The sequence below is a fragment of the Streptomyces mobaraensis NBRC 13819 = DSM 40847 genome (genome assembly GCF_017916255.1).
GTDB lineage: Bacteria > Actinomycetota > Actinomycetes > Streptomycetales > Streptomycetaceae > Streptomyces > Streptomyces mobaraensis.
Window position 1 is genome coordinate 7,503,727 of the sequence record NZ_CP072827.1, and the last position, 56,774, is coordinate 7,560,500.

At 73.9% G+C, this 56,774-nt stretch carries 48 protein-coding genes and 5 pseudogenes (2 of these 53 only partly in view); 33 read left to right on the forward strand and 20 right to left on the reverse strand.

All coding sequences use genetic code 11. From position 1 onward, the window contains the following. Window positions 1-596, forward strand: partial view of a dioxygenase family protein gene (locus J7W19_RS32235; RefSeq protein ID WP_004955123.1) — the 3' portion only. The gene continues 133 nt to the left of window position 1, outside the view; the window shows 596 of its 729 coding nt (coding positions 134-729); its start codon lies beyond the left edge, outside the window; the stop codon is at window positions 594-596. Window positions 597-718: 122 nt separating this feature from the next. Here J7W19_RS32235 and J7W19_RS32240 read toward each other — a convergent pair whose 3' ends face one another. Next, the gene (locus J7W19_RS32240; RefSeq protein WP_051072791.1) at window positions 719-1,369 is read right to left on the reverse strand and encodes a TetR/AcrR family transcriptional regulator; all 651 of its coding nucleotides are present in this window, start codon (window positions 1,367-1,369) and stop codon (window positions 719-721) included. A gap of 211 nt (window positions 1,370-1,580) precedes the next feature. Here J7W19_RS32240 and J7W19_RS32245 point away from each other — a divergent pair, with 211 nt between their 5' ends. Next, on the forward strand, window positions 1,581-2,246 hold the full coding sequence (locus J7W19_RS32245) for a DUF1345 domain-containing protein (protein ID WP_004955990.1): 666 nt from the start codon (window positions 1,581-1,583) through the stop codon (window positions 2,244-2,246). A gap of 22 nt (window positions 2,247-2,268) precedes the next feature. Here J7W19_RS32245 and J7W19_RS33720 read toward each other — a convergent pair whose 3' ends face one another. Beyond that, the gene (locus tag J7W19_RS33720) at window positions 2,269-2,736 is read right to left on the reverse strand and encodes an FAD-dependent oxidoreductase (protein WP_325176110.1); all 468 of its coding nucleotides are present in this window, start codon (window positions 2,734-2,736) and stop codon (window positions 2,269-2,271) included. A 55-nt stretch (window positions 2,737-2,791) separates the two neighbouring features. On the opposite strand from J7W19_RS33720, the gene J7W19_RS32255 reads away from it, so the two are divergent. The 3 genes from J7W19_RS32255 to J7W19_RS32265 all read left to right on the forward strand — a co-directional run bounded on the left by J7W19_RS32255 (window position 2,792) and on the right by J7W19_RS32265 (window position 5,233). Then, on the forward strand, window positions 2,792-3,688 hold the full coding sequence (locus tag J7W19_RS32255) for a TIGR03621 family F420-dependent LLM class oxidoreductase (protein WP_004955983.1): 897 nt from the start codon (window positions 2,792-2,794) through the stop codon (window positions 3,686-3,688). Window positions 3,689-3,839: 151 nt separating this feature from the next. Next, window positions 3,840-4,469: a hypothetical protein gene (locus tag J7W19_RS32260; RefSeq protein WP_004955981.1), complete on the forward strand. Its 630-nt coding sequence runs from the start codon at window positions 3,840-3,842 to the stop codon at window positions 4,467-4,469. A 278-nt stretch (window positions 4,470-4,747) separates the two neighbouring features. Then, on the forward strand, window positions 4,748-5,233 hold the full coding sequence (locus J7W19_RS32265) for a hypothetical protein (RefSeq protein WP_004955979.1): 486 nt from the start codon (window positions 4,748-4,750) through the stop codon (window positions 5,231-5,233). Between the two features lie 48 nt (window positions 5,234-5,281). Here J7W19_RS32265 and J7W19_RS32270 read toward each other — a convergent pair whose 3' ends face one another. Further along, window positions 5,282-6,274, reverse strand: coding sequence for a helix-turn-helix domain-containing protein (locus tag J7W19_RS32270; RefSeq protein ID WP_210455424.1), 993 nt, complete (start codon window positions 6,272-6,274; stop codon window positions 5,282-5,284). A 70-nt stretch (window positions 6,275-6,344) separates the two neighbouring features. Here J7W19_RS32270 and J7W19_RS32275 point away from each other — a divergent pair, with 70 nt between their 5' ends. After that, window positions 6,345-6,740 (forward strand): cupin domain-containing protein, encoded by a 396-nt coding sequence (locus J7W19_RS32275; RefSeq protein WP_004954003.1) that lies wholly within the window; start codon window positions 6,345-6,347, stop codon window positions 6,738-6,740. A 56-nt stretch (window positions 6,741-6,796) separates the two neighbouring features. On the opposite strand, the gene J7W19_RS32280 is transcribed toward J7W19_RS32275, so the two are convergent. Continuing rightward, window positions 6,797-7,366 (reverse strand): hypothetical protein, encoded by a 570-nt coding sequence (locus J7W19_RS32280; protein WP_004954004.1) that lies wholly within the window; start codon window positions 7,364-7,366, stop codon window positions 6,797-6,799. A gap of 191 nt (window positions 7,367-7,557) precedes the next feature. Here J7W19_RS32280 and J7W19_RS32285 point away from each other — a divergent pair, with 191 nt between their 5' ends. Then, window positions 7,558-8,883, forward strand: a complete 1,326-nt coding sequence (locus J7W19_RS32285; protein WP_004954008.1) for a DUF2252 domain-containing protein — start codon at window positions 7,558-7,560, stop codon at window positions 8,881-8,883. Window positions 8,884-9,006: 123 nt separating this feature from the next. Here J7W19_RS32285 and J7W19_RS33320 read toward each other — a convergent pair whose 3' ends face one another. Then, complete coding sequence (locus J7W19_RS33320) at window positions 9,007-9,486, reverse strand: multicopper oxidase domain-containing protein (protein WP_004954011.1); 480 nt, start codon at window positions 9,484-9,486, stop codon at window positions 9,007-9,009. 102 nt (window positions 9,487-9,588) lie between these two features. Then, a pseudogene (locus J7W19_RS33325) lies at window positions 9,589-9,963 on the reverse strand (hypothetical protein); the annotation flags it as partial. Here J7W19_RS33325 and J7W19_RS32295 point away from each other — a divergent pair. The 11 genes from J7W19_RS32295 (at window position 9,962) to J7W19_RS32345 (ending at window position 24,268) form a co-directional block, all read left to right on the forward strand. After that, window positions 9,962-10,381, forward strand: coding sequence for an SRPBCC family protein (locus tag J7W19_RS32295; RefSeq protein WP_004954018.1), 420 nt, complete (start codon window positions 9,962-9,964; stop codon window positions 10,379-10,381). The pseudogene J7W19_RS33325 and the gene J7W19_RS32295 overlap by 2 nt on opposite strands. After that, window positions 10,378-10,854 (forward strand): MarR family winged helix-turn-helix transcriptional regulator, encoded by a 477-nt coding sequence (locus J7W19_RS32300; protein ID WP_004954023.1) that lies wholly within the window; start codon window positions 10,378-10,380, stop codon window positions 10,852-10,854. The genes J7W19_RS32295 and J7W19_RS32300 overlap by 4 nt, the downstream gene beginning before the upstream one ends. A gap of 607 nt (window positions 10,855-11,461) precedes the next feature. Then, the gene (locus J7W19_RS32305) at window positions 11,462-12,760 is read left to right on the forward strand and encodes a TolB-like translocation protein (RefSeq protein ID WP_004954025.1); all 1,299 of its coding nucleotides are present in this window, start codon (window positions 11,462-11,464) and stop codon (window positions 12,758-12,760) included. A 408-nt stretch (window positions 12,761-13,168) separates the two neighbouring features. Further along, entirely contained in the window at window positions 13,169-13,654 is a 486-nt protein-coding gene (locus tag J7W19_RS32310; RefSeq protein ID WP_004954028.1) for a TIGR03618 family F420-dependent PPOX class oxidoreductase, read from the forward strand. Window positions 13,655-13,825: 171 nt separating this feature from the next. Continuing rightward, window positions 13,826-16,924 carry an amino acid adenylation domain-containing protein gene (locus tag J7W19_RS32315; protein WP_004954032.1) on the forward strand — a complete coding sequence of 1,033 codons (3,099 nt, stop codon included), beginning with the start codon at window positions 13,826-13,828 and terminating at the stop codon, window positions 16,922-16,924. After that, a complete protein-coding gene (locus tag J7W19_RS32320; RefSeq protein ID WP_004954034.1) occupies window positions 16,921-18,150 on the forward strand; it encodes a cytochrome P450 family protein in 1,230 nt (409 codons plus the stop codon). The genes J7W19_RS32315 and J7W19_RS32320 overlap by 4 nt, the downstream gene beginning before the upstream one ends. A 38-nt stretch (window positions 18,151-18,188) precedes the next feature. After that, a complete protein-coding gene (locus J7W19_RS32325; RefSeq protein ID WP_004954037.1) occupies window positions 18,189-19,415 on the forward strand; it encodes a cytochrome P450 in 1,227 nt (408 codons plus the stop codon). Window positions 19,416-19,835: 420 nt separating this feature from the next. Continuing rightward, window positions 19,836-21,050, forward strand: a complete 1,215-nt coding sequence (locus tag J7W19_RS32330; RefSeq protein WP_004956465.1) for an IS110 family RNA-guided transposase — start codon at window positions 19,836-19,838, stop codon at window positions 21,048-21,050. 274 nt (window positions 21,051-21,324) lie between these two features. Beyond that, window positions 21,325-22,314 carry a GlxA family transcriptional regulator gene (locus J7W19_RS32335; RefSeq protein ID WP_004955431.1) on the forward strand — a complete coding sequence of 330 codons (990 nt, stop codon included), beginning with the start codon at window positions 21,325-21,327 and terminating at the stop codon, window positions 22,312-22,314. 84 nt (window positions 22,315-22,398) lie between these two features. Beyond that, the gene (locus J7W19_RS32340) at window positions 22,399-23,001 is read left to right on the forward strand and encodes an isochorismatase family protein (protein WP_004955433.1); all 603 of its coding nucleotides are present in this window, start codon (window positions 22,399-22,401) and stop codon (window positions 22,999-23,001) included. A 148-nt stretch (window positions 23,002-23,149) separates the two neighbouring features. Continuing rightward, window positions 23,150-24,268, forward strand: coding sequence for a hypothetical protein (locus J7W19_RS32345; RefSeq protein ID WP_201768274.1), 1,119 nt, complete (start codon window positions 23,150-23,152; stop codon window positions 24,266-24,268). Between the two features lie 197 nt (window positions 24,269-24,465). Here the strand turns inward: J7W19_RS32345 and J7W19_RS32350 are convergent, their stop codons facing one another. Together J7W19_RS32350 and J7W19_RS32355 are read right to left on the reverse strand one after the other, a co-directional pair. Then, complete coding sequence (locus tag J7W19_RS32350; RefSeq protein WP_004955437.1) at window positions 24,466-25,119, reverse strand: response regulator transcription factor; 654 nt, start codon at window positions 25,117-25,119, stop codon at window positions 24,466-24,468. Further along, window positions 25,107-26,414, reverse strand: a complete 1,308-nt coding sequence (locus J7W19_RS32355; RefSeq protein WP_233478208.1) for a sensor histidine kinase — start codon at window positions 26,412-26,414, stop codon at window positions 25,107-25,109. Before J7W19_RS32355 ends, J7W19_RS32350 begins: the two co-directional genes overlap by 13 nt. Window positions 26,415-26,642: 228 nt before the next feature. Between J7W19_RS32355 and J7W19_RS32360 the strand changes: the two genes are divergently transcribed. Then, window positions 26,643-28,163 carry an alpha/beta fold hydrolase gene (locus tag J7W19_RS32360; protein ID WP_004955440.1) on the forward strand — a complete coding sequence of 507 codons (1,521 nt, stop codon included), beginning with the start codon at window positions 26,643-26,645 and terminating at the stop codon, window positions 28,161-28,163. Window positions 28,164-28,221: 58 nt separating this feature from the next. Here J7W19_RS32360 and J7W19_RS32365 read toward each other — a convergent pair whose 3' ends face one another. Then, on the reverse strand, window positions 28,222-28,668 hold the full coding sequence (locus J7W19_RS32365) for a hypothetical protein (protein WP_004955443.1): 447 nt from the start codon (window positions 28,666-28,668) through the stop codon (window positions 28,222-28,224). Between the two features lie 200 nt (window positions 28,669-28,868). Here J7W19_RS32365 and J7W19_RS32370 point away from each other — a divergent pair, with 200 nt between their 5' ends. The 4 genes and pseudogenes from J7W19_RS32370 (at window position 28,869) to J7W19_RS32385 (ending at window position 32,211) form a co-directional block, all read left to right on the forward strand. Next, the gene (locus J7W19_RS32370; protein WP_004955445.1) at window positions 28,869-29,153 is read left to right on the forward strand and encodes a hypothetical protein; all 285 of its coding nucleotides are present in this window, start codon (window positions 28,869-28,871) and stop codon (window positions 29,151-29,153) included. Window positions 29,154-29,570: 417 nt separating this feature from the next. Then, the gene (locus J7W19_RS32375) at window positions 29,571-30,785 is read left to right on the forward strand and encodes an IS110 family RNA-guided transposase (RefSeq protein WP_004956465.1); all 1,215 of its coding nucleotides are present in this window, start codon (window positions 29,571-29,573) and stop codon (window positions 30,783-30,785) included. A 287-nt stretch (window positions 30,786-31,072) separates the two neighbouring features. Beyond that, window positions 31,073-31,453: pseudogene (locus tag J7W19_RS32380) on the forward strand (hypothetical protein); the annotation flags it as partial. A gap of 98 nt (window positions 31,454-31,551) precedes the next feature. Further along, window positions 31,552-32,211, forward strand: a complete 660-nt coding sequence (locus tag J7W19_RS32385; RefSeq protein WP_004956342.1) for a hypothetical protein — start codon at window positions 31,552-31,554, stop codon at window positions 32,209-32,211. A 67-nt stretch (window positions 32,212-32,278) separates the two neighbouring features. Here the strand turns inward: J7W19_RS32385 and J7W19_RS32390 are convergent, their stop codons facing one another. The 7 genes from J7W19_RS32390 to J7W19_RS32420 form a co-directional block, all read right to left on the reverse strand. Next, on the reverse strand, window positions 32,279-33,430 hold the full coding sequence (locus J7W19_RS32390) for an arginine deiminase family protein (protein WP_004956345.1): 1,152 nt from the start codon (window positions 33,428-33,430) through the stop codon (window positions 32,279-32,281). Then, window positions 33,427-34,908, reverse strand: coding sequence for a hypothetical protein (locus J7W19_RS33330; protein WP_233478209.1), 1,482 nt, complete (start codon window positions 34,906-34,908; stop codon window positions 33,427-33,429). The genes J7W19_RS32390 and J7W19_RS33330 overlap by 4 nt, the downstream gene beginning before the upstream one ends. Then, window positions 34,905-36,137, reverse strand: a complete 1,233-nt coding sequence (locus J7W19_RS32400) for an MFS transporter (RefSeq protein ID WP_233478210.1) — start codon at window positions 36,135-36,137, stop codon at window positions 34,905-34,907. The genes J7W19_RS33330 and J7W19_RS32400 overlap by 4 nt, the downstream gene beginning before the upstream one ends. Window positions 36,138-36,142: 5 nt before the next feature. Beyond that, entirely contained in the window at window positions 36,143-37,324 is a 1,182-nt protein-coding gene (locus tag J7W19_RS32405) for an ATP-grasp domain-containing protein (RefSeq protein WP_004951447.1), read from the reverse strand. A gap of 12 nt (window positions 37,325-37,336) precedes the next feature. Then, a complete protein-coding gene (gene truD, locus J7W19_RS32410) occupies window positions 37,337-38,329 on the reverse strand; it encodes a tRNA pseudouridine(13) synthase TruD (protein ID WP_106429726.1) in 993 nt (330 codons plus the stop codon). 73 nt (window positions 38,330-38,402) lie between these two features. Beyond that, the gene (locus J7W19_RS32415) at window positions 38,403-39,968 is read right to left on the reverse strand and encodes a GMC family oxidoreductase (protein WP_004951442.1); all 1,566 of its coding nucleotides are present in this window, start codon (window positions 39,966-39,968) and stop codon (window positions 38,403-38,405) included. Further along, window positions 39,961-40,551, reverse strand: coding sequence for a P-loop NTPase family protein (locus J7W19_RS32420; protein ID WP_004951438.1), 591 nt, complete (start codon window positions 40,549-40,551; stop codon window positions 39,961-39,963). Before J7W19_RS32420 ends, J7W19_RS32415 begins: the two co-directional genes overlap by 8 nt. 125 nt (window positions 40,552-40,676) lie before the next feature. On the opposite strand from J7W19_RS32420, the gene J7W19_RS32425 reads away from it, so the two are divergent. Beyond that, window positions 40,677-42,020 (forward strand): aminotransferase family protein, encoded by a 1,344-nt coding sequence (locus J7W19_RS32425; protein WP_106429724.1) that lies wholly within the window; start codon window positions 40,677-40,679, stop codon window positions 42,018-42,020. Here the strand turns inward: J7W19_RS32425 and J7W19_RS32430 are convergent. Next, entirely contained in the window at window positions 41,956-42,774 is an 819-nt protein-coding gene (locus J7W19_RS32430) for a hypothetical protein (RefSeq protein ID WP_051072718.1), read from the reverse strand. The two genes, J7W19_RS32425 and J7W19_RS32430, sit on opposite strands and share 65 nt — an antisense overlap. Before the next feature lie 218 nt (window positions 42,775-42,992). Between J7W19_RS32430 and J7W19_RS32435 the strand changes: the two genes are divergently transcribed. Both J7W19_RS32435 and J7W19_RS32440 read left to right on the forward strand, forming a co-directional pair. Further along, the gene (locus tag J7W19_RS32435; protein ID WP_004951430.1) at window positions 42,993-44,228 is read left to right on the forward strand and encodes an acyl-CoA dehydrogenase family protein; all 1,236 of its coding nucleotides are present in this window, start codon (window positions 42,993-42,995) and stop codon (window positions 44,226-44,228) included. A gap of 224 nt (window positions 44,229-44,452) precedes the next feature. Then, window positions 44,453-44,833 (forward strand): hypothetical protein, encoded by a 381-nt coding sequence (locus J7W19_RS32440; protein ID WP_004951428.1) that lies wholly within the window; start codon window positions 44,453-44,455, stop codon window positions 44,831-44,833. Between the two features lie 102 nt (window positions 44,834-44,935). On the opposite strand, the gene J7W19_RS32445 is transcribed toward J7W19_RS32440, so the two are convergent. Beyond that, on the reverse strand, window positions 44,936-45,643 hold the full coding sequence (locus J7W19_RS32445; protein WP_004951424.1) for an SDR family oxidoreductase: 708 nt from the start codon (window positions 45,641-45,643) through the stop codon (window positions 44,936-44,938). 302 nt (window positions 45,644-45,945) lie between these two features. Between J7W19_RS32445 and J7W19_RS32450 the strand changes: the two genes are divergently transcribed. Further along, window positions 45,946-46,707 carry a GNAT family N-acetyltransferase gene (locus J7W19_RS32450; RefSeq protein WP_004951421.1) on the forward strand — a complete coding sequence of 254 codons (762 nt, stop codon included), beginning with the start codon at window positions 45,946-45,948 and terminating at the stop codon, window positions 46,705-46,707. Window positions 46,708-47,032: 325 nt separating this feature from the next. Here the strand turns inward: J7W19_RS32450 and J7W19_RS32455 are convergent, their stop codons facing one another. Then, window positions 47,033-47,707, reverse strand: coding sequence for a TetR/AcrR family transcriptional regulator (locus tag J7W19_RS32455; protein ID WP_004951418.1), 675 nt, complete (start codon window positions 47,705-47,707; stop codon window positions 47,033-47,035). A gap of 63 nt (window positions 47,708-47,770) precedes the next feature. Here J7W19_RS32455 and J7W19_RS32460 point away from each other — a divergent pair, with 63 nt between their 5' ends. From J7W19_RS32460 to J7W19_RS32490, 6 genes and pseudogenes are all read left to right on the forward strand, one after another. Beyond that, entirely contained in the window at window positions 47,771-49,297 is a 1,527-nt protein-coding gene (locus tag J7W19_RS32460) for a monooxygenase (RefSeq protein WP_004951414.1), read from the forward strand. 711 nt (window positions 49,298-50,008) lie between these two features. Then, window positions 50,009-50,293, forward strand: a complete 285-nt coding sequence (locus J7W19_RS32465; RefSeq protein WP_040891788.1) for a helix-turn-helix domain-containing protein — start codon at window positions 50,009-50,011, stop codon at window positions 50,291-50,293. 1,220 nt (window positions 50,294-51,513) lie between these two features. After that, window positions 51,514-52,578 (forward strand): annotated as a pseudogene (locus J7W19_RS32475) (transcriptional regulator); the annotation flags it as partial. Then, window positions 52,578-53,150: a hypothetical protein gene (locus tag J7W19_RS32480; RefSeq protein WP_004951404.1), complete on the forward strand. Its 573-nt coding sequence runs from the start codon at window positions 52,578-52,580 to the stop codon at window positions 53,148-53,150. The pseudogene J7W19_RS32475 and the gene J7W19_RS32480, both read left to right, overlap by 1 nt. Window positions 53,151-53,430: 280 nt before the next feature. Continuing rightward, window positions 53,431-54,308, forward strand: a pseudogene (locus J7W19_RS32485) (ATP-binding cassette domain-containing protein); the annotation flags it as partial. Window positions 54,309-54,390: 82 nt separating this feature from the next. Continuing rightward, window positions 54,391-55,308 (forward strand): annotated as a pseudogene (locus J7W19_RS32490) (Vgb family protein). 203 nt (window positions 55,309-55,511) lie between these two features. Here J7W19_RS32490 and J7W19_RS32495 read toward each other — a convergent pair. After that, on the reverse strand, window positions 55,512-56,774 hold the 3' portion of the coding sequence (locus J7W19_RS32495; protein WP_004951394.1) for an AfsR/SARP family transcriptional regulator. 675 nt of this gene lie beyond the right edge of the window; only the last 1,263 of its 1,938 coding nucleotides appear in the window; the start codon falls outside the window, past its right edge; the stop codon is at window positions 55,512-55,514.

Below are 56,774 nucleotides of genomic sequence, written 5' to 3' on the forward strand. Positions count from 1 at the left end.
TCGCCGTACCCCTGCCCGCCCTGCTGGGCGGCGGCGTGGCGCTGGCCCGCGACCACCGGCCCGCCGACGCGCCCCTGCCCCCCACCCCGTACTGCGACGACGGCGACGAGCCCACCCCGCCCCAGATAGAAGGCCCCTACTTCAAGCCGAGCTCACCCGAGCGCTCCTCCCTGCTCGAACCGGGTATGCGCGGCACCCGCCTCACGGTCGCCGGCTTCGTCTTCGGCCCGACCTGCCGGCCCGTCGCCCACGCCCTGCTGGACTTCTGGCAGGCCGACAACGCCGGCGCCTACGACAACCGCGGCTACCGGCTTCGGGGCCACCAATACACCGACGAGCGGGGGGCGTTCACCCTCACGACCATCGTCCCCGGCCTCTACCCCGGCCGCACCCGCCACCTCCACGTCAAGGTCCAGGCGCCGGGCGGCCCCCTCCTCACGACCCAGCTCTACTTCCCCGGCGAACCCCGCAACCAGACCGACTCCCTCTTCGACCCGCGGCTGCTGATGACGGTCCGTCAGGCAGGACCCGCGAAGGAGGCCGCCTTCGACTTCGTCGTCAACCCCGGCGTGCCCGGCGCGGCGCGCGGACGCTGACCGCGCCACCGGCCGGCGGGGCGCGCCGTACATCGGCGGCGGCACGCCCCGCCGGCCCGTCCCGCGCCGGACCGCCGACGGCTCGGGAGGCAAGCGACGCGGGGGGTGAGGGCGGGACTGCGTCAGGCCCCGGCTCCGCGGGCCCCGCCCGGCAGCGGGGTGATCGACGTGATCGCGGCGTCGAGGAGGGCCTGGACCCGGCCGCCCGTGAACCTCGTGGGCGCGATGGGGAACATCGTCATCCAGCCGTCGGCGATGGCGGCCAGCTGGTCGGCGAGCAGGTCGGCGGGGATGTCGTCGCGGACGGTGCCCTGTGCCTGCCCGGCCGTCAGGAGCGAGGCGAGCGGGTCGCGGTGGCGGGCGTGGCGCTGCTCGATGACGGCGGCGAAGGCCGGTTCGTACCGTGCGTGGACGAGCAGTTGGGACATCACGGGCCAGAACTCGGGGTCGCCGGTGGCGCGGGACAGCCACCGTTCCAGGACCGCCCTGATGCCGGGCCCGTCCCGGCCGGGCTCCAGCATGGCGTCGAAGCCGTCGAACCGGCTCCGGGTCACCGCGGCGACCAACTCGTCCTTGTTCGCGAAGCAGTACGTCACCGTCCCGGTGGTGCATCCCGCGCGCTGGGCCACCTGGCGCGGGGAGGTGCTGGCGTAGCCCTCCCGCGCGATCACCGAGGCCGCCGCCTCCAGGAGATCGGCCCGTCTCGCTTCGTGGTCGCCCGTCGGCCGCCCGCGCCGCCTGGCCGACCCGCCTGGCCGACCCGCCTCCGTCACCGGCGGTCGCCGGGCGGGTCGGATTCTCGGGCATCCTGCGATTTTGCCACCCCATTAACGTAACGCTCGTTGTGCACATTGGTCCGCACCGACGGAACCACCGCGAGACACGCCCCCGATGCCGCCGCCCGGGCGCCGGAGCCCTCATAGCATCGGCCGGGACCTTGTCGTCAGTGCCGACCCGGCGACGACCGTTCAGAGAGGCTCGTCCGTGCACCGCTGGCTTTCCGAACGGCGCCGATCGACGGTGAGTCTGGCCCTCGCGGTGATCGCGGCGGCGGTCCTCCCCAACGGCGGCGCGGGGGACGTCTCGACAGCGGACATCGGGGTGTTCGTCCTCTTCGCCTACCTGCTCCCGTACCTCGCGTTGACCTTGGCCGCCTTCTGGGGCGTCGACCCGGGACAGGTCCGGTCGTGGGCCCGTCGCGAAGCCCGCGGCACGTTCATGCAGCGCTACGTCCTCGGAACCGCGCCCGGACCCGGGGCGTCCCTCTTCATCGCGGCCGCGGCCCTGGTGGTGGCGGTGCTCTGGCTCCCCGGCCGCCTCGGCACCGCCTTCCCCGTCGTCCCGCGCACGCTGGTGGCCCTCGCCCTGGTCGTCGTCGCCTGGGTCTGCGTGGTGCTGGCCTTCGCGGTCACCTTCCAGGCCGACAACCTCGTGGAGGACGAGCGGGCGCTCGACTTCCCCGGGGGAGAGGCCCCGGCCTGGGCCGACTACGTCTACTTCGCCCTGGCGGCGATGACGACGTTCGGCACCACCGACGTCAACGTGACCTCGCGGGACATGCGGCGGACGGTGGCGGCGAACACGGTCGTCGCGTACGTCTTCAACACCGTCACGGTGGCGAGTCTGGTGTCCGCGCTGGGCCGCCGCTAGCACCGCGGCGGCGGAACGGCCGTCAGCGCTTCGGCGGCGACAGCGTCCGGCGGCGGTGGACGCTGTCCGAGACGCGGTCCAGCGTCCAGGCGGCGTGCGGCGTCGGCGTACTGAGAACGGACGGGACGAACCGCGGCCGCGGCCGCCGCACGGCGGCGAGGTCCTCGTGCGTCCGGTCGCCGGCGAGCCGGTCGGCGAGCAGTGTTCCGAGGCAGGGGGACGGGGCGAGGCCGTGGCCGTTGCGGCCGACGGCGTAGAAGACGTTCTTCGCCGCCTCTCCGGCGACCGGCGGCAGCGACGACGTCATCGCGATCCACCCGCCCCAGGCGCGCCGCGCCGCGACGTCGCCGAGCGCGACGGGAACCGCTCGTGGAAGCCGCGGCCGTGCCGAGCCGCGGTGGGAGGGAAAATCATGCGCGCTGCGCGGCCGGGTACGGCACGATGGGCCGGTGCGGGCGCGCCCGCCCCCTCGGGGGGCGGGCGAAGATATCGGAGGGACCCTCCGCTACGGTGTCGGTCAACGATCTACCTAGGGGGGATTCCCGATGACGAACCAGACCGACCGGCCTCTCCGTTTCGCCGTCAACATGTTCAGTACGGGCACCGGCGCCGAATGGCGCGCCAAGTGCCGCCGGGCCGAGGAGCTCGGCTACGACGTGATCCTGGTGGCCGACCACCTGGGCATGCCGGCCCCGTTCCCGTTCCTGGTGGCCGCCGGGGAGGTCACCGAGCGGCCCCGGCTGGGGACCTACGTCCTCAATGCCGGCTTCTGGAACCCGGCCCTGCTCGCCCGCGAAGTGGCCACGACCGACCAACTCACCGGCGGCCGGCTGGAACTGGGCCTCGGAGCCGGCTACGTGCAGGCCGAGCACGAGAGCGCCGGACTGCCCTTCGGCTCACCGCGCGAGCGCGTGGACCACCTGGTCCGCACCGTGACCGAGGTCGGCCGGCTGCTCGCGGACCCGGACCGCGTGCCCGCGGCCGCCCAGCCCCGGGTTCCGGTGGTGATCGGCGGGAGCGGCGACCGCGTCATGCGCGCGGCCGCCCGGCACGCCACCACCATGTCCTTCACCGGAGGCGGCATCGGTCCCGGCGGCGTGCCGCAGTTGCTGGCCCCCGCCGCCCTCGAGGAGCGCGTCGCGCTCTACCGCCGCTTCGAGGCCGAACGACCGGCCGAACTGGCGCCCGCCGAGCTGAACTTCCTGGTGCAGATCGTGACCGTCGACGGCGACCCCTTCGCGAAGAAGGGCGACCTGATGGGAGACGTGTCCCACTTCACGGAAGAGGACCTGCTGACCCACCCCTCCCTCCTGTCCGGTTCGGTCACGGAGATCGCCGCCCGCCTGCACGCCCACCAAGCGCGTTACGGCTTCAGTTACTTCACCATTCTGGAGCCGTACATGGAGGAGTTCGCCCCGGTGCTGGAGCACCTGCGCGCCTGACCGGCCGGCACGCCCCTTCCTGTGCGCGAGTGATGACAAACCTCACTTCAGCTCGTACGCGCGCCACGGGATGCTCGGTAGCGCAGCAGCCAAGGGCGGCCTCCGGCCCGGCCGTCCGGCTCCCCGCGCGCCACAGGAAAGGGGCGGCCCCGTGCCGGAACCGTCCGGGAAGCCCGGCGTCCACCGACCGTCGAAGACCGGGACGGCGCGAATCCTCGCCGTCTCGCTCCTCCGCTGGGCGGCGCGGCGACCACTGCCGCAACAGGCCGACGGCGCACGCCGCTTCGCGCACTCGTCGGACGTCCGCCAGACGCTGACACTGCTCCTCCTGGTGGAGACCGTCACCGCGTGCTGCGCCTCCGCGGTGCTGCCCCCGGTGTTCAGGGCCTGCCACGCGGTCTTCGAAGCGCTGCTCGTCCTCGCCGGCTTCGGTGCCGTCGCCGCGACGGCACGGAACCCGCACCTGGTCTCCCCGTCCCGGCTGGTCCTGCGTACGGGCTGCCTCGGCAGCCTGACGGTGCCCGGCGCCTCGGTCGTGTCCGTCACGCGCGCCCCCCGGACCGTCGCCGGCCTGGGCATCCGCCGGGTCCCCGGCGAGCCGCGGGCCGTGGCCTGCTCGGCCGGCGGCGCGGTGGACCTGTGCCTCCGGCTCGACCCGCCGGTCGTCCTCGACCTCGGAAAGACGGGGACGGCGACGCGGGTGGACACCGTCTACCTCTCGGCGGACGCGCCGGACGCCCTGGCCCGAGCCGTACGGGAGGCCGCCGCGCTCCGGCACTGAACACCCTCCGGCACCGAACCGGCGGAGCGTCCCCGGACCGACCCGTACCCCGGCCCCGCGTGCTTCGGCCCCGGCCGGTGGCTGTCCACGGACGCGAAGCCCGTGTTCACGAGGCGTTCTTCCCCGGAGAGCCTGAGGCACGGCCGCGCCGTCGCCGCTGCGCCGAGCCGTATAGGACCTGGGTATGACATCGCATCTGGCGCCATGGTCCGACGCCAGGGAGCCGTGCGGGACGGGACAGTGGGGACATCAGCCGAACGAGGGTGAGGAGCCCGCCGATGTCCCCGATCCGCCGGACCGTCCGCACCACCGCCCGCGCCTTCCTGGCGCTCCCGGCCGGGTGGGCGGCGGTGGCCCTGACGCTGGCCGGCCGCCCGCGCCAGGCGGCCCGGCTCCAGGGCCGGATCGCCGGCGGCGAAGGCTGGACCGGCGGCCGGGTGCTGGGCCGGGCCGTGCTCGGACTGCCCCTGGACCTGGCGGCCTTCGGCCTGATCGGCTTCGCGCTGTTCAACTCCGTACGCAACTTCGGCTACCCCGTCTGGTACCTGGACACCGACTACCACCACGCCTGGGGCGGCCCGACCCTCGCCGGCGTCTGGGCCGTCCACGCGGGCGGGTGGCTGCTGTGCCTGGCGCTGCTCCTGCACTGGCCCGTGCGGTGGCTCGCGAACGGCCGGCGGGCGGTGGCCCGCCGGGTGACGGGCGGCGGGGGCGCTCGGCGCGGGCCGGCGGCGCCGGAGCCGGTCGCGGCGCGGTGCGCGTAGCCGCGGTCGGCGGGGGTGCTCGGCGCCGGGCCGCGGCCCGCGGGAAGCTCAGCGCGGGCCGTCGGCGGCCCGGGCCGGCGCCGACGGCGGCCGGTGCGACGCGCTGTGGAAGGCCCGGCGGTAGGCGCTGGGAGTGGTGCCCAGGGCGCCGAGGAAGCGCCTGCGCAGGTTGGTCGCGGACGACAGCCCGGTACGGCGGGCGACGGCGTCCACCGCCAGGTCCGAGGTCTCCAGCAGCTCGCGGGCCGCGGCGATCCGCCGGGCGAGCAGCCACTGCCCCGGACTGACGCCGAGCTGCTCGGTGAAGCGGCGGGCGAGGGTGCGCGTGGAGCAGCCGGCCCGGGCCGCCAGCCGGTCGAGCGTCAGCGGCTCGTGCAGCCGGGCCGCGGCCCAGTCCAGCAGCGGCGCGAGCGAACTGTCGATCTGCGCGGGGTGCGGCGGGGCGGCGTACTGCAGCTGCCCGCCCTCGCGGTGCGGCGGCATCACCATGTTCCGGGCGACCCGCGCCGCGTAACCGGCACCGTGGTCGGCGCGCACCAGGTGCAGGCACAGGTCGATCCCGGCACCGGAGCCCGCGCTGGTCGCGATGTCGCCGTGGTCCACGTACAGCACGTCCCGTTCGAGGCGCACGGCGGGGAACCGCGCGGCGAACTCCTCGGCCTGCGCCCAGTGGGTGGTCGCCGAACGGCCGTCCAGGAGCCCCGCGTACGCCAGGGCGAAGGCGCCGGAACAGATGCTGACCACGCGCGCCCCCCGCTCGTGCGCCCGGCGTATGGCCCGCACGACGGCGTCCGACGGAGGTTCCGCGAGGGGCAGCCAGCCCGGGACGACCACGGTGTCGGCCCGGTCGAGGGCGTCGAGCCCCTCGGTGACGACCATGTCGTACCCGGCGAGCGTGGGGACGGGACCGGGCCGCTCGGCGCACACGCCGAAGCGGTACCGGACCGGCAGGCCGCGTCGCGTGACGCCGAACACATCGGCGGCGCAGGCGAGTTCGAAGGTCGACTGAGGCGCGTGGACGAGTGCCGCTACACGGTGCATGGCAGGAAAGTACCTCAGGACGTCAAACGAGACACTGGGCGGGGCGCGGGGAACAGGTGAGGCTTGCCCCATGACGAACACGACACAGCCGACCACGGACACCACGCACACCACGCACTCCACGGACGCCGCGGCGCCCGCGGGCGGGCAGGTGCCCGGCTACGCGTGGGCCGCCGTACAGGACGCCCCGGCCCGCACCCTCTTCCCCGGCATCCGGCTGCGCTCGCTGTGGAGCGGGGAGAACGGCGCGACGGCGCACGTGGTGGAGATGGACCCCGGCGCGTGCTGGGAGGGCATCGACGTCCACGAACCGGGCCCGGAGGAGGTGTTCGTGGTCTCCGGCGTCTTCAACGACGGCGAGCGCGACTACCCCGCGGGCACCTTCCTCCACGCCCCCGCCGGCTCCTCCCACATCCCGCAGACGACGACGGGCTGCACCATCTTCGTCTTCTACCCGGAGGGCTAGGCGCCCCGCCCGGGAGCCGGCCGTGCGGCGGGGCGCCCGTCCGGCGCGGAGCCCGTTCAGGAGGCCCCGTCCGCCGCCTCCCCGTGGACCGCCCCCCGCAACTCCCGCGAGAGGTCGATGAGTTCGCCCGCGAACAGGTCCACGGCGCGGTTCCGGAACTCCTCCGGCGTCAGCCGCACCGGCACGTCCTCGCCGACCCGGCCGACGATGACCCCGGCCGGCGACTCCGCCTTCGCCTCGTCCTCCGCGTCGGTGCCGTCGAGAGCGCGCGCGAGGGCGCCGGCGACCGAGGACCGGGCCGACTTGGCCACGCTCAGGTCGTCCAGGGCGAAGCCGATGTAGGCGGCGACCAGGGTGCCGGACTCGTCGACGACGCGAATGCCCTTCGGGATCGCGTTGCCGCCGCGCGCCGTGAGCGTGGCGACGCCCGAGGCGGCCCCGGTCAGCGACAGTTCGGCCCGGACCGTCCGCGGGTTGGCGAACCGGTCGTCGGGCTCCTTCCCCCCGAGGCGCTCCGCCTCCAGCCGCCCCTCGGCCGACCCCTCGGCCCGGCGCCGTTCCTCCTCCGCGTCACGGCCTCCGACAGCCCGTTCGTCGCCTCCGGCCGACCGCTCGTCCACCGCCATGGCGATCCCTCCCCGCCCCCTCGCCGGTGTGTCTCCCACCGTGTTCCCCGCCTCCGGCCGGCGATGCGCACCGGCCGAAGGCGGACGGCGCGGCCCGCCGTCACCGACAGCGATCATGTGGCGGTAGCCTCACGCGAGGAACGGCGGGCGCACGGGCGCCCGTACGAAGAGCCACCCCAGGAGGACCAGCGATGGCGCTCGAGCACGACCGGGCCGCCCAGCGCGGCGAGGAGATCCTCGCCGTTTTCGACACCGCGTTCGCGCAGCTGCTGGCGGCCGACCCGGCCGCCTTCCGGGTCAAGTTCCGGAAGATGGCCGCCTCCGCCTTCGCCTTCTACCGGGGCACGGCCTGCCTCTTCTACCACGACCTGGCCCACGAGCGGGACGCCGGCCCCTACCTGGACGACCGCACGTCCCGGGTGTGGATCCACGGCGACCTGCACGCCGAGAACTTCGGCACCTACATGGACGCCGGCGGACGGCTGGTCTTCAACGTCAACGACTTCGACGAGGCGTACGTCGGCCCGTTCCTCTGGGACCTCAAGCGCTTCGCCGCCTCCGTGGCGCTGCTCGGCCACGCCAAGGCGCTCAGCGACGCCACCATCACCGAGCTGGTGCGGATCTACGCCGCCGCCTACCGGGAGCGCGTCCACGCCCTCGCCACGGGCGCCAAGGACGACGAGATCCCGCCCTTCACCCTCGACACCGCGCAGGGCCCGCTCCTCGACGCCCTGCGCGAGGCGCGCGCCCGCACGCGCTTCGGCCTCCTCTCGACCATGACCGAGATCCGCGAGCACGACCGGCGCTTCCTCGACGGCGGCGGCTCGATACCGCTGGACGCCGCGACGCGTGCCAAGGTCCTGGAAGCCTTCGACGGCTACCTGGAGACGCTGCCCGACAGCAGCCGGGTCCGCCCCGACTCCCACCGCGTCAAGGACGTCGTCGGCCGCCGCGGCATCGGCATCGGCAGCGCCGGCCTGCCCTCGTACAACATCCTCTTGGAAGGCAACAGCGACGCCCTGGAGAACGACGTCGTCATCTACATGAAGCAGGCGCAGACCCCCGCGGTCTCCCGGCACGTCACCGACCCGGCCGTCCGCGCCTACTTCACGCACGAGGGCCACCGCACGGTGATCTCCCAGCGCGCCCTCCAGGCGCACGCCGACCCGTGGCTGGGCTGGACCGAGCTCGACGGCGCCGGGCAGCTGGTCGCGGAGGTCTCCCCGTACGCCGTCGACCTCGACTGGTCCGACATCGACGACCCGGAGCAGATCGCCGCCGTCGTCGCCGACCTCGGCCGCGCGACCGCCACCATGCACGCCGCCGCCGACGACACCAGCGGCCACTCCCTGGTGCCGTTCTCCACCGAGCACGCCATCGACGCCGCGATCGCCGCCGACGAGACCGGCTTCGCCGAACTGCTCACCGACTTCGCCCACAGCTACGGCGCCCGGGCCCGCGAGGACCACCGGATCTTCGTCGACCTCTTCCGCAACGGCCGCATCCCGGGCCTGTAACCGAGGCACGACCCGCCCCGGGGCACCGCCGCCCCGGGGTCCGGCCACCCGCCGGAGCGTCACCGGACGCGAGCGGTAGCGGTCCGGAAAACGCCGCTGAGCCGAGGGAGAGGGGGCGGCCCCTCAGGTGATCTGGATGTTGGCCATCATGGCCATGTCCTCGTGTTCGAGGTTGTGGCAGTGGATCATGTAGCGGCCCCGGTAGCCGGTGAAGCGGACGAGGGTTTCGACGGTTTCGTACGGGCGTACGTCCACGGTGTCCTTCCAGCCGGCGTCCTTGGGCTCGGCGGGGCGGCCGCCGCGGGCGGTGACCTGGAACCGGGCGAGGTGGACGTGGACGGGGTGGTGGAAGTCGCTGCTGAAGCGCCAGCGTTCCACGCTGCCCAGGCGGGGCCGGGCGAGGACGGTGTCGGGGTGGAACGGCTTGCCGTTGATGGTCCACATCCGGCGGTCCTCGCCGGCGGGGGTGCGGCGGAAGCCGAAGGTGCGGACCGGTACGCCCGTGGCGGGTGCGAGGTCCTCATAGCGGGTTGAGAGCCGGTCCGGCACTCGGCTGGTGTCCTTGGCCTTGCGTGCGACGTGGAAGCGCATGACGTCGCGCATCCGGCCTCCGGCGGCGGTGTTGCGCAGGGTGACGCGGCTGCCAACGGGGTGGTCGCCGAAGTCGACGACGACGTCGAACCGCTCGCCGGGCGCGATGTCGAGCGCGTCGTGGCGCTGGGGTGCGGGAAGCAGCCCGCCGTCGCTGCCGATCTGTACGAACCGTCCGTGCCCACCGCCTTCGACGTCGAGCCGGAGCCGGTAGCGGCGGGCGTTGGAGCCGTTGAGCAGGCGGAAGCGGTAGCGGCAGCCGGCGACCTCGAGTTGCGATGCGCATCTCGCGCCGCCTGTTGATGGAGGAGGCCCGGGCCGTGGCGGCCGTCCGCGCGGCCGTGCGGGAGGTGGGCCTGGCTGTGCCGGGTCTGTGTACCGGCCTCCCCGCCCGTCGGTGTGCCTTCCGTTCGCAGGCTGACCTCTTGGCAAATAGTCTCCGCGCAGATAATCTGTTCGCAGATGAGTCGAGCGAGGGGAACGCGTCATGTGGAGCCACACCTACACGGGTGAGACGACGGCGGCACCGGAGGCGGTCTGGGCCGTGCTGCGGGATGTCGGCAACTGGGCGCTGTGGGACACCTCCATGGAGGCCGTGTCGCTGCTGGGGCCGTTCGAGGTCGGCAGCCGGGTCTCCATGACGCCGACCGGCCAGGAACCGATCGTGTCGGTGATCACCGAGATCGAGGAGAACGTGCGCTACGCGGACGAGACCGAGTTCGGCGGGATGGTGCTGCGGTTCAGCCACACGCTGAGCCCGCTGGCGGACGGCGGAACGTCGGTGGCGCACCGGCTGGAGATCTCCGGGCCGGACGCGGACACGGCCGGGCCCGAACTCGGCCCCGCGATCAGCGAGGACTTCCCGGAGGCGATGGCCGCCCTGTTCGCGCGGGCGACGGCCGGATGAGCGCGGGGGAGCGGATCGGCGGCCCCGACCACAGCCCCGGCTTCTGGCTCTGGCACGCGACGCTGCGCTGGCAGCGGGCCATCGCGGAGACCTTGGCGCCGTACGACCTGACGCACGCCCAGTTCGTCCTGCTGTCCTGCGCCTGGTGGCTCAACGAGCGGGGCGAGCTGCCCAGTCAGCAGGCACTGGCCCGGCAGGCCGGGACGGACGTGAAGATGACCTCTCAACTCGTCCGGAAACTGGAGGCGAAGGGACTGCTGGACCGGGAGGCCGACCCGCGCGACTCCCGCGCGCGCCGGCTGCGGATCACCCCGCGCGGGGCCGAACTGGCGCGGGCGGCCATCACCGAGGTCGAGCGGGTGGACGCGGAGTTCTTCGCCCCGGCCGGCGAGGGGGTCGACGGCCTGGACGGCCGGGCGCTGAGCGCCCTGCTGCGGCGGCTGGTGGAGACCTCACGGGAGGAGCGGGCCTAGGCGCGCCCGGCGGCCGGGCGCCGGGCGCGGTGGGGAACCGACCCCGGCCGTCGGCCGTGCCCGCCCCTGGTCGCGTGGCCGACGGGGGCCCGGCATCGCCCGGCGGCGCCGGCGCGTAGGCGGACGCCCCGCCCGTACGGCGCCCGACCGGCCGCGGCGCTCCGCCGGGATCGTGGTGGTCCGCGACCGCCGCGACAGCGCGCGGTCGCGGCGCCGGTCCCGGTCGCGGCGCCGGTCCCGGTCGCGGCGCCGGTCCCGGTCGCGGCGCCGGTCCCGGTCGCGGCGCCGGTCCCGGTCGCGGCGCCGGTCCCGGTCGCGGCGCCGGTCCCGGTCGCGGCGCCGGTCCCGGTCCCGGTCGCGGCGCCGGTCCCGGTCCTGACGACGCGTCCGTCTCCCGGTCGGCCCACCGGGCGACGCGTCGGCCGACCCACCGGGCGAGCCGGAGGAGGGGGGCGTCGACTCCCGCGCCGCCGCGCCCGGTTGGCGGGTTCCCGCCCGTCCGTGATCGGTGTCGTTGACCGCGCCGACCGCCGCCGGTTGGCTCTCCCTCGCCGAAGGGGCGGCGCCGGTGACGGGCCGGCCCGACCACAGGGGAGGACGGATCACCATGAGACGGACGAACACCGGCAAGGCGAGACGGCCGCTGGCGCGCGGGGGCCTGGTCCTCGCGGCGGCGGCCCTGATGGCGGGGGCGGCGCTGCCGGCCCACGCGGAACCGCGGGCCGACGACGTCGTCCAAGTGGACCTCGGACTCGACGGCGCGCAGCCCGACAACTGGTCCGAGGCCCGCGGGATGAGCGCCGACGGCCGGTACGCCGTCTTCACCTCCCTGGCGTCCAACCTCGTCCAGGGCGACACCAACCGCCTGTACGACGTCTTCGTCCGCGACCTGCGCACCGGGCGGACGGAACGGGTCAGCCTCGCCGACGACGGCGCGCAGCTCGACGGGTCCACGAGTCAGGCGGCCATCAGCGGCGACGGCCGGTACGTGGCGTTCGCGTCCGACGCGGCCGACGTCCTGCCGGGGCTGCCCGCCAACGGCGGCTACCGGGTCTTCGTCCGGGACCGCCGGACCGGGCACACCGAACTCGTCAGCGCCGACGGGAGCGCCGCGAGCCCCACCATCAGCGCGGACGGCCGGTACGTCGCGTACACCCTCGACGGGCGGGACATCCATGTCACCGACCGCTGGAAGGGGACCACCCGGCTGGTCACGGCGGGCGCGGACGGCTCCCGGGCCGACAACTCCTCCGCCGACCCGGTGATCAGCGCGGACGGCACCACGATCGGCTTCCGCTCCCGGGCCACCAACCTGCTGCCGCGCGACCAGGCCCCCACCGCCGCCCCCGCCGCCCCCACCGGCTCCAAGCCGCCGCGCCCGCGCCCCACGTTCCCGTTCTACGTGTACGACGCGCGCACCGGCCGCATCCAGGGCGCCTCCGTCGACCCGGCCGGCATGCTGCGCGACGCGCACCCGTACGTCAATCTGAGCCCCGACGGGCGGTACGCCACGTTCCGCGTCTTCGAGCCCAACGGGACGGACGAGGAGGGCTCGCACGTCGAGCTCTACCTCCGCGACCTGCGGCACGGCACCACCACGAAGGCGGCCCTCCCGCTGCCGGGCACCCGGACCGTGCACGACGCCTACCGCGGCAGCGTGACGGCCGACGGACGATGGCTGCTGTTCGCCTCGGGCGCCGACAACCTGGTGCCCGGCGACACCAACCAGGCCGTGGACCTCTTCCGGCGCGACCTGCGGACCGGCCGGATCGAGCGGATCGGCCCGGCCGGCGGCGCCACGGACATCTCCTGGACCCCCAACTCCCTCTCCGTGGACGGCCCCGGCACCACCGCCCTCTTCGACGGCGGCGGCAAGGTGTACGCCCGCCGGCTCCCGCCCGCCTGACCGGGCGAACGCCCAAGGCCACGGCCGGGGCGGGGCGGAGCGCGATGCCGGTACGGCCGCGCTCCACCCCGCCCCGGCCTGTTCGTTCACGCCCATTCGACCGGCTTCCCGGTCGCCACGCCGCCGCACCCGCGCGAATCTCCGCCGGGGTCTGCTTTCGGCCTCCCGGGCGCCCGACGGCACCGATCGCCCGCGCCCGGCGCTTCCTCCTGATCAACCGCAGGTAACGCCCGGCCCCCGCCCCCGCCTGACGTATCGTTCCCCCCTGCCGTGCCGCCTCCCAAGACGGCTCAAAACATCAGTTTGTAGGGCAATGGGCACGGGGAGTTATGCGTTCGCTTCCAAGATCTTTCACGGGGGAGCCGCCCCTGAAACGGCGCTTTCCCGCCCACACCGAAGAGGAGCCGCATGCTGCCCGCCATGCCGCACGACGCCCGCGAACGATTCCTTGCCGCCCCGCACATCGGCGTCCTGGGCGTCACCGATCCCCGGGGCGGCGACCGGGCACCCCTGGTGGTGCCCGTCTGGTACGCGTACGAGCCGGGCGGCGAAGTGGTCGTCGAGACGGGCCGGGAGACGGTCAAGGCCCGACTGCTGCGCGCCGCCGGGCGGTTCAGCCTCTGCGTGCAGGACGAACGGCGGCCGTACCGCTACGTCAGCGTCGAGGGGCCGGTCACCGCGGTCGAGGACCCCGTCGACCCGGCCGTGCGCGAGGCCCTGGCCCACCGCTACCTCGACCCCGACGAGGCCCGCGACTACCTGGCGGCCACGGCGGCCCAGCTGAAGGACGACGTCGTCTTCCGCATGCGCCCGGAGCGCTGGCGCACCGCCGACTTCGCCGCCTTCGCGGCCGACTTCGCCGGCACCTCGGCGGAGACCCCGGCCGCCGGCTGACCGCCGCCGCACACCCGAAAAGCCGCACAACCGAAAAGGCGCACCGCACGCCGCGCCCCGGAAGCGCGAGCACCGGACCGCGCGCGACAGCGCCGAGCCCGCGTACCCCGCAGAGCCGACGCACCGCGCCACCGCACCCCAGCACAACCCGGAAGGACACCGCACCCGCACATGACCCACACCGACGTCTCCTTACGCCCCCACCCGCGCACCCGGCCCACGGCGGACACCGCGCCCCCGCCCGGCTACCCGCGGGACCGGCTCGTAGCCGAGCTGTTCACGGCGCAGGCGGCCGCCCGCCCGGACGCCCTCGCCGCCCGGCACGGGGAGCGCACCCTCACCTACGGCCGGCTCGACGCCCGTTCCGACGCCCTGGCGGCGCGCCTGCGCTCGCACGGCGTCGAGCCGGGCGACCTGGTGGGCGTCTGCGGTGGTCGTTCCCTCGAAGCGCTGGTCGCGCTGCTGGGCATCCTCAAGGCCGGCTGCGCGTACGTCCCGCTGGACCAGGACCTGCCGCCGGCCCGGCTGCGGGCCATGGCGGAGGACGCGGGGCTGCGCGCCGCCGTCACCCTGCCCGGCGGCGAACGCCCGGTGCGCGGACTGCGCGTGACCATCGGCCTCGACGAGGACGACGCGACCACCGCCGCCCCCGTCGGCCCCCGCGCCCCCTCCCGCACCGCGGCCCCGACCGACCCCGCCTACGTGGCCTTCACCTCCGGCACCACCGGCCGCCCCAAACCGGTCGCCATACCGCACCGCGGCGTCGTCCGCCTCGTGCTCTCCGACCCCGAACTGCCGCCGCCCGGACCGGACGACCGCGTCCTGCACGCCTACGGGCTGTCCTCCGACGCCTCGACGATAGAGATCTGGGGCGCGCTGCTCACCGGGGCGTGCCTGGTCATCGCCGACCGCGCCGAACTCCTCTCGCCCACCGCCCTGGAGGAGTTGCTGCGCACCCGGCGGGTCACGGTCGCGTACCTGACGACCAGCGTCTTCCACCTCCTCGCCCGGACCCGGCCCGAGGCCCTGGCGGGGCTGCGGTTCGTGTCGGCCGGCGGCGAGGCGATGGACCCGCGCCTGGCCAACGCCGTGCTGGCGGCCTGCCCCGGCACCACCGTCGTCAACTTCTACGGCCCGACCGAGAACGCGGTGGTCTCCACCGCCCATGTGCTGCGCCCGCTGCCCGACGACGCCGGGCACGTGCCCCTCGGCCGCCCCTTCGGCGCCTCCACCTGCCACGTCGTGCGCCCGGACGGCACCCCGGCGGCGCCCGGCGAGGAGGGCGAGCTGTACGTCGGCGGGGACGGGCTGGCCCTCGGCTACCTCGGCGACGCGGCGCTGACCGCCGAGCGGTTCGTCACCCTGCCCGCCGTGGAACCGGGCGGGCGGCTGTACCGGACCGGCGACCGGGCGGTCCTGACCGCCGACGGCCTGCTGGAGTACCACGGCCGGCTGGACCGGCAGGTGAAGCTGCGCGGCGTCCGCGTCGAACTCGACGAGGTCGAGGCCCGGCTGCGGGCCAACCCGGCGGTCGGCGAGGCCGTCGTCGAGGCCGAGGACGGCGCGCTCACGGCGTACGTCACCCCCGCCGAGGCCGGGCACCCGGTGCCCGTGCCGGACCTGCGCGCCTACTGCGCGCAGTGGCTGCCCGCGCAGGCCGTCCCGGCGCTCGTGCCGCTGGAACGGTTCCCGGTGACCAGCGGCGGCAAGGTGGACCGCGCCCGGCTGAAGGCCGCGGCCCCCGCCCCCGAACCGGCGGGGGAGGAACCCGCGGCGGAGGACGGCCTGCTCGGCGTCCTCGCGGAGGTGTGGCAGCAGGTCCTGCGCGTCCGGCCCGCCCCCCACGACCGGTTCTTCGACCTCGGCGGCGACTCCCTGCTCGCCTCCGAGACCGTCACCCGCACCCTCGCCGTCCTGGGCCTGGACGCCGCCCACGGCTCGGGCCTCGTCAGGGCGCTGCTGGCCGCCCCCACCCTGGAAGGCTTCGCCGCGGCCGTCCGCGAGGCACGCCACGGCACCGCCGGAACGGCCGCGCCGCCCGCCGACTTCGTCAAGGAGGCCGAGCTCGGCTTCGACCTCCCGCCCGCCACCGGCCCGGCCCCGCGCCCCCACGACCCGCGGCACGTGCTGCTCACCGGCGCCTCCGGGTTCGTCGGCGCCTTCCTCCTCGACCGGCTGCTGCGCACCACGCGGGCACGCGTCCACTGCCCGGTACGGGCGACGGGCCCGGCCCACGCCGAACGGCGGGTGCGCACCGCGCTCGCCCGCTACGGGCTGCACCCGGACGAGGCCGCGTGGCAGCGGGTGGAGTGCTTCCCCGGCGACCTGACCCAGCCCGCCCTCGGCCTGTCCGACGCGCGCACGGCCGACCTCTCCCGCACCCTGGACCTCGTCGTCCACAACGGCGCCCACGTCAACTTCCTCTACCCCTATGAGGAGTTGCGCGCGGCCAACGTCGACGGCACCCGGGAGGTCGTCCGCATCGCCGCGCCCCGCCGCGTCCCCGTGCACTTCGTCTCCACCGTCGCCGTCGTCGCCGGCTTCGGCGCGGCCGGGGTGCGCGAGGTGGACGAGGACCTGCCGTTGGACCACGCCGACGCCCTGACCATGGGCTACGCGGAGAGCAAGTGGGTCGCCGAGGGCGTGCTGCGGCAGGCCGCCGACCAGGGACTCCCGGTCGCCGTCCACCGGCCGTACGAGGTCACGGGCGACACGGCGCGCGGCGTGTGCAACACCGAGACGGCCATCTGCTCGCTGCTGAAGATGATCGCCGACACGGGCCTGGCCCCGGACATCGCGCTGCCCATGGACTTCGTCCCGGTGGACCACCTCGCCGCGGCCCTCGTCCACATCGCCACCCACCAGCAGGCCGACGGCCGCGTCTACCACCTCACCAACCCGCGCCCGGCGATGCTCTCGGACGTCCTGGACCGGATGCGCGCCGCCGGCCACACCCTGCGCACGCTGCCCTACGACGAGTGGGTCGCCGCCCTCGTCCGCCACGTCGCCGCGCACCCCACGGCCGCCACGGCCCCGTTCGTGTCGCTGTGCGTCGACCGCGGCCGCACGACGGACCGGTCCGTCAAGGAGATGTACCTCCAGGACACCTTCCCCGTGCTGGGGCGGCGCAACACCGAGGCGGCGCTGGCCGGCAGCGGGCTCGACTGCCCGCCGGTCGACGCCGCCCTGCTCGACCGCTACCTGGAGTACTTCCACACCTCCGGCTACCTCACCCGCCCCGCGACCAGTCCCTCGGAGGGGACCGCATGAGCGACACCGAAGCCGTGGACCCCACCGGCACCGTCATCGACGTCCCCGCCCCCGAGCCCGGCAGCGCCGGATCGCCGTGCGGCTACGCCCGGCTGCGCGCCGAACAGCCCGTCGTCAAGGCGAAGCTGCCCAACGGCGAGACGGGCTGGCTCCTCAGCCGCTACGAGGACGTGCGCGCCGCCTTCGCCGACCCCCGGCTCGTCCGGCCGCTGCTGTCGGCCTGGCCGCCCCGCGAGGGCGCCGACGCCCCGCCGCCGTGCCTGCCCACCTTCCTGGAGATGACCGGCGAGCACCACGAGCGCGTCCGCCGTACCGTCCTCCCGCTGTTCGGCCGCCGCAGGCTGGAGTTCATGGTCCCGCGCGTCCGGGCCATCGCCGAGGAGCTCCTCGACGCCATGGTCGCCGGGGCGCCGGACGGCACGGCCGACCTCGTCCCCGCCTACGTCGAACCGCTCCCGCTGCGGGTGCTGTGCGAGACCGTCGGACTGCCGTACGAGGAGCGCGACGTCTACCTGCCGCACACCCTCGCCCTGCTCGGCGCCTCCGGGCTGACGATGGAGGAGGTGCTGGCCGCGCTGTACGCCCTCCAGGACTACGCCTCCGAGCTCATCGCCCGCAGGGAGCGGGCGGGGGAGGGCGAGGACTACCTCGGTCTGCTGCTGGCGGAGAGCCGCCGGGCGGGTGCCACCCTGACGCGCGACGACGTCGTCAGCTTCGTCGTCACCATGCTCATGGCCGGCTACAAGACCAACATCCAGCACACCGGCAACGCCATGCTCGTCCTCCTCGACCACCCCGACGAGCTGCGGAGGCTCCGCGAGGAGCCCGCGCGCATCGGCGCCGCCGTGGAGGAACTGCTGCGCTACGTACCGCTGATGAACGCGATCAACATCCTCGTCGCCCGGGAGGACTTCACCCTGCACGGGCAGCGCATCCGGGCCGGCGACGCGGTCGTGCCCGTCCCGGCGTCGGCCAACCGCGACCCCGCGGCGTTCACCGACCCCGACCGGCTCGACCTGACCCGCTCGCCCAACGCCCACGTGGCCTTCGGGCACGGCCCGCACGCCTGCACCGGCGGCCACCTGACCCGGCTCCAGCTCACCACCGCCATCGAGGTGCTGCTCGAGCGGCTGCCCGGCGTCGAACTGGCCGAACCGGCCGCCTCGCTCCCCTGGGACGAGACGACCCCGCTGCGCGCCCCGGCCCGGCTGCCGGTGCGCTGGTGACGCCCGTACCGCCCGCCGACGAGAGAGGCCCATACCCCGTGACCACACCGCACACCCCCACGGCCGCCGGCGGCCCGTCCGAGGAGCCGCTGCCGCGCTACCCGTTCAGCACCAAAGGCGACCGGCTCGCCCCCGAACTCGCCGAACTGCGCGGTCGCTGCCCGGTGGCCCGCGTCGGCACCAACTCCGGTGGCGAGGCGTGGCTCGTCACCGGCTACGACCTCACCCGGCACGTGCTGCGCGACCGGGCCTTCGCCCGCTCCGTACTGGGCGAGGCCGACAGCCCGGCGCAGGACGCCCCCATCCTGGCGCCCGAACTGCTGGACGCCATGAACCACCTCAAGAAGGCCGGCCTGCGCGACGAGGTGCTCAAGGCCCTCGGCCGCGACCAGCCCGAGCTGCCCGACGCCTGGGTCGCCGAAGCGACCCGCGAGGGCCTGGACGCCATGGTCCGCGAGGGCGCGCCGGGCGACCTCCAGAAGCACTTCGCCGAACACGTCGCCGCCCGCTGCATGCTGCGCCTGCTCGGGCTGCCCTTCGAGGACCGCGCGTACCTGGCCCCCCGCGCCGACGCCGACCTGACGATGGTCACGTACTCGGACGAGGAACTCGCCCGCAACTGGGAGGAGATCCGCCGGCACATGGACGCGCACATGGCCGCCCGCCGCCCGGGCGAGCCGCGCGGCCTGGCCGACCGCCTCGCCGACCTCAACGCCCGCCACCAGGGACTGACGGGCCGGCAGCTGTCCAACATCGTCGCCGTCCTCTTCGTCAGCGGCTACGAGGACTTCGCGAGCTTCCTGGGCGTGGCGGCGTTCAACCTCCTCCAGCGGCCCGAAGCGCTCAAGACCCTGCGGGAGCGGCCCGAGACGACACCCCAGTGCGTGGAGGAACTGCTGCGCTACAGCGTCGTCCTGGGCAACGCGATCCCGCGCTACGTCACCCGGGACACCGAACTCGGCCCGGCGTCCCTCAAACAGGGCGACCTCGTCCTGCTCTCCCTGGACGCCGTCAACTTCGACCCGGCCGCCTTCACCGCCCCCGAGACCTTCGACCCGTCCCGCTCGCCCAACCCCCACCTCCGCTTCGGCTACGGCCGCCACCACTGCCCGGGCGCCCACCTGGTCCGCCGCCACTCCGACACGGCGTTCCGCGTCCTCGTCGACCACCTCCCGGACCTCCGCCCCGCGGTTCCGGCGACCGAGGTCCCCTGGCACCCCCACCGGATGGCGATCATGCCGGCGGAGATCCTCGTCACCTGGTGAGAACGGGACACCGGTGCGCCGGGGCTGACCCCCTGCCCCCGGGCAGGGGGTCAGCCCCGGTCGAACACGTTGGGCCGGCCGAACTCGTACCGGGCCTGGGCCTGCCGGTGGAACGGTTCGAGTTCCGGAGGGCGCGACGAGGACCGGCCCCGTTACCTTTTCCGTGGCCCCGCAACGGGGCGCCTGGCCCCCGGGCTCGGTATGGCTGTGTGCCCCCTGTCGAAGTACATGACCTGGGGGGTGTTGCCGCCGGGCTTCGGGGCACCGCTTGACCGCTGATGAGGGGCCTGACGACCACTCTGGTTCGGCGCAATGCCGGACCGCTTCACGGGTGGCATGTCTGCGTAACGTGGTTGCCGGCGTGTGGTGCCGCAGGGACGGCCGGGAGTTGGGGAGACGAGTGGCGAGGGGCACGCGCACATGGTCGACACGACCGCGACAGATCTCTTCCTCGGCCTGGACCTGGGCAAGGAGTTCCACCACGCCCACGGCCGGACCGGGGACGGCAGGACCGTGCACGACAAGCGGCTGCCCAACACCGAGCCGAAACTGCTGGAGCTGTTCACCAAGCTGGTGGCGAAGTTCGGTACCGTCCTGGTGATCGTGGACCAGGTCGCCAACATCGGCGCGCTGCCGCTGACGGTGGCCCGCGCGAGCGGGTGCCGGGTGGCCTACCTGCCGGGACTGTCGATGCGGCGGGCCGCCGACCTGCATCCCGGTGAGGCCAAGACAGACGCCCGCGACGCGTTCGTGATCGCCGAGACCGCCCGGACCATGCCGCACACCTTGCGCGCGGTGGACCGTGACGACGAGGTACTGGCCGAGCTGACCATGCTCACCGGCTACGACAACGACCTGGCCGGCGAGGTGAACCGCACCACCAACCGGCTGCGCGGCCTGCTCTCCCAGATCCACCCCTCCCTGGAACGCGTGCTCGGCCCGCGCCTGGCCTACCCCTACGTCCAAGCCCTCCTGGCCCGGCACGGCTCCCCGGCGAAGCTGAAGAGACTCGGCCGGGCCCGCTGCGAGGCCCTGCTCAAAGCGCACGGCTCGCGCAAGGCGAAGCAGCTGGCCGGGGAGATCTCCGACGCGCTGGCCGAGCAGACTCTCGTCGTTCCCGGCACCGAGGCGTCCGCGCTGATCGTTCCGGGCCTGGCCGCTCAGCTCGCCGCCGCCCACACCCAGCGACAGGCCACCGAGCAGGAGATCGCCGCCCTGCTGGAGGCCCTCCCTCTTTTCCACCTCCTGACGTCCCTGCCCGGCATGGGCGTCAGGACCACCGCCGCGGTGATCGTCGCGATCGGTGACGGCACCGGCTTCCCCACCGCCGGACACCTCGCCTCCTACGCCGGACTCGCCCCCGCAACGAAGTCCTCGGGCACCTCCATCCGCGGCGAGCACGCTCCCCACCGCGGCAACCGGCTCCTCAAACGCGCCCTGTTCCAGGCCGCGTTCGCCGCGACCGGCTGCAAGAGCGACCCGTCCTCGCGGATCTACTACGACCGCCAGCGAACCCGCGGCAAGACTCACACCCAGGCGATCCTCCGCCTGGCCCGGCAACGCGTGAACGTCATCCACGCGATGATCCGCAACGGCACCCTCTACGAACCCCGCGCCCTCGACCTCGCTGCCTGACACCCACCCCACCCCCTGCCTCTTCCAGCCCGCTCCATCCCGTCACCGGCACGGCCACCCCCGCCACGCCGGCCACCGCCCTGCCCGCACCGCACCCGAGCCGCCGGGAACATCCCGCTTCGCGGGACGTTCCCGAAAACCAGCACGAACCCCTACGAACCAGCCCCGCCAGGGTTGACGAAACAGATAGGGGCACCCCCCCGCCCGCGCCATGTCCGGATATGACAGAAGCACGTCATTGCGGCCACGCCGCCGCGGCCCGGACGATAGGGGCATGCCCCAGACGCACCACCGCGTTGTGATCGCGGTCTTCCCCGACGTCGACCTCCTCGACGTCACCGGCCCGGCCGAGGTGTTCGCCCTGGCCAACCGGGAGAGCGGCGGCCGTGCCGGGTACGAGGTACGGCTGGCCGGCCCCGGCCCGGCGGGGGAGGCCGTCGCGACCTCGGCGGGGGTGCGCGTGGTGACCGACCTGGGCATGGCCGACGTGGGGGCCGCGGTGGACACCCTGCTCGTCCCCGGCGCGGTCGACCCCGGGCCCGAGGGCCCGCGGGCCCGGATCGACGACGGCCTGGTGGAATGGATCAAGGCCACCGCGCCCCACGCGCGGCGCGTCGCCTCGGTGTGCGTGGGCGCGCACCTGCTCGCCGCGGCCGGGGTGCTGGACGGCCGGAGGGCGACCACGCACTGGTCGACCGCCGCGCAACTCGCCGCGGACCACCCGCGGGTGGACGTCGACGCGGACCCGATCTTCGTCCGCTCGGGGCGGGTGTGGACCGGCGCGGGCATCAGCGCCTGCCTCGACCTGGCCCTCGCCCTGGTCGCCGAGGACCACGGCGAGGACCTGGCGCTGGCCGTCGCCCGCCAGCTGGTCGTCTACCTCAAACGCCCCGGCGGCCAGAGCCAGTTCAGCGTGCCGATCAGCCGCCCGGCGTCGTCCCGCAGGGACCTCGACGAGCTGCGCCGGTACATCGGCGAACACCTCGACGAGGACCTGTCGGCGGCCGCCCTGGCGGCGCGGATGTGCCTGAGCGAACGGCACTTCTCCCGCGTGTTCGCCCAGGAGACCGGCGCCACTCCGGCCGGCTATGTGGAGGCGGCCCGGGTGGAGGCGGCCCGTCGGCTGCTGGAGACCACCGACCGGCCCCTGGAACACGTCGCCCGGGCCTGCGGCCTGCGGTCGGTGGAGACCCTGCACCGGGCGTTCCGCCGGCAGATCAACACCACCCCGGCCGCGTACCGCCGCCGCTTCCGCACCACCTGAGCCCTTCTGCCCCTCCGGGGCCACCCCCCGGCTTCCGCATACCCAGCCGCATCCCTTTTGCGGCGATCCGAAAGGAAACATCCCATGCCCGCTTCGACGACCCTGCGCGACGTCCTCGGCCTGGACGGCCGGCTCCCGCGGCTGGAGGACAGCACGCTGATCATGATCGACTTCCAGAACACCTACCGCACCGGCGTCATGGCCCTCGACGGCGCCGAGGCCGCCCTGGCCGCCGGTGCCCGGCTGCTGGGCGCCGCCCGTTCCGCCGGCGCCCCGGTGGTGCACGTGGTCAACGACGGCGGCGCCGGCACCCTGTACGACATCCGGGCCGACATCGGCGCGATCAGTGCCGAGGTCGCTCCCCTGGAAGGAGAACCGGTGGTGGTCAAGCAGTTCCCCGACGCCTTCCACGCCACCGGCCTGGAGACGACCCTGCGCACCCTGGACGCCGGACCCGACCTGGTACTGGCCGGCTTTATGACCCACATGTGCGTCAGCTACACCGCCCAGGGCGCCTTCACCCTCGGCTACCGCCCCACCGTCGTCGCCGAGGCCACCGCCACCCGCTCCCTGACGGCACCCGACGGCACCACCGTCCCCGCCGCCACTCTCCACACCGCGGCCCTCACGACCATCAGGGACCTCTTCGGACCCGTCGCCCCCCGGGTGCGGGACCTTATGCCCTGAGCCACGGGCGAGTCGCCGCCCGCCTCGACCGCCACGCGACCACCACACCCCGTACGGCGGCCGGACGAAGGCCGCTCCGCCGCACGGGGGAGGAGCCCCGTCCCATGGCATGACGAGCCGCCGGGCCCGGCGCGCCAGAGTCGTGTCCATGCCTGACCACTCCGAACGCCGGGCCCGCCGGCGCCGCATCCTCGCCCGGCTGGCCGTCGTCGCCTGTCTGCCGTACCTGGTACTGAAACTGCTCTGGGTCGCCGGAGCCGACGTCGGGGTGCGGGACCTCGGCAGCCTGTCGCGGGCACAGTGGATCGCGGCCAACGCGGTGACATTCGGGATGGACGCGATCGCGGCGCTGATCGCCCACGTCCTGACCCGGCCCGGAGGACGGCACGTGCGCGCGTGGCCGATCCTCTTCCCGATGTGGGTGGCGACGGGCATGCTCGTCGCGCTGATGATCGCCCTGCCGGTCGGCCAAGGCGTCATCGCGGCGACCGGCGCGGAGAATCCGGCCCTGTCCGACGACATGCTCAGGCCCTGGGTGTTCGGCGTCGTCTACGGCGGGCTCTGCGCCGAAGGGCTGGTCCTCCTCGCGGCGTTCGCCCTGTACGCCGACGAGCGCTGGGGAAGACTGCTGCGTACCCGCGTCCGGGACCTGACCGATCCGGCCGGCACCCAGGGCATGCAGCGGGTGCTCACCGGGCTCGCCCTGGGATTCCTCGTCTGCTCGGGAGCCCTTCGCCTGCTGTGGGGACTGGGCTCCGACCTCGGCATGAACGCGGAGTGGACCGCCCACCGCAACGCCATCGGCCGCACCGGCGACCTGGTCCACGGCCTGGGCGCGCTGGCCGGGGCGGCCGGCCTGTACGCGCTGGTGTTCCGCCGATGGGGACGGGTCCGGGTGGGCGTGCCGCTGGCCATGGCCTGGACGGGAGTGGGCGTCGCCTTCGGGTCCGGCGGCTGGATGGACGTGGGCCGCTCGCCGGACACATCGGCCCTGCTGGGCGTCGGCAACACCGCCGACCTGATCGCCGGCCTGCTCGCCCTGTGCGTCGGCTGCTTCGCACTGACGGAACTGACGGCGAGCGAGAGCGCGTTGCCCCCCTCGTCTCCCCAACCCGACGTTCATCGCGGCACCGCCGCCGGGGCCGGCCCGGCTCCGAGCCCGCACGGGGGAGCGCCGCGTAACACAAGCCGAGCCCCCGGTCCTTCTTGCCCGACGCTCACCGCATCGCCGTCAGTGGGGCGGCCCGGCTTTCCGTCCGCACAGTGAGCGGGCCGACGCCGCCGGCCTCTCGGCGCTCCCTCCGTGCCCCGGCTTCGGCCGACAAGAGCCCCGGTCGGACCGGGCGGCGCAGGCGGTGCGGGCTCGGACCGGCGACCGGCGCTCAGCCGACCCTCGCGCGGCCGGACAGCGTCGTCATCCACACCCAACGCGCCGCGAGCACAGGCCGAGCCCCCGGCCCCACCTCAGCGGCCCAGCGCCTCCAGATGGCGCAGGACGGCCACCACCCGACGGTCCACCTCGTCGTCGGGCGGCAGACCGAGCTTCGCGAAGATCTTCCTGATGTGTTTCTGCACGGCGTTGTCACTGACGCCGAGGCGACGGGCGAGGGCCGCGTTGCCCAGCCCCTGCGCCATCAGGGCCAGGACCTCGCGTTCGCGCGCGGTCAGGCCGGCGACGGCGTCCACGGCCCGCCGCCGCGCGAGCAGCCGGGAGACCACCTCGGGGTCGATGGCGGTGCCGCCGCCCGCCACGCGGCGCAGCGCGTCGACGAACTCCTCGACCCGGCCCACCCGTTCCTTCAGCAGGTAGCCGATCCCCGCCGCACCGTCCGCCAGCAGCTCGGTGGCGAACGACTGCTCGGCGTGCGCGGACAGGATGAGCACCGCGGGCGGGTGCGGGAACCGCCGGACGCGGACGGCGGCCCGGATGCCCTCGTCGGTGTGCGTGGGCGGCATCCGGACGTCCACGACGGCGACGTCGGGCCGGTGGGCGGCCACCGCGTCCGACAGGTCGTCCGGGTGCGCCACCGCCGCCGCGACGTCGCAGCCCTCGGCCGTCAGCAGCGCGGCCAGCCCCTCCCGGATCAGAGTGTCGTCGTCGGCGATCACCACGCGCACGGCAGCTCCACCTCCACCACGGTCGGCCCGCCGACCGGGCTGGTGAACGCCAGGCTCCCGTCCAGGGCCTCCACACGGTGCCGCATCCCGGCCAGCCCGGTACCGCCCGCGCGTCCCGCCCCCTCGGGTGCCCGCTCCCGGGCACCGCCGCGGCCGTCGTCGTGGACCCGGACGCGCAGGACGTCCCCCGCGCGCCGGATCGTCACCTCCGCCCGGGCGGCCCCGCTGTGCCGGACGACGTTGGCCAGCGCCTCGGCCACGACGTGGTACGCCGTCGCCGCGGCGGAGGCGGACGGCTGCCCGAGCGGCCCGACGTCGACCCGGCAGGGCACCGCGCACTCGGCCGCCAGCCCCGCCACGGCTCCGTCCAGCCCCCGCTCCTCCAGAACGGAGGGGAACACGCCGCGCCCCACCGCGCGCAGCTCGGCCAGCGCTTCCTCGACGGCCGTCTGGGCGCGCTCCAGCTGCCCGTCCGCCCGGCCGGCGTCCCGGACGCCGGCCCGCCGGGCGGTCCCGATCAACAGGGCCGCGCCCACCAGCCGGTTCTGCACCGTGTCATGCAACGCCCGCTCGATCCGGCGGAGTTCGGCGGCGTGCGCGCGCAGGGCGGCGGCCCTGCTCGCCGTGACCTCGGCGATCCGCCGCGTCAGATCGACGCTCGGATGCGGGCCGAGCAGCCGGGCCGCCGCCCGCTCCTGCGACCGGGCGAGACGCGGCAGGAGCAGGGCCGTCACGACGCACCAGCCCAGCCCCTCCACGCCCACGGCCACCGCCACCGGCCAGCCCTCGGCCCGGAACCCGAGCCCGGAGGTCGCCATGGAGCGGGGGAGCAGCCACCAGTAGAGCGGGTAGGCGGTCTCCCGCACCACCAGGACCGGCAGCAACAGGCCGAGGAGACCGGCCGGCAGCCCCGAGACGCCATGCCGCAGCGCCCACCGGGCGTCCCGGCCCGTCGCGGGATCCGCCAGCACGGCCCGGAACCGGGCCACCGGACCGAGCCCGGGCGCGGGCGTCGCATAGGGGGCGACGATCATCCGGCCCCGGCGGGCCTGCCGTCGGCGCTCGCGCCCGGCGGCGGCACGCAGCGCGCGCGGCACGGTCGGCAGCAGCACCACCCCCACGCCCACGGGGCAGAGGAGGACGACCAGCACCGCCCAGGACAGGGCGGCGAGCGCGCCCAGCGCGGTCCCCAGACCACCGGCGAGCCGGCCGAGCGCGGCGACCACGGTCGCGGTCCCGTTGCGTATCCCGTCGAACGGCAAAGGCCGCCCCAACAAAGCCGTTTGACTGATCACCCGTGCACTGTAGGCCGGGACGGGCCGCCGTCGACAGGGCGGGGAAGAGGCGGGGACGGCCGGCCGGCGGGCGGCCGTGCACGGGGTACCGCTGACGGTACCGGGGATCCGGGTGGCCGCCCGAGCGCGCCGCGGCCCTCCCGCGGCACAGACTGCCGGGACGGACGTCCCCCCGGCGCGCGGACAAGGCGATATGGCAGCCGCGCGCCCCCGACGAAAGGACCCCACATGTCTTCCGAAACCGCACCGGAACCCCGGCGGGGGCCCGCCCCACGCGCCCGGCGGGCACTGCGGACCGCCGCCGCCCTGGGCGCGGTGGCCCTCGCCCTGGCAGGGGGACCCGCGGGCGCCGTTCCCGACGGGAGCGCCGGCGCCGGCACCCCCGCACCGGCCTGGCGGGACTGCGGGACCAAGGACGGGATGCCGGCCCAGTGCGCCGAACTCCCCGTCCCCGTCGACCACGCCCGGCCGGACGGCCCGCGCATCCGGCTGAGACTGGAGCGGATCCCCGCCGCCCGCCCGTCGGCCCGGCGGGAACCCCCGATCCTCCTCATCCCCGGCGGCCCCGGCCTGGGCATCGCGTACCTGCGGGAGATCGGTCCCCTGATGAAGCTTCAGCGGTGGCGGGAGAACCGCGACGTGGTGCTGTTCGACCCGCGCGGGGTCGGCGGCAGCGCCGCGATGCGCTGCGACCGGCCCGCACCCGACCGGCCCTCGGCGATCACCTCACAGGCGGCGCTCGACGCGACGGCCGCCGCGAACCGCGCGTTCGCCGAGAGCTGCCTGCGCCGGACCGGCGAACCGGCGAGGCACCTCTCCGCCGACGACACCGCCCAGGACATCGAGGTCCTCCGCAAGGCCATCGGGCAGCGCGACGGCCTCGTGGCCTACGCCGGTTCCTACGGCACCGTCTTCGCCGCCGCCTACCTCGACCGCTACCGGCGGCACCCACCGCGGGCACTGGTCCTCGACGGCCTGGTCGACCACTCGGTGGACCTCCCCGAGTTCGCCGCCCGCAACGCGGCCGGCGTGGAGAACGCCTTCACCCGGTTCACCCGCTGGTGCGCGGAGAACAGCGCCTGCGCCCTGCACGGCCGGGACGCCGGAGCCGTCTTCGACCGGCTGGCCGCCGCCCCCTCCCTGCCCGCCCCCGGCGCCGGCCGGCGGATCACCGGCGACGACGTGCGGAAGGCGGCGGCCCGCCACATGAGCGGCGGGCGACTGGAGGACTACGGCTGGCCCCGCCTCGCCCGCTCGCTGCGCGCCGCCGCCGACGGCGACGCCTCGGGCTTCGCGCACCCGCTCGGCGGCGACAAGGACGCGGGAACGGAGGGCCTCACCCGGGCGGTGCTGTGCTCGGACTTCCCCATGCCGTCCCGGTACCGCGCCCTGTCCGAACACACCGACCGCCTCCGCCGCACGGCACCCCGCTTCGGCGCCACGGTCTTCTGGGACGTCGCCGGAGACTGCGCCGGACACCCGTCACCGGTCACCGATCCGCCGCGCGTGCCCCGGGTCTCCCCGCGCTCCGGAATCCTCCTCGCCAACAACCTCCACGACCCGGCCACCCCCCTGACCAACGCCCTCGCCGTCCTGCGCCGGCTCCCGCCCACCACCCGGGTCCTGCTGGCCGACGCCGACGGACACGGCGCCGCCTACACCTCACCGTGCGCGAACGAAAAGCTCCTGCGTTACCTGAACGACCCGGCCGGGCAGCCGCCGTACACCGTCTGCTCCGCGGAGAGCTGACGGGGACCGGAGGGGTGGCCGCCGGCCGTCGGCCACCCCTCCGCGTCCCCCTACCGGGTCACTCCTCGCCGAGCGGCCGAATGAACTCCAGGGTCCAGGTCTCCTGGAACTCCGGCTGCGGCGCCGTGAGTTGGATCTGCGCGCCGCGGTGGCCGGCGCGCAGGGCGAGGCCCTTGTCGGAGAGGATCTTCACCCCGCCGATGACGCGCTCGAACGTGAACTGCGCCCACTCCGGACGGGGAGCGGCGTTCACCCACAACTTGTCCTCCTGGACCACGAGGCCGGCCTCCCCGTGATACGCCAGGTGGATCACATAGGGCGCGCCCGGCACGGGCTCGGCGGGCTCGACGGCCCACTCCTGCTCGATCGGGAGCGGGTTCAGCCGGTCGGTGATGACGGGAGCGCCGTGCTTGAGGGCGTGCTCGGTGGCGGTCAGCAGGGACGTCGGGCCGATGATGTGGGCGTGGACCTTGTAGATTCCGGGTTTCACCGGGATGGGAGCCATGGCGGGGTTCCTCTCTCGCGGTCCGTGCGCCGACGGCCGGTCGCCGCCGGGCGCGTCCCCCCATCTCACGGTGTCCGGGCGCCCGACACAGCGCCGGATGCGGCCAAGCCGAGAACGCACGAAACCGATCGGTCACCTTTGCGAACATCGTCCCCGTGAGCGCGAACGGCGGACGGACGGGTGGCCTTTTCCGTCACCCGGTGGCCGACACGCCCTCGACGGTCGACAGCACCGACGGCGAGGGGGCCACCCGGGACGGACGCGGACCGGCCGCTCCGAAGAGGACCCGGAAATCCCGCTCCGTGCGCTCCCTGCCGGCGTCTTGCCCACGTGCGGCTCGTTCCGCGCGGGACGACGGCGTCGACGACGAGGACCCGGCCGCCCGGCCGCATCCCGGCACCGCGACGGGCACGCTCTCCGTCCCGGACATCGCGGCCGTCCCGCCGTGGAACACGGCGGCCGTCTCGCCGGCACGCGCGAAATGATCGAAGAACGGCACGCCGATGGCATGGCCGAAAACGATCCGCCGTCCTCCGGACAGCGGGTCACCTCCCCCGCTGGCCGCCACACCGTCGGATCGGTGAGCACCGGCACCGCCGACCGTACGGACACGGGCATCACGCACCACGCCCCGTTACCTTTTCCGTGGCCCCGCAACGGGGCGCCTGGCCCCCGGGCTCGGTATGGCTGTGTGCCCCCTGTCGAAGTACATGACCTGGGGGGTGTTGCCGCCGGGCTTCGGGGCACCGCTTGACCGCTGATGAGGGGCCTGACGACCACTCTGGTTCGGCGCAATGCCGGACCGCTTCACGGGTGGCATGTCTGCGTAACGTGGTTGCCGGCGTGTGGTGCCGCAGGGACGGCCGGGAGTTGGGGAGACGAGTGGCGAGGGGCACGCGCACATGGTCGACACGACCGCGACAGATCTCTTCCTCGGCCTGGACCTGGGCAAGGAGTTCCACCACGCCCACGGCCGGACCGGGGACGGCAGGACCGTGCACGACAAGCGGCTGCCCAACACCGAGCCGAAACTGCTGGAGCTGTTCACCAAGCTGGTGGCGAAGTTCGGTACCGTCCTGGTGATCGTGGACCAGGTCGCCAACATCGGCGCGCTGCCGCTGACGGTGGCCCGCGCGAGCGGGTGCCGGGTGGCCTACCTGCCGGGACTGTCGATGCGGCGGGCCGCCGACCTGCATCCCGGTGAGGCCAAGACAGACGCCCGCGACGCGTTCGTGATCGCCGAGACCGCCCGGACCATGCCGCACACCTTGCGCGCGGTGGACCGTGACGACGAGGTACTGGCCGAGCTGACCATGCTCACCGGCTACGACAACGACCTGGCCGGCGAGGTGAACCGCACCACCAACCGGCTGCGCGGCCTGCTCTCCCAGATCCACCCCTCCCTGGAACGCGTGCTCGGCCCGCGCCTGGCCTACCCCTACGTCCAAGCCCTCCTGGCCCGGCACGGCTCCCCGGCGAAGCTGAAGAGACTCGGCCGGGCCCGCTGCGAGGCCCTGCTCAAAGCGCACGGCTCGCGCAAGGCGAAGCAGCTGGCCGGGGAGATCTCCGACGCGCTGGCCGAGCAGACTCTCGTCGTTCCCGGCACCGAGGCGTCCGCGCTGATCGTTCCGGGCCTGGCCGCTCAGCTCGCCGCCGCCCACACCCAGCGACAGGCCACCGAGCAGGAGATCGCCGCCCTGCTGGAGGCCCTCCCTCTTTTCCACCTCCTGACGTCCCTGCCCGGCATGGGCGTCAGGACCACCGCCGCGGTGATCGTCGCGATCGGTGACGGCACCGGCTTCCCCACCGCCGGACACCTCGCCTCCTACGCCGGACTCGCCCCCGCAACGAAGTCCTCGGGCACCTCCATCCGCGGCGAGCACGCTCCCCACCGCGGCAACCGGCTCCTCAAACGCGCCCTGTTCCAGGCCGCGTTCGCCGCGACCGGCTGCAAGAGCGACCCGTCCTCGCGGATCTACTACGACCGCCAGCGAACCCGCGGCAAGACTCACACCCAGGCGATCCTCCGCCTGGCCCGGCAACGCGTGAACGTCATCCACGCGATGATCCGCAACGGCACCCTCTACGAACCCCGCGCCCTCGACCTCGCTGCCTGACACCCACCCCACCCCCTGCCTCTTCCAGCCCGCTCCATCCCGTCACCGGCACGGCCACCCCCGCCACGCCGGCCACCGCCCTGCCCGCACCGCACCCGAGCCGCCGGGAACATCCCGCTTCGCGGGACGTTCCCGAAAACCAGCACGAACCCCTACGAACCAGCCCCGCCAGGGTTGACGAAACAGATAGGGGCACCCCCCCACGGCCAGGGCGCCCCCCCCGCCGAAGGACCGGATCACGACGAAGGCCCGGATCACCACGCCTCCGGATCCCGTACGTTCGCCCCATGCCGCGCCACCCGAACCGACCCCGCCGCCTGGTCGCCGACGGCCGGTCGTACCTGTGGACGCTCCGCCACAGCCATCGCGCGCCGGGCGGCGGCGGCTCGCCGGGCTGCCGTCAGACCCTCACGCTGTACCCGCAGCCGGCCGGTACCGGCGGTGCGCTGCGGGTCGTCTTCGCCGAGGGCCCCGGCCGGTACGTCCCCGGCGGGGCGCCGCTGGGCTCCGGGGACGTGGGGCATGTCCGGGGCGCCTCCCTCAACCTGCACGAACCGGGTGCCGTCCGCGCCCTGTTGGACGCGGCGACGGTCCGCGGGTGGCGGCCGGGGGAGCGGCGGGCGGTGACGGTCGACGGCTGGTCGCTGCTGGACGCGGCGGCCGCCGCGTCCAGCAGCGACCAGCCGGGGGGACGGCGATGCAGGACTGTCAGTGCCGACGGGTACGGTGGGTGGTGCCATCGAGATCACCACACCAGGGGGGAGCCATGACCGCGGAACCGAAGGTGCCGTCCCGGGCAACCGCGGGCGGTGAAGCGCCCGTTCCCACGCCGGCCGAGGACCCGGCCGCGATCCTCGCGGAGCAGCAGGCCCTGCAGGCCGAGGCCGACGAAGCGGTCGGCGACCTGGGGCTGGCCGGACTGCTGGCGAAGTGCGGCGAGCCCGTGCGCGTGGGCAGTTCGGCGCTGGGGCTGATGGTGCGCCGGGACATCGACATCACCGTGGTCTGCCCGGACCTGGGCGCGGGCGCCCCCAAGGCCGTCGCGGACATCGGCGCCGCGCTGGCGGTGCACGACAGGGTCCGGCAGGTCCGCTTCCGCGACGACACCGGCCACTGGAACACCGACCCGATGTACCCGGACGGCCTCTACCTGGGCGTGGAGTACCGCTCGGCGGCCGGCCGGGAGTGGACGCTCGACATCTGGTTCGTCGACGAGCCCGACCGCCAGCCCGACCTCGCGCACGTCCGCGCCCTGCCGCCACGGCTGACCGACGCGCACCGCGTCCGTATCCTCCGGATCAAGCGGGCGCTCGCCGCGCGGCCCGGGGACGGCACCCCCGGTTACGACGTCTACCGCGCGGTCCTCGACCACGAGGTCACGACGCCCGAGGAGTTCGACGCCTGGCGCACCGGCACGGCCGGGTGACCGTGGGAGGAGGCACAACGGGCGTACGCCCCCTCCCACGTGCTCACGCCCGCCGCACCGCGCCGGGTCAGACGGCCGGGGCGACGGGGGTGTACTCCAGCCGCGGGAAGTAGTCCTCCATCGTGCCCTCCCGGCGCACGTCCCACGTCGCGCAGTGCAGCGACCCGCCGTACTCGAAGACGTCCCGGAACGGCACCGGAAGCACCTCGAAACCCAGCTTGTCCAGCAGGTCGTGCAGCGGCTTCTCCCGCTCCTCGCAGACGACCGTGCTCGGGGAGACGCTGAGCACGTTCATCGACAGCCACTTGGAGGACTGGCAGTAGCGCGGCATCTCGTCGTTCGCGGACGTCGGCTGCGGCGCCTCGACCAGCTCCCAGCCGTTGTCGTGGAACATCCGCTCCTCGCCCTCCCGCAGCGGCCGCTCCGGATTGGTGAGCACCAGCCCCGGACGCAGCGGTACGAAGGTGCAGTCGATGTGGGAGGGGAAGAAGTCGAGCGGGAAGTGCACCGGGTGCACCCGGAAGCCCCGCGGCTCCAGATGGCGCCTGAGCCAGTGGATGCCGGCCCGGTTGGTGGTCATCGACTCCTGCACCAGGACGTCACGGCCGAAGCGGCTCATGTCGGCGGCGTCGAAGACCACTTCGTCCTGGGTGACGCAGAACTCCGAGTTGTGCATCTCGGCGTGGCGCTTCTCCAGCGGCCACTCCCAGAAGTCCTCCCGGTACATGGCGTCGGCCATGGACGGCTTGGGCGCGACCGTCCACGCGACGCGGGGATCGGCGTTCCAGTACGAGTAGACCAGCTTCCGGTACGCCTGGTACTCGAAGTAGCGGGCCCGCCGCGACATGGTGGCCTCGACGATCTCGTTGCCCAACGTGATCATCACGTCGCGCGGGCACACCACGCAGTACTGGTTGGCCACTTCGAACGTCGGCGTCTTCAGCGGGCGCGTGAGGTCGAGGGCGTCCGGGCGGCGCACCGTGACGCCCTGCCCCTGGAGCACCCGCACCAGGCCGTCCAGCTGCTCGTTGGCCCGGTCGACCATCTCGGCCGGCTTCGGGCCGGTGGGGAAGGGCTCGTCCGAGTCGCGCAGCGCCGGACGGTAGCCGGGTTCGGCCGGCTCGAAGCAGGCGCGGTCGGCGACGCCGACGATGATCTCCCGCAACGGGTCCCATTCGTTCCAGGAGTTGACCAGGGGAAGGGGAGTGGAGTGATTCATGCCGTACACCTTTCGTCGTCCGGTTCACACGGCGGGAGAGGGGGAGCGGAAGGAAGACCGAGGGGGAAGGCGCGCAGGCCCGGCTCGCCCAGGCCGGCCGCCGCACGCGCGCACGCCGGCCCGGCCCGGTGGTCCGGCGGGCCGCCGGGCACGGCCTCGACGCGCACCGCGCCCACCGCCAGGGACGCCGACGGCGTGGCCGCCACCAACTCCCGCACCAGCCGCTCCAGATCGGCGTGGGTGATGGTGTCGAGACCCGGCAGGCGCTCCTGCACCGCGCGGTGGTGGAGGTAGAGCGGGAAGTCGGGCAGGGCGGCCCGCAGCCCGAGACCGGAGGCGTGCCGGGGGTTGAGCTCCGTGGCGGTGAAGCCGTCCGGGGTGAGCAGCCCGTCCACGCTGAACAGCCCGCGGTAGCCGGTCGCCCGGACCAGCTCCGTGCCCGCGCGGCGCGCCGCCCCCCGGATGTCGTCCTCGGCCGCCGCCCCCGGCCGCCAGAACGTGGACGAGCCGCAGAACAGCAACCGCCCGGTGGCCGGGTCGCCGAGCGTGACGATCTCGATGGGCGAGAACACCGCCACTCCGTCGGCCAGGGCCATGCCCAGCACACTGCACGGCACGCCGTCCACGAAGCGGGCGACGCGCACCCGCTCCGCCCGGCCGGCGAAGTCCCCGACGACGCCCGGGAGCCGCCCGGGGTCGGGCACCCAGCGCAGCCCCAGCGCGTCCCCGACATGGCCGCGCGTCGAATCGGCCGCCACCACGACCCCGGCCGCCCCGGCCGCCCCGGCCGCCCCGGCCACCTCGGCCACCCGGTCCGCCCAGGCCCCACCGGCCGTCCCGGCCACCCGATCCGCCCCGGGCCCACTGGCCACCCCGGCCGCATCCGTCGCCCCGGCCATCCGATCCGTCCCGAGCCCGCCGGCCACCCCAGCCGACCCACCCGCCCCCACCATCCCGGCCACCCGCCCCACGCCCGACGCCACCCGCGACAACTCGTCCACGGCCGCCACGAAATGCGGCGGCGAGGCCACCCCGGCCGCCTCCCACATCCGGTCGATCGTCGTCTTGTCCTCGACGGCGGCCCACTCCGGCCGCCGCCACCCGTGCACCGGACGCCCGCAGAACTCCGCCACGCCGGTGCGGGGCGTCCCCAGCGCCACCCAAGCGCGCGCCGGATCCAGGCCGTCCAGCCAGTCCCGCACGCCCGCCGACGGGTCCCGCAGCCACGCCTCGAACTCCGGACGCGTCAACTCCCCTTCCGAGTCCGAGCAGTACCAGCCCGGACCGACCCGCGGCGCCCCGGGCCCCGGCCCGGTACGCGCGACGACGGCACCCACCTCGGCGCCGCACACCCGCAGTTCGTCGACCAGCGAACGGGCCCGGTGATCGAAGTCGTCGAGCAGCAGCACCGCCCGGCGCCCGGCCCAGAACCGCCGCAGCGCCCGGGTGACCGTCTCGGTGAGTTCCGTGGGGTTCATGCCTCTCCCTTCCGGCCGGCGGCGGCGGGGCGCGCCGCGCGCACCGCCGTCCTGTCCAGCCCGCGGTACACGACGGCGGCCACCAGCAGCGCACAGGCCATCACCAGCCACGGCGTGCCGCCGGACACCGAGAACAACAGCGTGTGCACGGCCGGGCCGAGCGCCCCCGACACCCCCCAGACCAACTGGTAGAAGGCGCTGTAGCGGCCGGCGTCCGAGGACGACGCGAAGGACAGCACGATGGTCATGGCCACCGCCCCGAACAGCGCCTCCCCGAGGCTGAACAGCAGGACCAGCCCCGCCACCAGCGCCGCGGCCCCCGCCGTGCCGAACCGCCCGGCCGCCACCAGCCCGCCCAGACCCGCCGCGATCAACACAGCGGCCACCGCCATCAACCGCATCGGCGACCGCTCCCGCCCCAGCCGCAGCGCCAGCGGCTGGAACGCCGGAATGGCCACGCACGAGAGCACGTACGCCGCCGGCGGCGTCCACACCGGCATCTCCAGCCACCGCAGATACACCGGCAGGATCGAGTCGAAGGCGACGCTGGAGAGCGTGATGGCGAGCGTCGCCCCCGTGAACGCGAGGAAGCGGCGGTTCGCGAGCACCGTACGGTACGAGGCCGCGGGCACGTCGCCCCCGCTCGCGGCCGGCACGGGCGGCACCCGGCGCCCGGTCACCCGGAACAGCACCCCCGCGACGGCGAAACTCGCCGCGTTGACCAGCGGGATGCTGTGCCACAGCGCCGTCCCGCCACGATCCTCGAAGGACGCCCCCAGCGCCACACCCAGCGCACCCACACCAAGACCCACATTGCGCAGGCTGTTCAGCAGCGCGAACATGCCGCGCCGCGCCTGCTCGGCCGAGGTGACCACGGCCACCAGCCCGCCGTGCGCCGCCCAGTACAGGCGGTCGCCGAAGCTCACCGCGAAGGCGACGGCGGCCACGGCGGCCGGCCGGTCGGCGGCCAGATAGCAGGGGAACGCGGCGGCGCGGAGCGCGCAACTGAGCGTCGCCGCGCGGAACGGACCCATCCGGTCGGCGAGCGCGCCCACCGCCAGCCCGCCGGCCAGCAGCGCGGCCAGCGACCCGGTACTGAGCGCGGCCCCCGCCGAGGTGAGCGCCATCCCCTGCCCGTACGTGAAGTACAGCAGGGAGAAGGTGATCCACACACCGCTGCCCAGCGCGTCCACGACCATGGCCGTCATGAACCCGCGGCCGGGCGCCACCCCGGTCACCCCCATCGGACGGCCCCGGCCCACCAGTCGTCGACCTCCCGCAGCACATCCTCCAGAGGACGCCCGTCGTCGACGCGGAAGACCAGCTCGGCGACGCGGTCCGTGCTGGACGCGGGCCCCCCGTAGCGCGCCCCCACCCGGCCGTGGGCGGTATAGCGGACGGTGCTGGGGAGCGGGCAGCGGGCGGGAAGGCGCCGCAGCACACCGGCCCGCGGCGGGAACCAGGCCCAGCCGTGCCGCGCCCGCCCGCCGGCCACCTCGACGTCGCGGATCCGCCCGGCCTGCCCGCGCAACTGGGCCGCGTACGGATTGACCCCGGTGGTGAGCTCGAACGCCTCGGGGATGCCGCAGCCCCCCGGCCGGCAGGCGATCTCGCACAGCACGATCCCGTCGTCCGGCGTGTGGAAGAACTCGGCGTGGAAGGCCGTCACCTCCGCCACCGGCGGCAGCGCGGCGACGGTGTCGGCGGCGGCCGCGCACAGCCGCTTCGCCACCGGCTCGTCCGCCGGCAGCATGCCGCTGACACTCGGGACACCGCGCACGGCGGTGTCCAGATTGGAGTGCAGATAACGCGAGGCGACGGAGTGCAGCACACGCCCGCCGGCCATCAGCCCGTCCACATGGCACACCACCCCGTCGACGAACCGCTCCACGAGCAGCCCCTCTCCGGTCGGCGGGCAAGCCGCCGCCGAGGCGTCGCGCAGCACCCGCACCCCCACCGAGCCGCCCCCGTCGGCCGGCTTCACCACCACCGGGAACCCGTGCCGCGCGGCGAAGGAGCGGACACCGTCCGCGTCGTCCACCCGCGCCATCGGCGCCACGGGCACACCGCCCCGCGCGGCCAGGCGCTTCATCCGGTACTTGTCCCGGTAGGCCAGGGCGCTCCCGACCGACTGGCCCGGCAGCCCGTGCCGCTCCCGGGCCCGCGCCGCGCGCACGACGTCGATCTCCGCCGTGGTCAGCACCCGTTCGATCCGGTGAGCACGGCAGAGCGCGTCGACGACACGGTCCACTGCGGCGTCGTCCTCGTAGTCCGGCACGGTCTCCACGTGCCGGAAATCCCGGAGCGGCACCCCCGCAGCCGCCGAGGCCGCCGTGACGACGACCAGCGAGGCGGCGGGCAGCCAGCCCGGCACGTCCGACAGGATGGTCCTGCGGTTGAGCAGCAGCAACGCCATGGACGGCCCTCGTCATCGCTGGGTCATGAGCTGGCGCAGCGCCGTCGTGGCGTAACTGCCGGAGGGGAGCTGGAAACCCAGCTCGACCGCCCGGCGGCCCGGGAAGGCGTCGTCCGGGCCGTGCGCGCCGACCGTCACCAGGGTCTGGACCACCGTCGGCCGCACGACCCGGTGCTCCTCGGGACCGTCCGCCCACGTGTAGCGGGTGTACGCCAGCTCGGGGCAGCGCGCCTGCAGGGCCGCCGCCTCCCGCGCGCCGGCCGGGAAGCGGTAGGGCAGACCGTCCACCGTCACGTCCCGGGCGTGCTCGGCACCGATCAGCCCGCGGACCTCGGCGTTCCACCGGTACGACGAGTGCGCCGCCAGATAGAAGGCGACCGTGCGCGGGTCGAGCGAGCGGAAGAAGTCCTCGTCGGGGCCCGTCCAGTCGCGCGCGGAGGCGCTTTCGGGCGCGCCGAGCCCGGCGAGCTCGTGCCGGGCCCGCGCCCACTCCTCGTCCAGGAGCGCGGCGCCGACGAGATGGGTGCGCTTGGGGCCGCCGGGCACGCCGAAGCGCTGGGTGTCGTAGTAGTTGACGAACAGCAGGTTGATCCGGCGCCGCCCGGCGAGCCGTCCGGCGGCACCGTCGTCCAGGTCGCGCAGGACCACGCGGAAGGCATTGCCCTCCAGCCCGCCGACGGCCAGCGGCTCGTGCCCGTACCCGTAGTGCGCCAGCCGTAACCGCCGCTCCCCGTCCGGGAATTCGGGGAGCCCGTCGGCGAGCGCCCGCGCGGGGACGGACAGCAGCTGCTCGGTCACCCCGTCCTCGTCCTTGAGCCCGGCGTACCGCACCTCCCGGCCGGCGACGCCGATGCGGTCGGCGAGCAGGCGGACGGCTTCCATGGTGGTGTAGCCGCGCTTGTGCAGCAGGAGGTAGCGGTGTGCGGCCGAGGCGTCGTCGGTGAGCGGGACGACGAGGTTCTCGCGGACGCGGAAGTCCTCGGGACGGTGCTTGAGTACGAACAACGTGGTCTCCTCGCGGGAAGTCGTGGCCGCCACACGCCGGGACGGCCGGGCCGAGGGGTACGTGAACGGCGGTTCAGCCACCGAGGGCCGCGACGCGTTCCCCCACCGCGACGGCCGCCAGGTTCGTGTTGACACGCAGCGGCACAGGGATCACCGACGCGTCCGCCACCCGCAGCCCCTCCACCCCGTGCACTCGGCAGGACGCGTCCACGACGGCCCCGGGATCGTCAGCGGACCCCATGCGCGCGGTCCCCATCGGGTGGTGCGCCGTGCGCGCCGCGTTCCGCACGAAGCCGTCCAGTGCCGTCCGCGACCGGATGGTCTCCTCGTCCATGTCGATGATCTCCTTGGTGAGCGCCGCGAACGCGGGCTGCCGCAGCAGCTCCCAGCACAGCCGGACCCCCTCGCGCTGGCGCCGCAGGTCCTCCGGGTCCCGCGCGTGGTCGAGGGCGATCCGCGGCGGGACGGCGGGATCGCGCGACACCGCCGTGACCGTCCCCCGGCCGCGCGGGGCCATCAGGTTCGAGGTCAGCATGAACGCCCGCCCGTCCGGCACCCGGCCGGCCACCTGCGGGGCGTACACGTCGAGTTCGACGTGGTTGAGGGCGTACAGCTGCATGTCGTCGGGGGTGTCCGAGCCCGGCGCGGTGTAGCGCAGCACCACCTGGGCGCAGGGGTCGCGCGGGTCGCAGAGCCCGCCCGGCCGGGGGATGACCCCGATGGCGACCTGCGAGTGGTCGACGAGGCCGGCGCCGACGCCCGGCAGGTCCACGACGACCCCGACGCCGAGCTCCCGCAGGACGGCGGCCGGGCCGACGCCCGAGCGGTGCAGGACGGCGGGCGTCCCGTACGCGCCCGCGCAGAGGGTGACCCGCGCCCCGCGCACCTCGACCGACCCGCCGTCCGCCCGCGCCAGCGCGACGCCCGTCGCCCGCGTCCCCTCGAACAGGACCCGGTCCACCGGACTCCCCGCCAGGACCGTGAGATGGGGGCGCCGGCGCGCGGGTCCGAGATAGGCGCCGGCCGTGGAGACGCGCACCCCGCCGTCGGCGAGGTTCAGCGGCAGCGGCCCGACCCCGGTGGCCCCGGGCGCGTTGTGGTCCTCGGCGTACGGATGCCCGGCCGCCGCCGCGGTGTCCACCAGCGCCGCCGACAGGGGCGTCCACGTGGCGCGCGGGGCGCGGCGGACCGGCAGCGGGCCGTCCGACCCGTGGTGCGGGCCGCCGAAATCGGCGTCGGCCTCCAGCCGGTTGAGGTACGGCAGGATCTCCGGCCACGACCAGCCGCCCCCGCCCGCCGCCCGCGCCCACCGGGCGAAGTCGTCGGGGACGGGCCGCAGGGCCAGGCAGGTGTTGACCGCGGAGCAGCCGCCGACCACCTTGCCGCGCGGTACGGGCAGGGGCGTGCCGTCGTCCCGGACGGCCGTCAACGCCCAGTCGTGGGCGACCATCGACGGCGTACACCCGTTGCGCAGGTCCTCCGGCAGCGGGGAGCCCGCCGGGTAGTCGGGACCGGCCTCGATCAGCAGGACCCGCCGGCCGGGATCCTCGGACAGCCGGGCGGCGAGCACCGCGCCGGCCGACCCCGCGCCGACCACGATCTCGTCGAACTCCCTTGATTCCACCGGTACGTCACGCACGCGCGACACTCCTCTCACGGCCCTGCCGGATCAGCCAGCGCGCCAGCTCCGCGGGGCGGGTGAACCGCAGCACACGCGGCAGGTCCCCGCGGCCGGCCGCGGCCAGCGCCCGCAACTCGTCGCGCGTGCCGTGCCGGGTGGCCCAGCCGTAGCGCAGGATGTTCTCGGGATCGGTGAACACGGTGCGCAGCGGCGCCTCCTGGTTGCCGCTCCACAGCACCTCGCGGTGCAGGGAGCGCTGCAGCGTCCGCAGCAGCAGGCTCGTCATGGTGAGACCCGTGGGGTAGTCGAGCCAGACGAGCAGCTCGGCGCGGTCCGCCAGCACCCCGTTGACCTCGGGGTAGTGCCATTCGGTGACCCAGCGGGGCTGCCGCGTCGCCCGCTCGACGTCGTCGGCGAACCCGGGCCGCACGGTCCAGCCGGGCCCGTAGTAGAGCGCGTCCAGCTCGATGCGCGGCAGATCGAAGAGCGCGGCGAGCTTGCCGGCCACGGTGGTCTTGCCCGCCCCGCTGCCTCCCGCGACGAGGACGCGGTCCGGCGGGCGGGGCAGCGGGCGCGCCGGGTCGATGACGTGCAGGGGCACCGTCGATTCCTCTCCACCGGTTCGGGACCTGCGGACCGCAGCCATGATCACCGCAACTCCGGTGATCGGGACCCTCACAGATGTACGGGTGTGCCGGGACGGTGGTTGGCTGCATGATCCTCGGCATGTCGACCGTCAACGCACCGACCGTCAACGCACCGACCGTGGACGTGGACGCACTCGTGGATGTGGACGAGGCGACGGCGCGCGAGCGCGACCACCGCTTCGTGTGGCACCCGTGGTCACCCGTGAGAAAGGACCCCGGCGACGGCCCGATCGTCCTGTCGGGCACCGGCTACCGCGTACGCGACGCCTCCGGACGGTCCTACCTGGACGCGATGGCGTCGGCCATGAACTCCAGCTGCGGCTACGCCCACCCGGACCTGATCGCCGCCGCCGAACGGCAGCTCGCCCGGCTGCCGCACTTCGACCTCAGCGTCGGCACCCACCTCCCGGTCGGCGCGGTGGCCGAACGGCTCGCCGCGCTGCTGCCGGGGGAGCTGGGCCGGACGCTGTTCGTCAACAGCGGCTCCGAGGCGACCGAGGCGGCGGTACGCGTCGCCCACGGCTACTGGCGCAACCTCGGCCGGCCCCGGAACCGGATCGTCACCCTCGCGGCCGGATACCACGGCACCACCCTGGTCGCCCAGCACCTCTCCGGCCTCCCCACCAACGCCACCCACGCCCAGGCCCCCTTCCCGGTGACCCGGGTCGAGTTCCCGGCCGAGCCCCGCCGACTGCGCGCCCCCGAATCGCTGGCGCCACTGGCGGCCGCCTTCGAACAGGCCGTGCTCGACGGGGAACCGCCCGCGGCCGTCTTCGTCGAGGCGCTCGTCAACGTCGGCGGCGGCGTGGTCCTGCCCGCCGGCTTCCTGCGGGCGCTGCGCGACCTCTGCGACCGCAGCGGCGCCCTGCTCGTCCTCGACGAGGTGTTCTGCGGCTTCGGCCGCACGGGCCGGATGTTCGGCTTCGACCACGACGGCATCACGCCCGACCTGGTCACCATGAGCAAGGGCCTGAGCGGCGGCTACATCCCGTTCGCGGCCCTGAGCACCACGGAAGCCGTCTACCGCACCTTCGCCGACGACCCGCTCATCGGCGGCCTGCGCTACGGCCACACCACCGGCGGACACGCGGTGGCCTGCGCGGTCGCGCTGGCCGTCCTCGACGTCATCGAGCGCCGGGATCTCGTCACGGCGTCCGCCGCGCGCGGGCGACAGCTGCTCGACGGTCTGCTCCCGCTCGACGAGCACCCCGAGGTCGCCGACGTCCGCGGACTGGGGCTGGTCGCCACGGTCGAGTGCCACCGCGAGGAGTTCGCCGCCGTCACGGTCGCCCGGGCCCGCGAACGCGGCGTGCTGCTGCGCCGGCAGGGGCGCGCCGTGATGGCGATCCCGCCGCTGGTCATCGACGAGGCAGGGGTGAACGAACTGGTCGACGCGGTGGGGCAGGCCGTTGCGGGCAACTGAGCCGCTGCGGCAGCAGGCCCAGATGGCGCTCGTCCACCAGGCCGGAGCGCAGTGCCATCGCCACCACCGCCTCGCGCTTCCAGTAGGAGCGCTTGCCGTCGGCGGCCCCCGCCCACTCGGTGACCTGGAGCTTCTCCGTGGCCAGGTAGTTGATGTGGTGGTTGACGGCGGCGCGGCTCATCGGGGGAGTACGGGGGCCGCCGCGCAGCCGGTCGATGACCTCGGCGGTGGTGGGCACCGCCCCGGGCGGATAGCCGCGGAGCTGGGGTTCGCACAGGGCCACCAGAACGCGGAAGTAGGCCGACCGCTCGTCGAGCCGGGGCCAGTTGGACGCCGTGTCCGACGCGGCGGCCGCGGCCAGATAGCTCGGCTCCGGCCCGTACACGTTCACCACGCCGATCCGGCGGGCCACCGGCAGGACGAGCCGGGCCAGCTCGAAGGGAATGGGGAAGTCTTTCCGCCGCGGAGGGACTTTCACGAACTCGCCGCCGCGTTCCATGTTCTCGACGAAGTAGGTGTCCTCGGCGTGCAGATTGGTGACGGACCAGTGCCCCGGATGGCCCGCCACCACGGCGGCGGAACCCGGCTGCCCACGCCGCCGGTCGGCGGGGAGGACGGATAACGCGTCGGTTCTCCGGTCGTATCGGATCAGCGCGCGGTCGCCTTCCCCGATTTCACGTCTTTCATGCGTCGCGGGGCGGTCCGGTTCGTCTTCGGCGTACCAGCCCGCGAACTGAAGAATCAGATTCCCCACAGCGGTGCAATCCCTTGGATCGAACGACTTTGCCGGGTCTTGACACTGAAGTCACGATAACCAGGGGCGTCGTCCGGGAGCAAGGGAGTGGATATCCGCGACGACTCCCAGATGAGAGCGAAGGCGGCTGAAACAGACTGAGTTGACCAGCCAATGGCTATACCAACGACTTCATCGACGGCATCCCGATACCCGCGCCGACTTGCTGAGGACCAGCCATGCCGATTTCCCTGTCGCTGAACTCCGAGTTGCGGCCGGCCACCACCAGTGGCGAGCAGGCGGTCGCGGCGGTGGCGAAACTCCACGACTTCCTCGCCGAACAGGCGCGGGTCACCGACCAGGAGGGACGGTTCGCACGCGACAGCGTCGAGGCGCTCGCCGAGGCCGGCGTCTTCGCGGCCACCGTCCCGGTGGAACTGGGCGGCCTCGGCGTCGAGCGGCTGCACGACCTGACGACGATCACCGCCCGGATCGCCCGGGCCGACGCCTCGGTGGCCGTCGCCTACTACATGCACATCGCGCTCGCCTGGTACTTCGCCCGCGTGGTGCGCTTCGGCGCCGACACCGAACCCGGCTACCTCCCGCGCCGCGAATGGCTGGAAGCCATCGGCGAACGCCGGATGCTGCTGTGCTCCGCCGTCGCCGAACGCGGCGCCGACTACTGGAACCTCGCCACCACCGCCACCGCCTCCTACAACGGCTGGGCCGTCAACGGCCGCAAGATCCTCGCCTCGCTCTCCCCGGCGGCCACCCACTTCTACTGCCGCCTCAAGGCCGAACGCGGCGACGGCGCCCACCTCGCCAGCGTCATGATCCCCGCCGACACCCCCGGCGTCCACGTCGAGGACGACTGGGACGGCCTGGGCCTGCGCGGCTCCGGCAGCGGCAGCGTGGTCTTCAGCGAGTGCGTCGTCCCCGAGGAAGCGCTCCTGGTCCGCGGCCCCTGGGGAAAGCGCGACGCCGGCATGCTGGAAGGCCGCGCGGTCAGCGGCATGGGCCTCAACGGCGTCTACCTCGGCCTGGCCGAGGCCGCCCGCGACCTGGCCCTGGAAACCCTGTCCAGCCCCACGTCGAGCCGCCCCCGCACCACCACCGCCGCCGGCGTCCGCACCGCCATCGCGGAGATGGAGATCGCCCTCACCGCCGCCCGCGGCACCCTGGCCACCGCCCTGCAGGACTTCGACTCGTACCTGCTGCTCAACAAGCCCCAGGTGCTCACCGACGACATGAGCCGCGCCATGATGAAGGAGAGCCAGAGCGTCAGCCTGATCGTCGAACGCGCCGCCGTCGCCGTCATCGACCACGCCATGCGCCTCATTGGCGGCGCCGGCTACCACGCCCGCCACCCCCTGGCCCGCGCCTACCGCGACGTCCGGGCCGCCGCCTACATGCCCCCGTACTCCCCGCCGGAGGAAGCGGCCGACTTCATAGCCGAGACCGCTCTGTCCGACTGAACCCCCAGAACTTCCGCGGCCTGCCACCGCGGACACCTCTAGGCGACCGCCGACCCGAGATATCACCGAGAATCCGGTCCGACCAAGGGGTGCCAACGGCGACGCGGCAACGCGCCACCGGGCAGTAGCGGCCCGGCCCGCCTCCAGGGGCGGCCGGGCCGCTTGTACGGGGGCGGGGGCGGCGAACGGGTATCGCTCAGCCCACAGCATGCGAGAATCGCGGGGTGCGCAGCCCTGCCTCAGCACTCCACCGACGCTTCCTGCTCGACTCGCTGACGATACTGGCGGCCGACGCACCGGCCCAGACCGCCTGGCTGGACCGGCACGGGGTGCCGCCCGACGAGATCGCCCTCACCTTCGACGACGCCTTCCGCATGACGGCAACCCTGATCGCGGACGGGCAACTCGGCCCTGACGCCCTGCCTGCCCTACGGGAGATCGACTCCGCTCTCGCCGGGATGAGCGGCGCCGAGAATGCCGACAACTGGACCAAGGAGGCGCTGTCCACCACCGGCTGGCACCGGGCCCGCCGAGCGGCCCGCCGCATCCTCGTCGCGGAACTGGGCACATGGCAGCGCCCGCTACCGCACCTTCCCGAACGGTGACCAGAAACCTGCCGATACGCGCTGGAGACCGACCCGCGGTCACACGACAGCCGGCCCGCGGCTCGCGGAGAGCGTGAGCGAGGATTGAGGAAGAACCGTCCCCTACCAGGCCAGGGCTTCGCCGTGCCGGAAGAAGCCGCCGGTGGGTCCGGAATCGGGCAGAGTGGCCGCCCAGACGACACTGGCGGCGCCCTTTTCGACGGGTTCGCCGCCGGGGCCGCCCATGTCGGTGGCGATCCACCCCGGACAGACGGCGTTGACCAGGATCCGCTCGGCACGCAGTTCATCGGCGAGCTTGCGGGTGAGGGCGTTGAGGGCCGCCTTCGAGATCCCGTAGGCGGGGGTCCCTCCGGTCATGTGCTCCAGGGATCCTGACTCACTGGAGACGTTCACCAGGCGGGGGTGGGCCGAGCGGCGCAGCAGCGGCAGAAAGGCCTGCGCGGTTCGCCAGGCGCCGAAGAGGTTGGTCTCCAGGGTGTGCCGGACCTGGTCGAGGTCGACGGAAACAGCGCGCTGGGCGGTGTCGTAGTCGATGGCGGCGTTGTTGACGAGGACGTCGAGGTGCCCGAACTCCTCCTCCACGCCGCGGGCGAGGGCACGGACGCCGTCGGCGTCGGTCACGTCCAGCCGGCGGGGCAGCAGCGTGCCGGGCACTGCGGGGGCCAGATCGGCGACGGCCCGCTCGGCGTCCTGCGGACGGCGGGCGCACAGCAACACGGTGTGGCCGAGCGCGGCGAGCTGACGCGCGGTCTCCCGGCCGATACCCCGATTGGCGCCCGTGACCAGTGATACCGGTGTGGCGGTGCTCATGTTCTCTCTCCCTACGCGGACGGTCCAAGACTCAAGGAGCACGCTATGCCGTCGCCCCGCGTACCCGGATCAAGGCGGGGCCCTGGGGTGGATTTGCGTGGGGTCGGGGGCGGTGTGCGACAGTGGGATTTCCGGTTGGGCGGGCGTTGTGTCCGTTGCGGGGCGGTCACCGTAATCGCCCTGTCTCCCTTCCGCGGGTGACCGGTTACGGCTCTGCTCTCCGCAGATCCGAACCGCCCGCCCGTCCGCCGGTGCGCCGTTTTTTTGTCCTCCTCCGCACGGGATTCCTTCTTCCAAGAGCAATGCAGGCGACGATTCTTTCTCTTCCGACCGCAGATCTGTTCGCTCAGGGGCTGGAGTCGCAATCCGGAGCAGCCCTGCTGCGCTTCGGCGCGGCCCGGCCGCGCCCGGCCGACCGGGCCGGCTGGTCGGACGGTGGTGCGGTGGCCTGGCTGGACGAGCCGCGCGGTCATGTGTGGAGTGTCGGCGAGCCGACCGCTGCGGCCGGTCTCACGCTCCGCGCGTTTCATCAATTCCCGGGTGGGGTACGGGAGTTCATCGCGCCGCGGGGTGTTGACGCGCTGCTTGGGCGGCATCTCGCGGTGGCTGACCCGGTCGCTTGGGTCTTTCGGTGGACGCTTGAGGAACCGCCGCCGCATCCAGCGGAGGGGCGGGTGACGGAGCTGGGCGAGGCGTACCACGGCGAGCTGCTGGCCTTCCTCGCCGAGCACAGTCCGGCCCACTCGACCGGGCCGGGTTCGTCGAATGTCAGCTTGTGGGCCGGCATTCGGGACGATTCCGGGCGGTTGGTGGCGTGCGGTGCCCTGAGCGCTCTGCCGGACAGCGGCGCGCCGCTGATGGTGTCCGTCGCCACGGACGCGGCTCTGCGCGGCCAGGGACTGGGTGCGGCCCTGACGTCATGGCTGACGCGCTACGCCGTCCGCCGCCACGGTCTTTGTACCCTGTGGCAACTCGCGGACAACGCCGCCGCGGGCCGCCTCTACACCCGCCTGGGCTACCGCGACGAGGACCCGTGCGTGGCCGCACGAATCAGCCCCCACTGACCGCCGACCGCCAACGCGTCACATCCGCCGGCTGCCATGACACCGCGCGCGCGAGCGTCGACCAATGAGGCGGTGGAACTCGGGCACGGGGGCGGGCAGTTGACGCCGACTCACCGATTTCCTCCGCTTGCCCCGCCTGGGCGAGCGCCTGTACCTCGCCGTCACCGGGCTGTGTCTGATGGCGGCGTTTGTGTGCGGAGAGGCCAGGGTCGCATGCTGCTCGTCGGCGCAGTCCTGGCGGTTTGCCTTCGGACGGTTGGCTTTCGTCGGGTTGAGTGGGCCGGCCGTCGCCGGGTGGTTGGCTGTTGGTGGTTTGTCGTCGGGTTCAGTGGGTTGATTGTCGTGTGGTGTGGAGTCCGCTGAGGAGCAGGTGGAGTCCGTATTCGAAGTGTGTGGTGTAGTCCGTGCTGGTGAGTGTGGGCAGGGTGGCGGCGAGGTGCGGGTAGGTCCCGGCCGTCACCGCCTCGCGCAGGAGTCCGGCTTCGGGGGGTTGTCCGGTTCCTGGGTGGAGGGTGGCTTGTTCTTCGAGGGTGTGGCCGGTGGTGAAGTGGGTGATCGCGTACAGCGCCCGTGCGGCTTGCTCGTCGTCGAAGCCGGCCTGGCGTAGTGCGCCGGTGAGGTTGTCGGCGAAGCGCAGGGTGTTCGGGCCGGTGGCGTGGGTGCCGGCGAAGAGGCGCGCGCCGTCGCGGTGGGCGAGCAGGGCTGTGCGCAGTGCGCGGGCGAGGTGCGCCACGTGCCGGCTCCAGTCGTCGGCTTGTGTGGTGTCGGCGGCGTCGGCGGCTTGGCCGAGCATGTGTTCGGCCATGGCGGTGAGCAGGTCCTGTTTGGTGGCGAAGTGGCGGTAGAGCGCGCCGGCTTGAACGCCCAGGGCGTCGGCGAGCCGGCGCATGGTCAGGGCGTCGAGGCCGGATTCGTCGAGCAGGGCGAGGGCGGTGTGGACGGTGCGGGCCCGGTCGAGTCGGGCGGGCCGGCCTCGGGTGGGGCTTGACGGGGGAGTCATGGATCTCACTATAGTGAACAACGTTCACGTGAACGTCGTTCACTAAATGAGGGTGGAGTTTCCATGGATACCGATGTGGTGGTGGTGGGGGCGGGTCCGGTTGGGTTGATGGTTGCGTGTGAGTTGGCGTTGGTGGGTGTGCGGGCCCGGGTTCTGGAGCGTCGTGCCGCGCCGCGGCCTCATGCGCGGGCGTTGAGTGTGCATCCGCGCAGTGTGGAGCTGTTGGACCAGCGGGGGCTGTTGGAGCGGTTCCTGCCGCTGGGCCGGGCGGTGCCGGGCTGGCATTTCGCGGGGCTGCGTACTCCGTTGGATTTCGCCGCTTTGGACTCGCGGCATGGTTACGCCTTGGTGTTGGCCCAGACGTGTACCGAGGCGTTGCTGGAGCAGCGGGCGCGTGAGTTGGGGGTGGAGGTCTGTCGGGGGGTTGAGGTGGTGGGTGTGCGTCAGGACGGTGAGGGCGTGGAGGTGTTGTCGCGCGCCTCCGGCGGCACGGAGACGGTGCGTGGCCGTTTCGTGGTCGGGTGTGATGGTGGGCGCAGTTTCGTGCGGCGGGCGGCGGGGATCGGTTTCCCTGGTACCGAGGAGACGCTGTCCGGGGTGCTTGGGGATGTTGCGGTCGTCGATCCGCCGCCTGGCGCCCTGGATGCGGCGCGGGAGCGTGGCGTGATCGTCGTGCCGCTGGAGGGAGGGTTGACCCGGTTCGTCTATGTGGATCCGGAGCGGATGCGGGTGCCGTCCTGCGAGCCGGTGACGTGGGAGGAGTTCCGTGGGTCGCTTGTGCGGATCACCGGTTCGGACTGCGGGGTCGCCGGGCCCCGCTGGCTGTCGCGTTTCGGTAACGCCACGCGGCTTGCGGAGCGTTACCGTGCGGGGCGCGTTTTGCTGGCGGGCGACGCGGCCCACATTCATTTCCCCGCGGCGGGTCAGGGGCTCAACACCGGGCTCCAGGACGCGGTGAACCTGGGGTGGAAGCTGGCCGCCGAGGTCAAGGGCTGGGCTCCGCCCGGGCTGTTGGACAGTTACGACGCGGAGCGCCGGCCGGTGGGCCGGTCGGTGACGCAGAACACCGAGGTCCAGACTCTGCTGGCGGAGCTGACGCTGGTCGAGCGGTACCAGCGCCCGGCCGCGGCCCTGCGCGAACTCCTGGAGCGTCTGCTGGGCATGGCGGAGGTCAACCGCTGGCTCGCCGGTCAGGTCTCCGCGCTCGGCACGTGCTATCCGCCGGCGGCTGCGGGCGCCGATCCGCTGGTGGGCCGGCGCATGCCCGACGTCGGGCTGACGATTCCCGGTTCATCGGCGAGGCGGGTCTGCGAATTGCTCGTCCGGGGCCGCTTCGTGCTGCTTGCCTTGGCCGGGGACCCGGCTTGTGGGGAGGTGGCCTTGGAGGAGGCGGTCGGTGCGGGCTGGGGCTCGCGGGTCACGGCCGTGACCGCCCGCACCCGCGACGCGCACGCGGACCTCGACGGTGTGGTCGAGGTCCTCATACGCCCTGACGGTCACGTGGCGTGGGCCACCCGTACCCCTGACGCCGGCGCGCGCGCCGCCGAGCGCATCCGGGCGCTGACCGCCTGGGCGGGCACGCCGTCTTGAACGGGGGCCGGTGCGCTGGCTGCTCGGGCGGAGACGTTATTCCTGCATGGAGCCGGTCAAACGCGTGGACCGCATCGGTCCACCGCCCGTGCGCTCGGCTCGTCCGGCGGCCGGATCGTTCCGGTGGGTCGTCCCCGTCGGGGAACCCGGCTGGTGCGTCTGTGTCGCACTGGTGGTTTTGGCAGGCTCTATGGGTTTCGAAGGGACTGCCGCGCCCTGGCGTCTGCGTTTCTAAGGTGAACTGGCGATCTTTCCTTGGTTTGCTGCAGGGGTGTGGGTGTTGGTGCCTGTTTGTCGGGTGTCCTCGCTGTCCGTCTGTAGGCGGGTGACACCCCCAGGGAAGGATCCTGTCGGTGAATTCCGCTGCTGCATCAGAAGTCCGCTGTTCATGACCTCCGACTTCCGACCTCTGGTGTTGGGTGGGGGTGGGTTGTTCGTGGCTTTGCGTAGTGGCGGTTGTCTTGGTGGTGGTTGTCTCGGTTGCGGCACGCGTTGGTGGTGGTCTGGGTTTATGTGTGTGGTGGTGGCCGTTTGTGTCGAATGACCCCTGGATCGGTTTCTCTGTCGGGCGGCGTGTGGATCGGTTGTCTTCCTGGTTGTGGTGGTGAAAGCTTTGGGGTGTTTGGAAGTGCTGACGCGCAGGTTTTGATGCGGGATGTGCATTATTTTTCGGTTAGGGTGCGGGGCATGGGCATGGGTGTGGGTGTGGGTGTGGGTGTGGGGTTGGAGGAGTTGTTGCGGTTGACGGTGGCTGCGTTGATGCAGGCGACGGGGGAGTCGCAGCGGGTGGTGGCTGGGGTGTTGGGGTTGACGCAGACGCAGGTCTCGCGTCGGCAGTCCGGTGTTACGTCGTGGACTTTGCGTGATGTTGATGTGTTGGCCGAGTATTACGAGATGGCTGCGTTGGATGTGTTGGCGGGTCCGACCCGGGCTTGTGAGATGTTGCCTGCTGCTCGGCGGCGTGCTGTCAGGGTTGGGAAGGGGGTGGCTCGGTGAGTGGTTTCGAGGCGATCGACTCGTTGTTGGCGGCTGTGGGTCCGCAGGCCGATCTGCCTGTTTCTGGGGTTCGTCGGGAGTTGCGGGAGTTGGCGGGTTTGTCCAAGGCGCAGGTGGCGAGGGCGTTGGGGGTGAGTCCGTCCACGGTTGCTGCGTGGGAGGGTGGCCGGGACCCGGTGGGTGAGTTGCGGGCCAAGTACGCCTATCTGCTGGACGGTTTGGCCGTGAAGTTCGCAACCGCACCTGCCCCGGCTGTGCCGGTGGCCGTGGGGCCGACTGTGACACCGGATCCCGCCGCGACCGCCGCAACCGCCGCGACCACCGCAACCGCTGCGTCCGGCGTTTCTGTGTCTTTTCCGGTGTCTGGCGAGTCTGGTGACGCGGATGAGGTGGAGGATCTCGTCACACCGGAGCCGTGTGTGTTGTGCGGGCATCCGGCCGGGACCCGGGTGGCGGGTTTCGCCCAGCATCTTCCTCCGGCCGACTGCCAGGCCGCCGCGCCCCCCTCGGTCCGGCCGGACACCGCTCAGTGCGAAAACCCCGCGACACCGCCCATCCCCACGACGCCGCCCACCTCGGCGGCACTGCCCGTCCTCACGACCCCGTCGGTCCCCATGCCCCCGTCGGCCCCTGCGGGACCGTCGGTCCCCACGGCACTGTCCACCCCAGCGGCATCGTCGGCCTCTGCAACCCCGTCCGTCTCTACGGGTTCGTCTGCCCCCATGACGCTGTCGGTCCCCGCTGCCTCGTCCGTGGCACCGTCCGTCCCCGCGGCATCGTCGTCTGCGGCACCGTCCGTCCCCGCGGCGCCATCCGCCTCTGGGGCGCCGTCGGTGCCGGCGGCTGCGCCGGCCCCTGCGATGCTGTCCGTCTCCGAGGCGTCGTCTGTCTCTGCGGTAGTGCCGCATGCCCAGCACGATGCCGGGTGTTCCAAGTCGGGCGGCTGCGATCCCGGGCTCGCCGCCCCTGCCGTGCCCGCCCCCCACACTGCCGCCCCTGCCGCCCCTGCCGCCCCTGCCGCCCCTGCCGCCCCTGCCGCCCCTGCCACATCCGCAGCATCCGCAGTGCCTGCAGCATCCGCAGTGCCTGCAGCACCCGCAGTGCCTGCAGCACCCGCAGTGCCTGCAGCATCCGCAGTGCCTGCAGCGTCTGTAGCGTCGGCCGTGCCGCCTCTGCGTTCCGGGGCGGTCGAGCCCGTGGCGTATCTCGCGCGGTCGGCGCGTCCTTCGCGTGCGACTCCTTCCCCTGACCGTTCCCCGGGGCGGAAGGCGTCTAGGCGTGCGTTCTCCCCGCCGTCCGGCCCGGCCGATCTGATCGGTCAGACGGTGCGGGCCGTGCTCGCCGAGCACCGCGGGGATGTGGAGGCGGCGACGGCCGCGTTGGTGAAGCGGGCGATCCCGGACGCGATGCGTCTGCTGGACGAGTCCCGCAAGGGCGCCCGCTATGACATCATCGCCCACCCCTGGATCCCCGACATCCTCAGGAAGCAGACCTCCCGCGGCGCGGACCGGATCTGGGAGGCCCGCCCGAAATGGACCCGCCGCCATCTCCCGCCAGGGAAACACGAGGTGACCGCGCTCGATATCAACGGCGCCTACCTCTCCGCCCTTAAAACCCACCTCCCCCTCGGCCAGCTCGAGCACTCCGCCGGCCTGCCCCACGACCGCCGCCGGGCCGGCGTGTACCTGATCACCCCGCCCGTCTGGGAGCACGAGGAGGTGCTGCCGAACCCGATCGGCAACCGGGACGAACCGGGACCCCTGTGGGTGAGCGAACCGACCCTGCGCCTCCTGCTGCGTCTGTCCGGCCCGAAACACGCACTGTGTGACCCGCCGGTGATCCACGAGTCCTACACCTCCGGCGCCACGGAGAATCTGCTGGAGAAGTTCCGCATCGCTTTGAAGGACGCACGCGACGCGGCGATCGCCGAGGGCGACGAGGTGGCGCTGGAGTACGTGAAGGCGATGTACTCCAAATTCGTCTCGACGATGGGGGAGTCGAACTACAACCGGGAGCTGTACCGCCCGGACTGGATGCACATCATCCGTTCCCAGGCGTTCTCCAATGTGTGGCTCAAGGCGCTCAAGGCTCACGACGAGGGCCTGACGGTCGTCCGCGCGATGGGTACCGACGAGCTCCACGTCATCGGTGACTGGCGGCGTGTCTTCCCCGAAGGCCGCGGCGTGAGCGAGGTCAAGGTCAAGGACACCTACACCGCCGGGACCTACACCGCCGGGACCGACGCCACCGGTCCCGCGCAGACGCCAGGAGGGGGAGAGGAGTAATGCCGCAGAAGACCATCGACTTCGGCAAGTACGGTGCCCGAGGGGTCAAGGGCAGCGATGCCGTGGCCCGCAAGCTCGACGAACTCGCGGGCGGCATCACCACCCCGGTGACCGTCAAGCGCGGCTGGACGGCACGCCTGCACTACCTGACGAGGACGGCCAGGTCCCGTCAGGCCGCACGGGAAGCCGGCCTGACGGTCACCGACCGGACGCTGACGGCGTGGCTGCAGGGCAGGCGATCGCCGTCGAAAGCGAACCTGGCCAGGATCGATGCCGCCTACCGCACGGTGCGCCGGCACAACGTCGCCCGCCACCTCCTCAGACGCCTCAACCGCCAGGGACGGGGAACGCGGGTGGAGATCCACCCTCTGAACCAGTCCCAGGTCCCGCGCCCGCTGCAGCGCGTGGTGGAGTACCGCACTTTGAACGTGCGCCGTTGGGACGGGATCGTCGCCGCCTGGGCGACCGGCGACCGTCAGGGTCTCGAGGCCGCCTGGGATGACACGATCGTCGACCTGGGCTCGCAGTGGGGGCAGTACGAGTACGTCACCAACATCGGCTTCGCCGCGTAGGAGGGCCGCCTCTCCTGCCCTTGCCCTTGCCGCCGACGCACCGCGTCCCGACGGTACGACGGCTACGGCTGCGAACCGTCGCCGCGGGGTGCGGGTCGGTGGCCGCGTGCCAGCGGAGCCCGGCACGCGCGCGGCTCTTCGCCGGCCACGCCGCAGGGCACGCCGCGGGCCACGCCGCAGGGCACGGTACCCGCCCGGGCCGGGGCGCCGGCCTCGGCCTCGCGGAAAGCTTCTCGCTGACCTTGTCCAGGATCGGCAACACCCTCCGCGCCCCCTCCTGCGTCGCCGCGTCGAGGCGCGCACCGCCTGGCGTACGGAGGTCGACCGGCTGCGGGAGAGCGTCGCCACGACGGCCCGCCGGGTGGCGCCCGGCCGGGAGCGCAAGGACGGCAACAAGATGGCCTGCGACCGGGCCGCCGGCCCAGTCCAGTACTCCCTCGCCGGCCGGGTGCGCAGCGCCCGAGAACGGCTGGACCGGCTGCTCGCCGCGCCCGCGCCCGTGTCCGTGCCGCCGGAGCCGCTGCGCTTCACGCCCGCGCTGCACGCGGCGGGCGGCCGGGGCGTGCTGGTCGAAGCCGAAGGGGTCGCGGTCGCCGGGCGGCTCGCCCCCCATCGGCCTCAGCCTCGCGGCCGGTGACAGGCTGCTGGTCACGGGCGCCAACGGGGCCGGCAAGAGCACGCTGCTGGACGTCCTGGCCGGCCGGACCGCTCCCGACGGCGGGCGGATCGTACGGCGTGGCCGCACCGGGCCGCTCGCCCAGCGGGACGAGTCCGGCCCGCCCACGCGCACCGTGCTCGCGGCGTACGCGCACGGGTGCCCCGGGCACCGCCGAGGAACACGCCGAACAGCTGCTCGGCCTGGGCCTGTTCGCCCGCGAGCGGCTCGAGGTACCGGTCGGCTCCCTGTCGGCCGGACAGCGGCAACGGCTCGCCCTGGCCCGGCTGGTCGGCGAACCCGTCGACATCCTGCTGCTCGACGAGATCCTGCTGCTCGACGAGCCGGCGAACCCCCTGTCCTCGGTTCTGGCGGAGGAGTTGGAGGCGGCCCTGGCAGGCTTCCCCGGCGCGGTGGTCGTGGTCAGCCACGACCGGCAGCTCCGCCACCGCTGGCAGGGCCGCCACCTCACCTTGCACGCCCCCGCCCCCGTCCGCCCCTGACCCCCCACGCCGCCTGCCCCCGCCCGCCGCCTGGCCCAGCCACGCCCCGGCACCTCCCGCCCTTGCCCTGACCAGGAGCCGCATGCCTGCCCGTCCCACCCATGCCCCCGTCCTCGCCCGCCTGAGGGTCTTCCCCGTCACCGAGCCCGCCTCCGGCCCGTACGGCATCACGCCCGGCCCTGACGGCGCCCTGTGGTGCACGCTCGTGCACACCGGGCGGATCGCCCGCCTCACCCCCGCCGGGGACCTGACCGAGTTCCCCCTCGACTCCCTGCGACTGCGGCCCCTCCGTGATCACGCCGGGTCCCGACGGCGCCCTGTGGTGCACGCGCATGCGTGACCATCGCATCGGCCGCATCACCCCCGACGGCCGGACGGCCTCGTTCGCCCTGCCCACCCCCGACGCCGGCCCATACGGCGTCAGGGCCGGCCCGGACGGCGCGCTCGGTTCACCCAGCTGCACACCGACCGGATCGGACGGATCACCTGCGACGGCGAGGTCACCGAAGTCCCGCTGCCCGTCAAGGGCGGCTTTCCCTCCATGATCACGGCCGGTCCGGACGGCGCACTGTGGTGCACGCTCGACCAGGCCGGTGCCGTCGCCCGGATCACGCCCGGCGGCGAGGTGGGCGTCCACCGGTTGCCGACGGCCGGTGCCGCGCCCGTCGGGGTTGGCGGTCGGGCCGGACGGGGCGCTGTGGTGCGCCGAGATCGGCGCGGGCGGTATCGCCCGGGTCGCGTCGGGCGGTGAGGTCACCGAGTTCGCGCTGCCCGACCCCGCCTGCCGCCCGCACGCGGTCACCGTCGGGCCGGATGGGGCCTGCTGGTTCACGGCGTGGGCCACCGGCCGCATCGGGCGGATCACAGAGGAGGGACAGGTGACGGAGTACGCCCTCCCCCCGGCGCCGGGGCCGAGCCCCACGGCCTGGCGTTCGGCCCCGACGGTGCCCTGTATACGGCCCTGGAACACGGCGGGATCGCCCGGCTCACGTTCGCGTGAGGCCAGCCGCGACGGGCCGTGACGCGACCGGCCGGCCGGGGCCCGACGCTGGTACACAAGGGCCGGACGCTTACGACGTTGTCACCGGCGCGGGCTCCGAAGAAGAGCTGACGGCCTGACTGCGCACAGGGAGCCGGCCCAGGACCCGTCGCCCGGCCGGCGCGTGGCGGGCAAGCGGGAGCGGGGTCCGCGGACGACGGCGGTCAAACCTTGTCGGCGCATGCCTGCGCCTTCGCCAGGTACCGTGCCACCGGTCCCAGGGTGAGCATCCCGCTCGCCCCGCCCGCGTCCTCGCTGCGGGCAGGGCGCAGAGCCGTTGCCGCGCGGGCGGCGACCGGGCGCTCGTCGAGGCGGGCGGCGGCGTGAGCGATCAGGCACCAGAGTGCTTCCTGCATGTGGTCGGGGGGTGGTTCGGGTGCCATGGTCAGGGCGGTACGGGCCTCTTCGTCACGGTTGTGGGCGAGCAGCACCAAAGGGCGCGTCCAAGGGCGGTACGGGCCCCAGTCGAGGGCGGGATCGGTGGGCGCGGGACGCTCGTGCAGGAGACGCAGACCCAAGAGGGCCAGGGCGAACAGGCCGCGGTGCAGCCCGGGCATGCCCGCCGTCCCGGCCAGAGCGTCCTCGGCGGCGCGGTACCGCGCCGCGGCCGTGGCGGCACTCGGCCCGCCCGGTTCGGCGCTGCGGGCGGCGGTGACCCGGGCCCGGAACCAGCCGGTGAGCACGGGCACGAGAGATGCCTCGGTGCTGACGGCCAGCTGCTCGGCGGCCTCGGCGTGTGCGGCCGCGGTGTCGAGGTCACCGAGAGCGGAGGCCGATTGCAGACGGATCAGGTGGCCGAGCACGGCGAAGTCCGCCAGCCCATGGCGAGCGGCCAGGCCGAGGATCTCGGCGCCGACCATGTCCCGCGCCGCCGCGAGCCCGGGCCGGGCGAAGGACTGGAGGAACACGCCGTTGAGGGCGAAGACCAGCAGGGCCGGATCGCCCAGCCCCCGGGCCAGCGCCTCGGCCTCGCGCGCCGCCTGCCCGGCGCGCCGGCGCTCGATGGCGGGCCGATCGGCGCTGCGGCTTTCGACCGCGACGGTGGCCAGCAGGCGGGCGCGCAGTTCGGCAGGACCGCCGGCGCCGAGCGCGGTGAGCGTACGCTCGGCCGCCGCGACGACGGCACGGGACTGCTCGGGATCATCGGCCCGGCTCCACAGGGCGGGCACATCGTAGGCGCCGATGACACGGGCGGTCAGGGCGATGTCTCCGGTGCGCTCCGCCGCCTGGACGGCGGCCAGGCGGTCGCGCCGCGAGTGCACGAGGGCGTCACCACCCGCCAAGGCCAAAGTGCGGGCCAGCTCGACGGTGGTGCGCGGCCCGAGCCGCACGCCGGTGCCCCACAGGGAAGGCGCGGGCTGGAGCGTTATGGCTCCGCGGAGAATGTCCGTCTCCAGACGCCGGATCTCGGCGCCGGGGTCGAGCCC

What these genes read in the sequence shown, in the direction of transcription:
- J7W19_RS32300 (WP_004954023.1), top strand. Translation starts at nt 10,378, where the DNA reads ATGAGCGCGGGGGAGCGGATCGGCGGCCCCGACCACAGCCCCGGCTTC.
- J7W19_RS32460 (WP_004951414.1), top strand. Translation starts at nt 47,771, where the DNA reads ATGGATACCGATGTGGTGGTGGTGGGGGCGGGTCCGGTTGGGTTGATG.
- J7W19_RS32320 (WP_004954034.1), top strand. Translation starts at nt 16,921, where the DNA reads ATGAGCGACACCGAAGCCGTGGACCCCACCGGCACCGTCATCGACGTC.
- J7W19_RS32385 (WP_004956342.1), top strand. Translation starts at nt 31,552, where the DNA reads ATGACCGCGGAACCGAAGGTGCCGTCCCGGGCAACCGCGGGCGGTGAA.
- J7W19_RS33320 (WP_004954011.1), bottom strand. Translation starts at nt 9,486, where the DNA reads ATGCGCGACGTCATGCGCTTCCACGTCGCACGCAAGGCCAAGGACACC.
- J7W19_RS32335 (WP_004955431.1), top strand. Translation starts at nt 21,325, where the DNA reads ATGCCCCAGACGCACCACCGCGTTGTGATCGCGGTCTTCCCCGACGTC.
- J7W19_RS32450 (WP_004951421.1), top strand. Translation starts at nt 45,946, where the DNA reads ATGCAGGCGACGATTCTTTCTCTTCCGACCGCAGATCTGTTCGCTCAG.
- J7W19_RS33330 (WP_233478209.1), bottom strand. Translation starts at nt 34,908, where the DNA reads ATGAACCCCACGGAACTCACCGAGACGGTCACCCGGGCGCTGCGGCGG.
- J7W19_RS32310 (WP_004954028.1), top strand. Translation starts at nt 13,169, where the DNA reads ATGCTGCCCGCCATGCCGCACGACGCCCGCGAACGATTCCTTGCCGCC.
- J7W19_RS32480 (WP_004951404.1), top strand. Translation starts at nt 52,578, where the DNA reads ATGCCGCAGAAGACCATCGACTTCGGCAAGTACGGTGCCCGAGGGGTC.
- J7W19_RS32275 (WP_004954003.1), top strand. Translation starts at nt 6,345, where the DNA reads ATGACGAACACGACACAGCCGACCACGGACACCACGCACACCACGCAC.
- J7W19_RS32280 (WP_004954004.1), bottom strand. Translation starts at nt 7,366, where the DNA reads ATGGCGGTGGACGAGCGGTCGGCCGGAGGCGACGAACGGGCTGTCGGA.
- J7W19_RS32305 (WP_004954025.1), top strand. Translation starts at nt 11,462, where the DNA reads ATGAGACGGACGAACACCGGCAAGGCGAGACGGCCGCTGGCGCGCGGG.
- J7W19_RS32265 (WP_004955979.1), top strand. Translation starts at nt 4,748, where the DNA reads ATGTCCCCGATCCGCCGGACCGTCCGCACCACCGCCCGCGCCTTCCTG.
- J7W19_RS32445 (WP_004951424.1), bottom strand. Translation starts at nt 45,643, where the DNA reads ATGAGCACCGCCACACCGGTATCACTGGTCACGGGCGCCAATCGGGGT.
- J7W19_RS32255 (WP_004955983.1), top strand. Translation starts at nt 2,792, where the DNA reads ATGACGAACCAGACCGACCGGCCTCTCCGTTTCGCCGTCAACATGTTC.
- J7W19_RS32270 (WP_210455424.1), bottom strand. Translation starts at nt 6,274, where the DNA reads ATGCACCGTGTAGCGGCACTCGTCCACGCGCCTCAGTCGACCTTCGAA.
- J7W19_RS32405 (WP_004951447.1), bottom strand. Translation starts at nt 37,324, where the DNA reads ATGGCGTTGCTGCTGCTCAACCGCAGGACCATCCTGTCGGACGTGCCG.
- J7W19_RS32295 (WP_004954018.1), top strand. Translation starts at nt 9,962, where the DNA reads ATGTGGAGCCACACCTACACGGGTGAGACGACGGCGGCACCGGAGGCG.
- J7W19_RS32375 (WP_004956465.1), top strand. Translation starts at nt 29,571, where the DNA reads ATGGTCGACACGACCGCGACAGATCTCTTCCTCGGCCTGGACCTGGGC.
- J7W19_RS32455 (WP_004951418.1), bottom strand. Translation starts at nt 47,707, where the DNA reads ATGACTCCCCCGTCAAGCCCCACCCGAGGCCGGCCCGCCCGACTCGAC.
- J7W19_RS32435 (WP_004951430.1), top strand. Translation starts at nt 42,993, where the DNA reads ATGCCGATTTCCCTGTCGCTGAACTCCGAGTTGCGGCCGGCCACCACC.
- J7W19_RS32315 (WP_004954032.1), top strand. Translation starts at nt 13,826, where the DNA reads ATGACCCACACCGACGTCTCCTTACGCCCCCACCCGCGCACCCGGCCC.
- J7W19_RS32345 (WP_201768274.1), top strand. Translation starts at nt 23,150, where the DNA reads ATGCCTGACCACTCCGAACGCCGGGCCCGCCGGCGCCGCATCCTCGCC.
- J7W19_RS32285 (WP_004954008.1), top strand. Translation starts at nt 7,558, where the DNA reads ATGGCGCTCGAGCACGACCGGGCCGCCCAGCGCGGCGAGGAGATCCTC.
- J7W19_RS32360 (WP_004955440.1), top strand. Translation starts at nt 26,643, where the DNA reads ATGTCTTCCGAAACCGCACCGGAACCCCGGCGGGGGCCCGCCCCACGC.
- J7W19_RS32365 (WP_004955443.1), bottom strand. Translation starts at nt 28,668, where the DNA reads ATGGCTCCCATCCCGGTGAAACCCGGAATCTACAAGGTCCACGCCCAC.
- J7W19_RS32425 (WP_106429724.1), top strand. Translation starts at nt 40,677, where the DNA reads ATGTCGACCGTCAACGCACCGACCGTCAACGCACCGACCGTGGACGTG.
- J7W19_RS32330 (WP_004956465.1), top strand. Translation starts at nt 19,836, where the DNA reads ATGGTCGACACGACCGCGACAGATCTCTTCCTCGGCCTGGACCTGGGC.
- J7W19_RS32340 (WP_004955433.1), top strand. Translation starts at nt 22,399, where the DNA reads ATGCCCGCTTCGACGACCCTGCGCGACGTCCTCGGCCTGGACGGCCGG.
- J7W19_RS32390 (WP_004956345.1), bottom strand. Translation starts at nt 33,430, where the DNA reads ATGAATCACTCCACTCCCCTTCCCCTGGTCAACTCCTGGAACGAATGG.